Raw genomic sequence first — 56,505 nt, 5'->3', positions numbered from 1 at the left:
CGTACAGGAGGGAGCAGAGGCTGAGCTCGTCCACCCTTGCTCCCAGGGGTAAGCAGGGGCTGAGCTCGTCCACCCCTGCTTCCAGGAGTAAGCAGAGGCTGAGCTCGCGGAGAGGTGGCTACAGGCCGCCGGCCCCGGTCGGCTCGGCGCAGAAGACCGTGCCGGGCTCGGTCTCCAGCCCGCCGATCCACAGCGCGACCTCGGTCGACTCGAAGCCGGTGCAGACGTCGGGGTCGGCCATGAACGCGGGGTAGTCCATCTCCTCGTCCTCGATCCCGACGACGCGGTACTCCGCGTCGGACGAACCGCAGTCGACGACATCGAAGCTGGTGGCCCCAACCATCTGCACGCAGTCGTCGACCTCGGGGTCGCCCCAGCCCAGCCAGCCGCCCAGGGAGCCCAGGCCCACGACGCCGGCCACGGCGATCGGCGCGCCCACCCGCAGCCACGTCTTCGCCCTGCCGGGCGCCGAGCCGGGCACCGAGTAGGCGCCGTCCTGCAGCGGGATCCAGGCACCCGGCTGCTGCGGCGGGGCCCAGGGCCCCTGGGGAGCCGGGACGGGCTGGGCCGGGTCGGGCCGGGGGCCGACGGGGCCGGCGCCCGGGTCGGTGGAGGTCATGGTCGCTTCCGTGGATGGGGCCGTCAGTGGTCCCGCAGACTCCGGCTCCCGGCCGCGGGCAGGCGGGCGGAGGGAGTCAGCGCCCGCTCCACCGGGGGGCGCGCTTCTCGCGCTGCGCGGCGATGCCCTCCTTGCGGTCCTCGGACAGGTACGGGTTCGGGCCGACGTCCAGCCGCAGCGCCTGCCACAGCGGCAGCTCCAGGCCCTTGACCGCGGTCGCCTTCATCCGGCGCACCGACACCGGGGCGTTGGCGGCGATCGCGTCGGCCAGCCCGAGCGCGGTGGGCAGCACGTCGTCCGCCGGCACGAGGCGGTTGACCAGTCCCCACCGCTCGGCGACCTCGCTGCTCACGTACTCGCCGGTGTAGAGCAGCTCCAGGGCGATGCCCATGGGGATCCGCTTGGGCAGGACGACGGAGCCGAAGTTGGCGCCCATGCCGATCTTCGCCTCGGGCAGCCCCATGCGGACGCCGGGCGCGACGACCCGCAGGTCGCAGGCCAGCGCCAGCTCGAACCCGCCGGCCACGGCGGCACCGGCGATCGCCGCGACCACCGGCACCGGGACCTCGGTCACCACCTCGAACAGCGCGCGGGTGGGCCGGTCCATGGGCGGGCGGAAGCGCTCGCCGCGGCGGTCCAGCTCGCGGATCTCGTCGAGGTCGAACCCGGCGCAGAACGCCGGCCCGTTGGCGGCGAGGACGACCGCGCGGACGTCGCCGTCCTCCCCGCAGCGCAGCAGCTCCTCGACCAGGTCGGCCTGCAGCGCGCTGGACAGCGCGTTGCGGCGCTCCGGCCGGTCCAGGGTGAGCACGCGGACGTGCCCCCGCGCCTCCACGACGAGTCCGGACTCCCGGCGCTGCGCGTCAGCCATGCCGGCAGCCTCTCAGTCGACCAGGTCCAGGGCGGCCCCGACGATCGAGTCGACGTCGAGGCCGTGGTGCCGGTAGACGCTCTCCAGGTCGCCGCTCTGCCCGAAGGCCGTGACGCCCAGGTGGGTGGCCGGCACGCCCCGGACGCCGGCCAGGAACGCCAGCGTGTGCGGGTGCCCGTCCAGGAGCGTGACCATGGGCGCCGCCCGCTCCGCCGCGAACACGCTGTCGAGCACCCAGACCGAGGCCTCGTCGAGCCCACGACGGCCCTGCAGCGCCCGGAACAGCAGGCCGGGGCTGGTCACGCACACCACGTCGGCCCCGAGACCCAGTGCCTCCAGGCGCTCGGCGGCGGCGAGCGCCTCGGGCACCAGGGCACCCATGGCCGCGAGGGTCACCACCGGCCGGGCGGACCGGCGCAGCGGGTAGGCGCCGGCGACGACCTGCCTGCGGCGCCGCTCGCGTGCGGCCGGGTCGGCCGGGACGGCGGCCAGGGCCTGGTCCACCGGCCGGGTGGACAACCGCAGGTAGGCCGAGGACCCGCCGGGCCGGCCCAGCTGGGACAGCGCGGCGAGCAGGCACCACTCGGTGTCGAGGGCGAACGCCGGCTCGTAGCTGGTGCAGCCGGGCTGCTCCAGCCCGAGGGACGGCGTGGTGATCGACTGGTGCGCACCGCCCTCGGGGGCCAGCGTCACGCCCGACGGCGTCCCGACGAGGATCGACTGCCCGCCCGCGTAGATGCCGAACGACCACGGCTCCAGCGCCCGCTCGACGAACGGGTCGTAGAGCACGCCGATCGGCAGCAGCGGCTGCCCCCAGCGGCTCCAGGTCGCGCCGAGCTCGCCGATGGCGCCGACCAGGTTGGTCTCGGCGATGCCCAGCTCGATGTGCTGGCCGGAGGGGCGTTCCCGCCAGTGCAGGATCGTCTCGGCGTCGTCGGCGAACCAGTTGCGCCGGTCCTCGTGCGACCAGACTCCGACCTTGTTCACCCAGCCGCCGAGGTTGGTCGAGGAGCTGACGTCGGGGCTGACCGTGACCACCCGCCGGCCCACCTCGGGCGCCGCGCGGTTGAGGTCGAGCAGGGTGCGGCCCAGCGCCGCCTGCGTGGTCGCCGTCCCCGACGGCGTGCGGCCCAGGTCGGGAGGCACCGGCGGGGCGGCCTGCGCCTCGTACGCCCGGCGGCGCAGCCGCTGCGCGGCGTCGCGCAGCAGCCGGGCCGCGTCGCCGTCGGCCGGGAGGCCCGCCCACGGGTCGGCGGGGTCGGCGCCCACCCGGGCGGCGAGCTCGTGCAGCTGCGCCTCGGTCAGCAGGGCCGAGTGGTTCTGCGGGTGGCCCTCGGTCGCCAGCCCGTACCCCTTGAGCGTGTAGGCGAGGACCACCGTCGGGCGGGTGTCGTCGATCTGCGCGAAGGCGGCGCGGAGGGCGGCGGGGTCGTGCCCGCCGAGGTTGCGGACCGCGGCGCGCAGGTCGGCGTCCGGCAGGTCGGCGATCAGCGCGGCGATGTCGGCCGCACCCGGGCCCTCCCCCGGCAGCAGCCGGCGCAGGTCGGCGGGGTCGTGGCGCAGCAGCCGCTGGTACTCGGGGTTGGACATCGCGTCGATCCGGTCGCGCAGCGCCGCGCCGCCGGGCCGGGCGAACAGCTCCTCGAGCAGGCGGCCGTACTTCACGGTGAGCACCTGCCAGCCGGCCGCGGCGAACATCCCCTGCAGCCGGGTCGCGCCCATCATCGGGACGACGCGGTCCAGCGACTGCCGGTTGAGGTCGACCACCCACACGACCTCGCCGAGCTCGGCCACCATCGGGTCGAGCACGGCCTCCCAGACCGCGCCCTCGTCGAGCTCGGCGTCCCCGACCAGCGACCACTGCCGGCCGGTGCCGCCCGCGCCGAGCTGGGTGTTGACGTAGCGGCGGGCGATGGCGCCCCAGATCGGCGCGGTCGCCCCGATGCCGACGCTGCCGGTCGAGTAGTCGGCCGGCACCGGGTCCTTGAGCCGGCTGGGATAGCTCTGCAGGCCGCCGAACTCGCGCAGCGTCGTCAGATACGAGGCGTCCAGCTGGCCGAGCAGGTACTCCAGCGCGTGCAGCACCGGCGAGGCGTGCGGCTTGACCGAGACCCGGTCGTCCGCCTGCAGCTGCTCGAGCCACAGCGAGGTCATGATCGTGACCATCGAGGCGCTGGAGGCCTGGTGCCCGCCGACCTTGAGGCCGCCCGGGTTCGGGCGCACCCGGTTGGCGTGGTGGACGATCGCGGTGGCCAGCCAGAGGACGCGGTCCTCGATCTCGCGCAGGGCCCGGTCGCTGCCGGTGTCGCTGTCCGCCGGGGTGGCCGTGAGGCTCATGCCTTCCTCGCTCCTGGGTGTCGCCGGGACGGTCGCCGGGCCCGCGGACCGGCGTCACCGCAGCCGATCACGGACGGCGGCGCCGCACAATGCGCGGGGGACCGCCCCGCGGCCGGCTCGCACCCTGGCCGATGTGCAGCTGGGGCGCGTCCCGGTCACAGGACGCGCCCCAGCTGCACATCACCGGAGCCGGCTCAGGGGCACGGCTCCTCGCGCTTCACGACGCCGAGGTCGATCAACCCCTCGGCGGCCCCGGTCACCTGCTGACCGACCGGGATGTTCTGCGTGCACACCACCCAGTTCGAGTCGAGGACCTGGTTGCGCATCCCCAGGAGGTCGTGGGAGCGGCTGAGGAAGACGCCGTTGCCCTGGATGACGTTCTGCGCGGTCTGCAGGTCGAGCCCCACGAGATCCGGCATGGCGAAGTCGACGACGGGGGTGGTGGCCGTAGCCGTGGCCGTGGCCGTGGCCGGCGTCGGGACCGGGGCGGGCGTCTCGGTGACCGTCACCGTCACCGGCGCAGGTGTGGGAGCGACGGCCACCGAGCTCGGCGCCGAGGAGGAGCTGGACGACGTCGCGCTCGCCGACGCCTCCCCCGTCTCGCCTCCCGCGTTGCCGATGCCCACGCCGACCACCAGCGCTCCGGCCACCGCCCACACCGCCGGACGCTTGTGGAAGGGCTTCGTGGCGGGCGCCGGCGGGAGGGGGGCAGTGGCGAACTGGCCCGACGGGTCGTACGGCGGTTGGGTCATGGGGTCCTCCGGGATCGAGGGAGACGGTCGGGTCGCACGGCCAGGACGAGCGGTCCGGCACTGCTGGGATCGGGACCGCCGGCGCCCCACATCGGCGCGCGACCGCGGCGGTGTGACCCTCCGCAGGGGGTCCGGGGCTGCTCCGTGGTCTTTCGCGGCACACCTGTCACAGCCGTCCCAGACGCCTCGGTGACCTGAGGGGACCGTTCCGTCCGGACCGGTAGACAGGAGGCCATGAGCACCACGCACGTCCGGCCCTCCGACCCCGGCACCCGGCCGGCCGTCGCGATCCAGGCGACGTCGACGCCGGTGCTCAGCTACGCGCTGGCCCACAACCGCGTCCCGGTCGTCTCCCGCCTGGCGTTCACCAACCACGGCGCCGCGGTGCGAGGCGCGACCGTGCGGCTGGGCGTGCGCGACGCCGAGGGCCCGATCGGCAGCCCGGTCGAGCTGCTCGTCGACCTCGACGCCGGCCAGACGACGGTGCTCAGCGACGTCGGCCTGGTCATGGACCCCGCCGCGATGCTGCAGATCGAGGAGCAGCGGCCCGGCTCGATCGAGATCGACCTGCTCGTGGACGGCGAGGACGTCGGCGGCACCGCCGTCCCGGTGCAGGTGCTGGCCGCCAACCAGTGGCTGGCCACCCCCGTGCCGCTGGCGCTGGAGATGCTCGCGGCGCACGTGCTGCCCAACCACCCGTCGGTGACCACGCTCATCGGCGAGGCCGCCGACCTGCTGGAGGCGCGCACCGGCAGCGGGTCGGTGCAGGGCTACCAGTCCGGCCCCGAGCGGGTCGACGAGATCGTCGCCGCGCTCACCGAGGCGATGCAGCGCCGCGCCATCCGCTACACCGAGCCCCCGGCCTCGTGGGCCGACGTCGGGCAGAAGGTGCGCACCCCCGGCGACGTCCTCGACGGGCGGGTCGGCACCTGCCTGGACACCGTCGTCACGCTGGCCGCCGCGTTGGAGCAGGCCGGCGTCCGGCCGCTGCTGTGGGTGGCGGAGGGCCACGCCTTCCTCGGGTACTGGCGCGAGGAGCGCAGCGCCGAGAGCGTCGCCACCACCGACGTCGCCCCGCTGGTCAACCTCGTCGACCTCGGCCTGATCCGGCTGGTCGAGACCACGCTGCTCACCAGCCGCGGCTCGGCCGGCGCCGACCTGCACGCCCCCGCCTACAGCGCCTGGCTGGCCGGCGCCGGCGACCTCGACCGGGTCCTGGGCGTCACCGACGTCCACCGCGCCCGGCGCGACGGCATCGTGCCGCTGCCGGCCCGCACCCGCGGCCGGGACGGCGCGGTGCAGGTCGTCGAGTACCGGCCGGCGGTGCACAGCGTCGCGGCGCGGCCGGTCGAGCGGGCACCGGGGGCGGGCGGGTCGTCGGCACAGTCCGGCCGCCCGGAGATCCCGGCCCGCGTGCAGCAGTGGAAGAACAGCCTGCTGGACCTCTCGCTGCGCAACCGGCTGATCAACTACAGCGAGCGGGCCGGCCTGCCGCTGACCGTGCCGGCGTCCCACCTGGCCGCGCTGGAGGACCTGCTGCACAGCGGCACCGCCGTCCAGCTGCTCCCCGACGACCGGATCGCCGCCGTGCACCGCGAGCGCGGCCTGGCCGCCGCGCGCGACCTGCCCGACGCGCTGCTGGCCGAGGTGCTCGTCGAGCGCCGGGCGGTGCACGCCCAGGTCAGCGAGGGCGGCTACCTGCCGCGGCTGCGCAACCTCGCCTACCGGGCCAAGACGGTGCGCGAGGAGACCGGCGCCAACAACCTGTACCTGGCCCTCGGCAGCCTCGTGTGGGAGCTCGACGGGCGGCCGCTGCGCTCCCCGCTGGTGCTGGTGCCGGTCACCCTCACCCCGACCAGCCGCAACGGCGTCTACCGGCTGGCGCTCGACGACACCGGGTCGAGCACCCCGAACTACTGCCTGCTGGAGAAGCTGCGGCAGGTGCACGGCCTCGCCGTCCCGGGGCTGACCGAGCCCGGCGAGGACGGCGCGGGCATCGATCTGGACAAGGCGCTGCAGGCGATGCGCCAGGCGCTGGCCGAGGCCGGGCTGCCGCACCGGGTCGAGGCCACCGCCGACCTCGCCGTCCTCCAGTTCGCCAAGTACCGGCTCTGGAAGGACCTCGACGAGCACTGGGCCGACCTCACCGCCAACCCGCTGGTGCACCACCTCGTGCACCGCCCCACGGAGGCGTTCGTCGACCCGGTCCCCGACACCGCGGGCGCCACCGACCTCGACGAGCTGGCCGCCGCCTGCCCGGTACCCGCGGACGCCTCGCAGCTGCGCGCGGTCGCCGAGGCCGCCGCGGGGCGCACCTTCGTGCTCGAGGGCCCGCCCGGCACCGGCAAGTCGCAGACGATCACCAACCTGCTCACCCGCGCGGTCGCCGACGGCAAGCGGGTGCTCTTCGTCGCCGAGAAGCGCGCGGCCCTGGACGTCGTCGCGCGGCGGCTGGAGGCCGTGGGCATGGGCCCGTTCGCGCTCGACCTGCACGACAAGGGCGCCAAGGCCTCGGTGGTGCGCGCCCAGGTGCAGGCCGCGCTGGAGCACGCGGTCGCCGTCGACGACGAGGGCCTGACCGCCGACTCCGACGACCTGCGCTCGGCCCGCCGCACCCTGGCCCGCTACGCCGAGCGGCTGCACGCCGAGAACGCCGCCGGGCTGTCGTACTACACGGCACGGACGGCGACGCTGGCCCGGCGCGACGGCGTCCCGAGCCTGCCGGTCTCCCCCGCGTTCGTGGCCGCCGCCTCGGCCGAGACGCTCACCGCGGTCCGCCGCGCGCTGGCGCTGCTGCCCGACATCGCCGACCTGGTGCGCCCCTCTCCGCGGCACGCGTGGGCGTTCGTGGACACCGCGCGGGTCGACCTGCTCGCCGCCCAGCAGGCCGCCGCCGCCGTCGACCAGGCCGTCCGCGACCTGCCCAGCGAGCCGCACCTGGCCCGGGTGCTGCGCGAGGTCCGCACGCCCGCGGACCTCGACGCGCTGGCCCACCTGCTCTGCGGCCCGGCGACGACGCTCGACGTCCTCGACGAGGTGCCGACCGAGCGCTGGAACGTGGCGACGACGACCGTGCTGGGCGAGGTCGCGGCGTTCTCCGGCGCCGTCCACCCCGGGATGGAGCTGGCCACCCCGGCCGCGCTGGAGCTGCCGCTCGCCGACCTCTACGTCGCCGCGCAGACCGCGCAGGCCGGCCGGTTCCTGGCCCGCCGCGCGGGGCTGCGGGCCGTCCGCGACCAGCTGCAGCCGGTGCTGCGGCCGGGCGTGAAGGTCGGGCTCGGCGACGTCCCGGAGCTGACCGCGCAGCTGTGGCGGCTGCAGACGGCCGCGCAGGGCATCGTCGCCCGCGCCTCGGTGATCCCCGGCCTGGTCGTGCCGCCCACCTGGAACCCGCTGGCCGAGCCGGAGCTGCTGGTCGGCCAGGTCGAGTGGCTGGAGCGGGCCGGCACCGCCACCGACAGCGCCAGCGAGTTCGCCGTCGCGCTGCGCCGCTGGGTCGTGCAGGGCGAGGGCCCCGACCCGACCGCCGGCGCCGCCGTCGCCCGGCTGCGCGACGCGGTCACCGCGCTGGTGAGGGTGTGCCGCAGCAACCCGCGGCGGCTGGCCGAGTGGGCCGGCGACGACGGCCTGGTGCTGCGCTGGCAGATGACCCGGCCCGAGCGCGGCGTCGAGCACACCGGGCTGATGTCGCTGCGGCGCTGGGCCGACCTGGTCGACACCCTCGAGCCGCTGCGCGCCGCCGGTCTGCACGAGGCGCGGGCGCTGCTGGTCACCGGCGAGCTGCCCGCCGAGGACGCCGTCCGGGCCTTCGAGCGCGGGCTGGCACGGGCCTCGGTCACCGAGCGCCGCGACGCGGCCGGCCTCGACGACTTCGACGCCGACGCGCACGAGCGGGCGATCACCCGGTTCACCGCCGCCTCGCGGGCGGTGCGGGCGCACCTGCGCTCGGCGCTGCCCGCCTCGGTGCTCGCCGCCCGGTCGCTCGACGGCGCCGGCGACGACGGCGAGGTCGGTGCGCTGCAGCGGGAGCTGGCCAAGGCCCGCAGCGGGCTCGGCGTGCGCGCGCTGCTGGCCCGCCACGGCCGGCTGGTGACGACGGTGATGCCGTGCGTGCTGGTCAGCCCCGACTCGGTGGCGCGGTTCTTCCCCGCGCAGGCCGGCCTGTTCGACCTGGTGGTCTTCGACGAGGCCTCGCAGATCCGGGTGGCCGACGCGGTCGGCGCGCTGGGCCGGGCGAGGGCGGCGGTCGTCGTCGGCGACAGCCGGCAGATGCCGCCGACGTCCTTCGCCGAGCCGACCTACGGCGTTCCCGACGACGACGCGGTCGAGCTGCTGGGCACCTCGGTCGAGGACGAGGAGTCGATCCTCTCCGAGTGCGTGCAGGCCCGGGTGCCGCGGCAGTGGCTGTCCTGGCACTACCGCAGCCAGGACGAGTCGCTGATCGCGTTCAGCAACGCCAACTACTACGACAACCGGCTCTCGTCGTTCCCCGCACCGACGCACGGCCGGCCCTCGGCGGACGTCGACGGCCGCGGCATCTCGCTGGTCCGGGTCAACGGCACCTTCCACCGCACCGGCGCCGGGCGGCTGCTGCGCACCAACCCGATGGAGGCCAAGGCGGTCGTGGCGGAGGTGCGCCGCCGCTGCGACGCCTCCCCGGACGCGCTGCCCTCGATCGGCGTGGTGACCTTCAACGCCCAGCAGCGGGCCTACATCGAGGGCCTGCTCCGCGACGCCGGCGACGAGCGGCTGGTCGAGGCGCTGGACCGCACCGACGGCGAGGGGCTGTTCGTCAAGAACCTGGAGAACGTGCAGGGCGACGAGCGCGACGTCGTGCTGTTCTCCACCGGCTTCAGCGTCGACGACCGCGGCGTGCTGCCGCTGAACTTCGGCCCGCTCAACCGGGTCGGCGGCGAGCGGCGGCTCAACGTGGCGGTCACCCGCGCCCGCCGGCAGGTCGTCGTCGTGTCCTCGTTCGACCCCGCGCAGCTGCGTGCCGAGCAGACCTCGTCGGTCGGCGTGAAGCACCTGCGCGCCTACCTCGACCTGGCCGCGCTCGGCACCGACGCGCTGCCGCGCGAGGCCCGGCCGGTCGCCGTCCCGGACCGGCACCGCGAGGAGATCGCCGCGGCGCTGCGCGACCGGGGCCTGAGCGTGCGCACCGACGTCGGCCTCTCGGACTTCCGCGTCGACCTGTCGGTGGCCCGGACCGAGACGCCCGACGAGCCGGTGATGGCCGTGCTGCTCGACGGCCCGGCGTGGGCCCGGCGGCGCACGGTCGGCGACCGCGACGGCCTGCCGGTCGAGGTGCTGTCGGGGATGCTCGGCTGGCCCGCCGTCGAGCGGGTCTGGCTCCCGACCTGGCTGCGCGACCGCGAGGCCGTGCTCGACCGGCTGGTCGCCGCCGTCGCGGCGGTGCCGGTCCCCGCGCGGGCGCCGGCTCCTCCGGCTCCCGGCGTCCCGGGTCGGGCAACCCCGGCTCCCGCCGTCCCGGGTCCGGTCATCCCCGCTGAGATGGCCGTCCCGCCGGTGCCCGCGCCCGCCGAGCCCCCGGCGCCCGAGGTCCGCGCGGTGGTGCCGCTGCGGGCCGCGCCGCCGGCCGTGGTCGGGACCGTGGTGACCGGAGCGGCCCCTTCCGCGGAGACCGCCGTCGAGGCCCCGGCGGACCCCGCCGCGCCGGAGCCCACCCCGGCGACCCCGACCGCCGCCCGGCCGGCCCGTCGGGCGCCGCGGAAGCCCGCCGCTCCGCTGCTGGACGGCGAGACGGCGTTCTCGCCCTGGAACCCGAAGGGCGGCCTGGAGCGCAAGGCGCTCGACTCGCTGGACGACCCTCGGGCCGCCCGCACCGTGCGGCGGGTGCTGGCCGCAGGCCTCAAGGCCGAGGGCCCGGTGCACCGCGACCGGCTGGTGCGGATCGCGGCGGGCGCCTTCGGGCTGTCCCGGGTCAGCGAGGCCCGCCGCGACGCCCTGCTGCGGCTGCTGCCCGACGGCGTCGTCGACGGCGACTTCGCCTGGCCCGAGTCGCTGGACCGCGCCGGCTGGACCGGATTCCGTCGGCAGGCGTCCAGCGCGGACCGGCCCCTGGAGCACGTCGCGCCGGAGGAGGTCGGCAACGCCATGGCCGCGCTGTGCCGGGCCGCGGGCGAGGTGGCCGAGGACGAGCTGTTCGTCCGCACCGCCGAGGTCTTCGGCTACCGCCGCCGGACGCCGTCCCTGACCCCGCTGCTGCAGGCCGCGCTGACCCGGGCGCTCGACGCCGGCCGGCTGGTGCGCTCGGACTCCGGGGTGCTGACCGTCGGCTGACCGCCAGCGGCCCCGCTGCAGGGTCCCGCCGTGAGCGTGCGACCTGCGGTCCGCTGCCGACGTCTCAGGGGCGGAATGGGGGACGTCCCGGATGTCCCGGGCACCGGGGTGCCTGCACCCTGGTGGGGCCGGACGGACACCGGGCGGCCGACTCACACCTCGCTCCCAGGCAGAGGACCTAGCCTCGGCCCCACCGCCGTCGATGGGAGGCCGCACCACCGTGGACGAGGCGCTCGATCCCGCCGGAGCGGTCGCCGACCTGGCCGGGACCCGCCAGATCGGCCTGCTCGAGCCCGGGGACCCGGACCGCATCGGTCCCTACGACCTGCTCTGCCGGCTGCCGCGCGGCGGCCAGGGCGCCGACGTCTTCGTCGGGTCGGCCGGGCCGGAGGGGGCGCTGGTCGTCATCAAGCGGCTGCCCGAGGGCGCGCCGGACCTGGCCCGCAAGCGGCTGGCCCGGGAGGTGGAGAACGCCGCCCGCGTGAAGAGCTCGCGGGTGGCCAGCATCGTCGACCAGGACCTCCAGGCCGAGGCGCCCTACTACGTGCAGCAGTACGTCTCCGGGACGCCGTTGGACGAGTTCATGGCGCACCGCTCCGGGGGGCTCAACGCCGAGGAGCTGCGCCGGATCGCGATCGGGCTGCTGCGCGCGCTGCGCGACGTGCACGCCGCCGGCGTCGTCCACCGGGACGTCAAGCCGGGCAACATCATCATCTCCGGGGACGACGTGTGGCTGGTCGACTTCGGCATCAGCCGCTACATCGGCCCGGAACCGCCGTCGGGCACCGCGACCACGGGCATGGCGGCGCTGGGCACGAAGCTGTTCGCCAGCCCGGAGCAGCTGGCGGGGGCGGTGCTCACCGAGGCCAGCGACGTCTACAGCTGGGGCATGGTGATCGCCTACGCGGCCGGCGCGGTGCACCCGGTCGACCCCGACGACACGATGCCCGACTCCGACTACTACCTGGCGCTGCGGGCCGGCCGGCTGGACCTGAGCGGGGTGCCGGCCAACCTGCTCGACAGCGTGGAGAAGGCGCTGCGGTTCAACCCCGAGCGCCGCCCGACCGTGGCCCAGCTGGCCCGCCAGGTGGAGCAGCGCACCCGCTGGCTCGGCGAGACCTCGCAGATCCCCGACCCGCGGACGACGATGCGCGACCTGCGCTCCCTCGGCGCGGTCACCGAGGCGGCGCGCTACGAGCTGGCCCGGCTGGAGCGGGCGGTCGCCGACACCTGGTCCGGCTTCGCCGTGGCCGCCTCGGCGATGGTGCTGCTGGGCGTCGTCGCCGGGCTGCTGCTCGCCGTCCTGTACCACGTCGTCTTCTGACACCGTGGGCTGCGCAGGCCCCGACCCCTCGAGGAGGAGCACCGTGTCCGGGTTGTACGAGCGCGCGCTGGCCCAGCAACGGCTCGACGCGCGCCGCCAGCGGTTCCGGGAGCGCCAGCAGGTGCTGCTGGCGATCCTCGTGGTCAGCACCGTCGTCTTCTTCGCGCTGTTCGTCCGCTGACGATGCGCCGCCGCGTCTGCCCCCGCTGCCTCGAGCCCCTGACCGCGCCGGTGTGGCGGGACGCCACCGGTGCGCCGACCCGGCCGCCGGTGGAGCGCCGCACCCGCTGGCAGCGGCTGCTCGACCCGCTGCGCACCGACCCCCTGCCGGTGCCCACGGCCCGGGACGCCGCCGGCGCGGCCGCGGCCAACGTGGTGCCGACCTGCCCGCGCGGGCACCGGCTGCCGCCGGAGTACCTCGACCGGCCGACGATCGTGGTCGGCCTGGTCGGGCTGACCGGCGCCTCGAAGAGCACGTACCTGACGGTGCTCATCGACCTGCTGCACGAGGGCGCGCTGGCCCCGCTCGGCGTCTCCGTCGAGATGGACGAGGAGTCCGCCGCCCGCTTCGACGACCACCGCTACCGGCTGCTGGTGCAGCGCCAGCAGCTGCCGCTGACCCTGCCGCTGCTGGGTGAGGGCAGCTCCCCCGAGCCGTTCATGCTCGTGCTGCGCGGCACCGGCCGGAACGGCGCGGAACGCACGGTCAACCTGGTCTTCTTCGACGCCTCCGGCGAGCAGCTGTACCGCAGCGAGGACATGGGCCTCTACGGCAGGTTCCTCTACGCGGCGACCTCGCTGCTCGTCGTCCTCTCCCCCGGCGTCTTCCCGCGGCTGCGCTCGGTGGCCGACCCCGGTGAGGACTCGATGGGCCTGGCCCGGCACACGCAGATGGTGGTCAACCTGGCCAACGTGCTGCGCGCCGCCCGCAACCTGCCGCTCGACGCGCACGTGGACGACGTGGCCACCGCCGTCGTGCTCAGCAAGGCCGACAAGCTGCGCGGCGTACCGGACTTCCCGGCCGAGACGCTGCGCGACCCCGACCTGCGCGCGATGCCGCTGGCCCACTGGTTCGCCGACGTGCGCGACAACAGCTCCCGGCTGGTCGACTTCCTCGAGGTCAGCGGCGGGTCGAACCTGCTGACGGCGGTGCTGCACCGGCTGCCCCGGCCGACCGTGCACGCGGTCTCGGCCACCGGGTCCGACGCCCGGGACGGCAGCTACCCCCGGATCGCGCCGGTCGGCGTGCTCGACCCGCTGCTGGTGCTGCTGGCCCGCTCGGGCTTCCTCTCGGCGGAGGGGCTGGACCCCGAGGAGTACGGCGCGGGCCTGCGCGGCGAGTGGTCGCGGTGAGCGGCCGGGCCTGCCCGCAGGCGCTCTACACCTCGGCCAGCCGCACGCTGGAGGGGCCGGGGTTCGGCGTCTACGCGCACTCCGCGGACTGGCCGGCCGAGGTCGGCCGCACCCGCAAGGCGCTCGGCGCGCTGGTCGGCTTCCACCCCGCGGACGGCGAGGCCTACGGGGTGCTGTCCCGCGACGCGGGTCGGGTGCTGTACCGCGCGGTGGCCGCCCGCGCCGACGGCTTCGGCCGCCCCGGCAACTACCTGGTGCACCTGCTGTGGGACGAGGGCGGCCGGCTGGGCGTGCGCGAGCTGCTCGCGCTGCGCCGGGCCGGGCGGTTCCTCGACGCCCTCCCCGACGACGCCACTCCCACCGCCGACCTGCCGCCGCTGCGGGTGCCGGTCGCCGGCCGGGCCGCGCCGGCGCTCACCCCCGACGAGGTGGACGCGCTCACCCCGCCGCTGGCCGGGCTGCTGGCCACCCTCGCCGCGGGCTCGGGCAGCTGTGCGCTGCCGGTGCGGACGGCCTCGGGCCGCGAGGTGGCCGAGGTGCTCTTCGCCGTCCTGCCGCGCGCGCTCACCAGCGGCGTCTCGCTGCACACCGGCACCCGGGAGGACGTCGGCGACACCGCGCCCGTCACCGTGCGGCTCACCGACGCGCCCGCGCGGACGGCGACCGCGGCGCACGACACCGAGCGCGCCCGCACGCTGCTCGAGGCGGCGAGCAAGGGCGAACTCGCGCCGGACGAGCTGGCCGACCTGCGCCGCCTGGACGCGTGGCTGTTCGCCGACGCCTGGGCCGAGCAGGACGCCGCCGGGCTGTCGGCCGACCAGGTGGCCAGCGTGCTCGAGTCGTCGGCGGCACCGCGCTGGCTGGGGCGCGGGGGCAACGCGGCCGCCGCCCTGGACCTCGCCGCGGACAGCCCGGCCGTCGAGACGGCGTTGCGGGCGGCGGTCGACCGGTGGCCGGCGGTCGCCGAGCTGGTGCGCGGCCGGGTGCTGGCGGCGCTGCTGGACGAGGTGTTCGACGGCTCCGCGGGCCCGGCCGAGCTCGCCGTCGACGTGGCCGGCGTCGGGCAGGCCGACCTGTGCGCGGCGCTGGCCGGCGAGGTGCGCCGCGGACGTCGGATCGCCCGGCTGGACCGCGCGGCCGGCCTGCTGGTCGAGCAGGCGCTGGCCCTGGGCGTCGACCTGCCGTTGTTCCGGCTCACCGGGCAGACCTGGGAGCTGGCGCTCCTGGCCACCCGCCGCGAGGTCGTCGGCGACGCGCTGCTCGCGCAGTGGCGGTCGTCGGGTGGGTGGACGGCGGAGCACGGCGAGCTGCTGGGGCACCTGCTGGTCGCCGATCCGGGCTGGCTGGCCCGGCTGGGTGACGCCGTCCCGGTCTCGGCGCTGCCGCCGGCGCTGCGGTGGGCGGCACTGCGGATGGACGTGGCCGGGGTCGAGGAGCTGGCCGCGGCCGTCGCGACCGGGGCCGCCGCCGGGCGTGGCTGGGCGCTGCGCGAGGTGGTGTTCGGCTCGGAGCTGCCGGCGGGCGACGTCGACCAGGTGCTCGGCCGGCGCCTGGAGCTGCTGCTGGTGGACGACGGCTGGCCGCGCGAGCTGGCGCAGTCGTTCGCGCGCAGCCGCGGTGGCGACGACCCGCCCCGCCGCCGCCGTCGCCGCGGCGACTGATGACCGACACCGTTTCCCCGGCAGTCCCACCCGCCACAGCCGTCCCCGTGCGTCCCAGGCGCGTCCGGTCCGGCTCCTAGCCTCGGTGTCGACCACGCACGGAAGGACTCTCATCGTGGCCAAGCACCTGCTGGACGAGACCGCCGAGTTCACCCTCCCCACCGCCGGGCGGCACGCGGCGGACGGTGACGACGACGCCGCCGACCGGACGCAGCGGTTCGACGCCGGCGTGCGTCGCCAGCCGCCGGTCCCGGGCCGCGCGGACGCCGACGGCCGCGCTCGGTAGCGGCACGACCGCTGAGGGAGCGGGGCCGCCCCCGCGGTACTGCCTCCTCGGACGTCGACCCCTGCTTCCCGTGCGAAGCAGGGGTGGAGGTCGGGCAGGGAGCCGTCCGGCGTGGCTCAGGTGCGGCCGAGGGCGACCAGGGTGACGTCGTCGGCGTCGGCCGGGTCGAGGGCGGCGAGGACCTCGTCCAGCAGCGCCTCGGGCTCCTCGCCGGCCGCGACGGCGGCGCACAGCGCGTCCAGCCGGTCGGGCAGCGGGACGTCGCGGCGCTCCACCAGCCCGTCGCTGTAGAGCAGCAGCCGGTCCGGCCCGGCCAGCCGGAGCCGGGTCTCGGCGTACTCGACCTCGTCGAGCAGGCCCAGCGCCGGTCCCCGCCCCTCGGACAGCAGCCGCACCCGGTCGGCCGCCGCGTGCAGCACCGGCAGGTGACCGGCGTTGGCGACGGCGACCGCCCCGGTCGCCGGGTCGAGCTCGACGACGACCGCGGTGGCCATCTCCCCGGGCAGCAGCGCGGTGATCACCTCGCCCAGCCCCTGCAGCGCGGCGGCCGGGCCGCGGTCGCGCAGCAGGTGGGCGCGCAGCGCGTGCCGCAGCTGGGCGGTGACCGAGGCGGCGGCCAGCCCGTGCCCGGCGACGTCCCCCAGCACGACGGCCAGCCGACCGCTGGGCAGCGGCACCAGGTCGTACCAGTCACCGCCGACGACGTCCGCGGCGCTGGGCCGGTAGCGGGCGGCCAGCGCGACGCCGGGCACCTCCGGCAGTGCTTCGAGCAGCAGGGTGCGCTGCAGCGCCGCGGCCAGCCGGTTGTCCTCCCCGGCGCGCAGCAGCGCCGACTCGGTGAGGTGCGCGGCCAGCGCCTGCGCGGCCTCGACCTCGTGCGCACGCCACGGCGTCGCCGTCCCCCGCACCGTCTCGCGCCACGCGGCGAAGGAGCGGCGCGGGGACAGCCGCGGCCCGGCCTCGGTCTCGACCGTCTTGGGCGTGTGCGGGTTGCCGCCCCAGGTGACCTCGCGCGGGGTCTCCGGCCGGAACCAGGCCAGGAAGTCGCCGCGTCCGCCGCCGACCTCGACCGCGAGCAGCCCGCTGGCGGTGTCGGCGACGTCGGCCGCCTCGGGCACCACGCTGCCGAGCGCGTCGGTGGCCGGGCGGCCCCGGGCGAGCAGCGCGGCGACCAGCCCGGGCACCCGCTCGGCCGGCGGGGTGGTGCCGAGCAGGTGCAGCCGGCCCTCGAGGCGGACGGCGGCGCCGCAGGCGGGCAGCAGGTCCAGCACGGTCGGCGTCCCGTCGGTGAGGGCCTGCGCCGGGGTCCGCGGGGTGCGGCCGAGCGCGGCCACCAGCTCGGCCTGCCGCTGCGCCACCGCCACCACGCGGCCCTGCTCGCCGGCCTCGACCGTGGTGTGCAGCAGCAGTGAGGCGGTGCGGCCGAGGAACTCCGCGGCCACCCGGTCGGCGTAGGAGGGGCGGTGCGGGCCGCTGTAGGAGTGGCACGAGATGAGCCCCCACAGCCGGCCGCGGTTGACGAGCGACACCGACATCGAGGCGACCACGCCCATGTTGGCCAGGTACTCCAGGTGCACCGGCGAGACGCTGCGCAGCATGGCGCCGGAGAGGTCCAGCGGGCGCCCGGTGACCGGGTTGGCGGCCGGCTCCAGCGGCACCCGCCGGTAGGTCGCGTCGGGGATGAGCCGCAGCCAGTTGGTCGCGTAGAGCGCGCGGGCCTGGGCGGGGATGTCGCTGGCCGGGTAGCGCAGGCCGAGGAAGGGCTCGAGGTCCGCGCGGCGGTCCTCGGCGACCACCTCACCGTTCCAGTCGGGGTCGAAGCGGTAGACCATCACCCGGTCGAAGCCGGTGAGCGCCCGGACGTCGCGGGCCAGTGAGGCGGTCAGCTCGTCGAGGGTGCCGCTGGCCGACAGCCGCTGCAGCACCAGCGCCAGCCGGGTGTGCCAGACGGCGTCGGCCTGCTCGGCGCCGGCCAGCGGCTCCCACTCGGTGACCAGCAGGCCGTCGGCGCGGTGGAGGACGAGGTCGACCTCGGCGCCGTCGACGGTCACCCGCAGCGGGTCGACCTCGGCGAGGTCCCCGGCCAGGCCGGCGCGCAGCCGGTCGAGGTCGGCGGGCCCCAGCACGTCGGCGAGGGACGCCGGGGTCGCGCCGAGGACGTCGGCGGCGTTGGCCGAGGCGACGACGACGGCGAGGTCGGGCTCGGTGACGGCCAGCAGCGCGCCGTGCGGCTGGATCGCGCCCGGGACGGCGATCGGCTCGTCGGCGCAGCGCTGCAGGGCGTCGTCGTCGACCTCCGGGACGTCAGGGGAGGGCGTGCTCGCGATCGGCGTCATCGCCGTCCGACCCTACGGACTACGGGCCGACCTCGTTCTCGGTCAGGCTGGGCGACTCGACGATCGGCACCACCGCCCGCAGCTCCAGCAGGTCGACCACCAGCCGCACCGGCCGGTTGGCGCGGGGGCAGACGACCTCGAGCGCGACGCCCTCGCCGGCGGCGCGGCGGGCGATGCGCACCAGCTCCCGGGCACCGGAGCTGTCGAGGAACGTCGTGTCGGTCAGGTCGACGACCAGGGACTGCGGCTGCTGGGACAGCTGTGACCCAGCGGCCTCCGCGAGGCGCGGGGCGGTCGCCAGGTCCAGCTCTCCGCGTACGCTCAGCGCCGGCCGCCCGAGGACCGTCGTCCGTTCGACGTCGAACTGCACGGATCGGTCCTCCCATCGACGACGTGGAACCTGAGCAGCCTAGATGCCTGCGGGCGGGAGGGGGGAACCCGGCGTGGACATCGCGTTCACGGTCCACCTCCCGGTGGACACCGACAGCGTCCCGTTCATCCGCGGGCTGTGCCGGCAGGCCCTGGAGCACCTGCGCATCGAGCGGACGGTGGTCGACGAGGTCGCGCTGGCGCTCACCGAGGCCTGCGCCAACGTCGTCCAGCACGCCGGGGAGCACGCCGAGTACGAGGTCGAGGTCGCCATCGACGACCGGCTGTGCCGGATCAGCGTGGTCGACAGCGGCGAGGGTTTCGACCCCGCCGCGCTCTCCGGGGGGGCCGGCCGCTCGCCGCTGGACGAGGGCCGCGGCCTGCTGCTCATGCAGGCGCTGGTCGACCGGCTGGACTTCCGGCACGAGTCCGACGGACGGCACCGGGTCACGCTGGAGAAGCGCCTGGCGCCGCACCCGCCGCTGCGCCTGGTCGACCCCGTCTGAGCATGGCGGCCACGGGAGACGTCCTCCAGGACCGCTACGAGCTCCGGTCGCTCATCGCGACCGGGGGCATGGGCGAGGTCTGGCGCGGGCAGGACCGGGTGCTCGGCCGCGAGGTCGCGGTCAAGGTGCTCAAGAGCCAGTTCACCGGCGACCCGGTCTTCCTGACCCGGTTCCGCACCGAGGCCCGCCTGTCGGCCGGGCTGAGCCACCCGAACATCGCCGTCCTGCACGACTACGGCGAGGGAGAGCCGGTCTCCCCCGGCGGTGACCGGCTGGTCTACCTGGTCATGGAGCTGGTGGACGGCGAGCCGCTGTCGGCGGTGCTGGCGCGTGAGGGCCGGCTGACCCCGGAGCGGACGCTGGACCTGCTGGGTCAGGTCGCCGCCGGGCTGGCCGCCGCGCACGCCGCCGGGGTCGTGCACCGCGACGTCAAGCCGGCCAACCTGCTGGTCCGCCCCGACGGCACCGTGAAGATGACCGACTTCGGCATCGCCTGGTCGGCCGCGAACGCCACCGTCACCCGCACCGGCCACGTCGTCGGGACCGCGCAGTACCTGGCGCCCGAGCTGGTGCAGGGGCAGAAGGCCACGCCCGCCGTCGACGTCTACTCGTGGGGCACGGTCGCCTACGAGTGTCTCGCCGGGCGCCGTCCCTTCGACGGGCCCGACCCGGTCGAGGTCGCGATGCGGCGGGTCTCGGAGACGCCCGCGCCCCTGCCGGCCGACGTCCCCGCGCCGGTCCGCGAGCTGGTCGAGCGCACCCTCGCCACCGATCCGGCCGCGCGGATCCCGGACGGCGCCGCGCTGGTCGCCGCGGTGGCCGCCACCACGAGCACCGCCGCCGCGGGCCGCGCGCCGGAGCCGGCCGACGAGCGGACGGCGACCCGCGTGCTGCCCCTCGTCCCCGCGCCGCAGTCGACCACCGCCCCGCTGCCGGGCAGCGCCCTCCCGGCCGCCGCCGTCCCCCCGGTGCTGCCCACGCTCGGCGACGAGGAGGACGACGACGAGGAGCTCGACGACCGCGGCCCCGTACGCCGGCTGGTGGTGCCGGTGCTGGTCGGGCTGGTGGCCACGGCGCTCGTCGTCACCGGGCTGGTGCTCGGGACCCGCGACGTCCCCACCGCGGCGCCGCGCGCGGCCACCCCCACCACGTCCGCGGTGCCGACGCCGGTCGCCCCGCGGCCCTCGGGCACCTACGTCCGGGTGGACCCGACCCGGTACGTCGGTCAGCCGGTGGCCCAGGTGCAGGCGTGGCTCACCGGCCTGGACCTGCCGGTCGCGCTGGTGGCGGTCGAGCGGGCCGACGTCCCCGCCGGGCAGGTCCTCGCGCTCGCGCCGACCGGCGAGCTCCTGGTCGGGACGACGGTGACCGTCACCCACGCGGTCGCCCCGCCGGCTCCCCCGCCGACGGCGGCGGCCCCCGCGCCGGCAGCGCAGACGCCCACCCCGGAGAAGGAGCGCGGCCGCGACCGCGACAAGGAACGCGGCCGGGGCAACGACAAGGACGACTGAGCTCCTCGACCGGGTAGTGCGGGGGGCGACGGCGGGGGCGGTCCTGCTCCACCGTCGCGCCACCGACCCGGAACGGAAGGGCCATGGAGAAGATCAACGACCGGCTGCTCAACTGGGCGTCGATCCTCGAGCCGACCACGCGCACGCAGGCCGAGCGCACCGCCTCGATGCCGTTCATCCACCCGCACGTGGCGCTGATGCCCGACGCGCACCTCGGGCTCGGGGCGACCGTCGGGTCGGTCATCCCCACCGACGGTGCGATCATCCCGGCGGCCGTGGGGGTGGACATCGGCTGCGGGATGATGGCCGTGCGCACCCAGTTCACCGGGGACGACGTCCGCGGCCGCAACCTGGCGACGCTGCACGAGCAGATCTCCCGGGCCATCCCGCTGTCGGCCGGCCGGTACAACAAGAAGCTGCGCGAGACGGCGGCGGCGCGGGTCGAGGAGCTGCGCGACCTCCCGGGCGCGGCGCAGGCCGACGGCGTCGCGCACAACTGGCCGCTGCAGCTGGGCTCCCTCGGCTCGGGCAACCACTTCATCGAGGTCTGCCTCGACGAGGACGACCGGGTGTGGCTGTTCCTGCACTCCGGCTCGCGCGGCGTGGGCAACCGGCTGGCGTCCAAGCACATCCGCGTGGCGCAGGACCGCTGTGCCGGCATGGACCTGCCCGACCGCGACCTCGCCTACCTCGAGGAGGGGACGGCGGAGTTCGACGCCTACGTCGAGGCGCTGCACTGGGCGCAGCGGTTCGCCGCGCTCAACCGCGAGGAGATGATGGACCGCCTCGCCGAGCAGGTCTCCCGGTTCCTCACCGAGGAGGTGCACCGGGCGCAGGTCGTGCAGTGCCACCACAACTACACCGAGCGGGAGACCCACTACGGCACCGAGGTGTGGCTCTCGCGCAAGGGTGCGATCTCCGCGCGGGCCGGCCAGTGGGGGCTGATCCCCGGCTCCATGGGCGCGGCGTCCTACGTCGTCGTCGGCAAGGGCGACGTCGAGTCGCTGACCTCGGCGCCGCACGGCGCCGGGCGCAACCACTCGCGGGGTGCCGCGCGGCGGATGTTCACCCGCGCCGACCTCGACCGGCGGATGAAGGGCATCGCCTGGGGCCGCTCGGACGCGTTCCTCGACGAGCACCCCGATGCTTACAAGCCGATCGACGTCGTCATGGCCGACGCCGCCGACCTGGTGGAGGTCCGGCACACCCTGCGCCAGGTGGTCAACGTCAAGGGCGACTGAGGAGGACCCCGCTGCCCGACACGGAGCTGCTCATGCGGGCGGGGCGTCCCGGCCGGCCTGGTCCGCCGGCGGGGAGGTCGCCTCCACCGCGGTGAACTCCTCGAGGATCTCGTAGGTGTGGCTCACCCCGGCCGGCACCACCCAGGAGTCGCCCGGCCCGAGGTCCAGCGTCTGGTCCCCCGCGCGCAGCCGGGCCCGTCCGGTGACGACGTATCCCACCGTCTCGTACTCCCGGGCCGCCTCGGGCTTGCCCTCGGTCGGCTCTTCTGCCGCCCACAACCGCATCGCGACCCGGGAGCCCGCGGCCAGGTACCGCTGCCCCATGTCCCCGGCGTGCACGTCCGCCGCCCCGACCTTGCTGACGCGGCCGCTCGTCGTCTCCTCGCTCACGGGGAACGGACTACCCGGACCCGTGGCGCGCACGCGTCGCTCGTCCGCAGGAACGGCATCGGCCGGGGCCCTCACGGTCGCGGAGCGGGGTGCGTGATCGGAGTCGCGGAACGCGGACCCCTGCGTGCACGTTCTCCCTGGTGCTGGCGCCCGCACGCGCCGGTGACCGCGCCCCGCGACGACGCCGGGCGCAGCTGACCTGCGACCGCGCCGTTCCGCGTGCGTGCGCACGTGTGCGCACCGACGCGCCGCCGCCCACTGCCGGGCCGGCCGGTCAGCCACCCCGCGAACCGCCTCCGGTCGACGCACGTCCGGAGGACGACAGGAGGACACCCATGCCATCCCGCAGCACCACGCGGACCGCTCGCACGATCAGGTCCTGGATCCGCCGGTTCGACCAGCACACCCTCGTGGTCTTCAACCCGGGCGCGCCCTACCTGCCCCGCAACGACCGGGCCTGACCCGCGCCACACCGGCCGGTGTCCGCACCCGCGGACACCGGCCGCTCGGCGTCCCGGGGCAGGAGGGCCCGGCGGCGTCTCCGTGCGACGGACCGCGGAGGGTGGGGGCACAGCCCGACCGCTCCGGACCGGCCGGCACCCGATGCGGCGTGTCGGCACAGACCGGTGGCGGGCCACTTCATCGCGCACCAGACAAGACGGGCCGGTCCTGTTAGCGTCGGATCGGGTCGAAGAGCTGGCCCGGACGCCCACGTCCGTGGGGACGCCGTCCGGTGCTCGGCTGCCGGCACGGTGCCCCAGGGGGGAACACCATGCGCGCACGTGCCATCCCGCAGCGGTCGTTCGAGCGTCCGCTGCTCCTGTCCATCGACCTGCAGACCGGCCGCGTGACCGCCGCCGGCGAGCTCGACCGCCTCGTCGCCCACCGGCTCGGCGACGCGCTGCACGCGCTCAGCGTGACCGGCCACCGCACCTGGATCGTCGACGCCGCGGGCATCACGTTCTGCGACGCCGCGGGCCTGCGGGCGCTCGCCGCGGGCGCCGCCCTGGCCGAGGACCGCGGCTGCACGCTGCGGCTGGTCGACCCGTCGCCGTTCACCGTCCGGCTGCTGCGACTGACCGGCATGGCCGGGCTCCTGGACCTCCGGGCCGACCGCTCACCGCTCGACGCCGCCTGAGCGGCAGCGGCCGACGTCCCGTGCGGGGGGACGTCGGCCCGGCCCCGTCCCGAGCCCCGTCCCGAGCGTGCGAGGGATGAGGAGGACGGGGTCCTCCCTCAGGACGACGGGGTCAGCGCGCGCACCCGCTGGACGAGCTCGCGCTCGCAGACCTCCAGGAAGCCGTCGGGGTCGGGGCCGGTGTTCTGCAGCACCACGTGGTCGAAGCCCGCGTCGACGTAGGGCTGCGCCTGCTGGACGTGCGCGTCGAGGTCGGGGCCGACGGAGAACTGCTGCCGGATGTCCTCGGGCTTCACCGTGGCGCTGGCCGCGTCGAAGTTCACCGGGTTGGGCAGCTCGCTCATCACCTTCCAGCCGGTGAGCGCCCAGCGGCTGGTCTCCAGGGCGGCCTGGACGGCGGAGTCCTCGTCGGCCGCCCACGCCATCGGCACCTCGGCGTACCGCGGCCCTCTCCCCCCGGCGCCGGTGTAGGCCTCGACCAGGTCGCTGCGCGGCTCGGTGGCGAACAGCCCGTCGCCGAGATCGGCGGCGATGGCCGAGGCGTGGTGCCCACCGGAGGCCACCGCGATCACCGGCAGCTGGTCGGGCAGGTCGAACAGACGGGCGTCCTCCAGCTGCAGGTACCGGCCGTCGTAGGACTGGTAGCCGCCCTGCCACAGCAGCCGGATGATCTCCAGCGCCTCGCGGAGCATCTCGTGCCGCTTCCGCACCGCCGGCCAGCCGGCGCCCACGACGTGCTCGTTGAGCCGCTCGCCGGAGCCGATGCCGAGGGTGAAGCGGTTGCCGGAGAGGATCTGCACCGTCGCCGCGGCCTGCGCGATCACGGCCGGGTGGTAGCGGATCATCGGGCACGTCACGCCGGTGGCCAGGCCGATCCGCTCGGTCCTGGCCGCCATCGCCCCGAGCACCGACCAGGTGAACGAGCTGTGGCCCTGGACGTCGAGCCACGGGTGGAAGTGGTCGCTCATCTCGACGAAGTCGAAGCCCGCCTGTTCGGCGCGGACCGTCTGGCGGACCAGGTCCTCCGGTCCGAAGGCCTCGGTCGCGAGCTTGTAGCCGACCTGCATGGTCCTCGTCCTCACTGTCGGGTGCGGGTCGGCGAGCCCCTGCCCGGCCGGTCAGCCGCGGAAACGGCGCGCCGGACCGTCACCTACTGTCCGGGTCATGGCGGAACAGCAGCTCAGGACGGTCCTGGAGGGTGGCGGGTTCTTCGAGGGCCCGCGCTGGCACGAGGGCGCCTGGTGGGTGTCGGACTTCTACCGGCACACGGTCAGCCGGGTGACGTCGGACGGCGCGGAGACCGTGGTCGTCGAGGTGGAGGGCCAGCCCTCGGGGCTGGGCTGGCTGCCCGACGGGTCGCTGGTGGTCGTGTCGATGAAGGACCACCGCGTGCTGCGGTACGCCGACGGGACCCTGTCGACCCACGCCGACCTGACCGAGCACTGCGGCGGGCACCTCAACGACCTGGTGGTCACCGACGCGGGGTAGGTGTTCGTCGGCGACTTCGGCTTCGACCTGATGGGCGGCGGCGACGCGCGGACCGCGTCACTGAAGCGCATCGACCCCGACGGCACGGTGTCGGTCGCCGCGGAGGGGTTGCAGTTCCCCAACGGCATGGTGGTCCCCCCGGACGGCGGCACGCTCGTCGTCGGGGAGACCCTCGGCAACCGGTACACCGCCTTCGACCTCGGCGCCGACGGCGCGCTGACCAACCGGCGCGTGTGGGCGTCGCTCGGGCCGGAGGTGACCGGCCGGACCACCGAGGAGGTGCTCGGCCAGCTCACGGTGGCGCCGGACGGCTGCGCGCTGGACGCCGAGGGACACGTGTGGGCGGCGGACGCGGTCGGCGGCCGGGTGGTGCGGGTCGAACAGGGCGGCGCGATCGTCGACGAGGTCGCCGCGCCGGAGGGGCTCGGCGTCTTCGCCTGCATGCTCGGCGGGGTGGGCGGCCGCACGCTGCTGATGTGCTGCGCGCCGGACTTCTACGAGCACAACCGCGCGCCGGTGCGCGAGGCGGTGCTGGTGGCGACCGAGGTCGCCGTCCCGCACGCCGGGCGGCCGTAGCCCGCGCCGGGTCAGTTGCCGCCCTGCCGGCCCCCGAGCGGGTGGTCGGTGTCGGGGACGCCGCTGCCGGTCTCACCCGGGCTCGTCGACATCTCGCCGTCCCGCGCCGCCCGCGGCTCCTCCTGCTGGGACGGCGGCCCGACCAGGTCCTCCTCGGGCCGCTCGCCGGGCAGGACGTCGTCGTCGGGTCGCTCGTTGGCGCCGCCGTAGGGACGGCCGGTCATGTTGCCCTCGGTCATCGCAGGCCTCCTCGTGCCGGGCCCGGTTGCGTACCCGGGCCCGGCACGGGTCACGCGGGCGTGAGGACGCGGACCGGTTCCCCGCGGAGGAAGGCGGCGACGTCCTCGACGGCGTCGCCGTAGAAGACCCGGTAGGTGTCGCGGGTGACGTAGCCCAGGTGCGGGGTGAGCACGGTGCGCGGCGCGGTGCGCAGGGCGGCGTCGGCGGGCAGCGGCTCGCGGTCGTGGACGTCGAGGCCGGCGCCGGCGAGGCGGCCCTCGGACAGCGCCTCGAGCAGCGCGGCCTCGTCGACGATCGGGCCGCGGGAGGTGTTGACCAGGATCGCGCTGCGCTTCATCCGGGCGAGCTCGTCGCGGCCGACCAGACCGCGGGTGCGCTCGGAGAGCACCAGGTGCACGGTGACGACGTCGGCGGCGCCGAACAGCTCGTCGCGGTCGACGCGGCGCACACCGGCCTCGGCGGCGCGCTCGTCGGTCAGGTTCTGGCTCCAGGCGACGACGTCCATGCCGAACGCCTGGCCGATGCCGGCGACGCGGGTGCCGAGCCGGCCGAGGCCGACGACGCCGAGCCGCGCGCCCGCGAGGTCGGTCCCGACGGTGCGCTGCCAGCCGCCGGCCCGCACCCCGGCGTCCTCCTCGGGGACGTGCCGGGCCACGGCCAGGATGAGCGCCCAGGTCAGCTCGACCGGGCCGGTGGGGTGGGCGCCGGTGCCGCACACGGTCACGCCGCGCTCGGCGGCCGCCGCGACGTCGATGGCGGCGTTGCGGGCGCCGGTGGTCACCAGCAGCCGCAGCCGCGGCAGCCGCTCGAGGAGGCTGCGCGGGAACGGGGTGCGCTCGCGCATGGCGACGACGACGTCGAACCCGGCCAACCGGTCGGCGACGGCGTCCTCGTCGTCGAGGTGGTCGGCGAAGGCGACGACCTCGGCCTCCTCGGGCAGACGTGACCAGTCGGCGAACTCCCCGGACACGGACTGGAAGTCGTCGAGGACGGCGATGCGCAGCACGGTCCCCGAGCATGACGGCGACCCCCCGCCCGGTGCGGGCGGGGGGTCGCCGTGCGGTCAGCGCCGGGGCTCAGCGCACCGGACCGCGGCCGTAGCCCCGGCCGCCACCCTGCTTCTTGTTCTGCTCGCCCATCTTGGCGATGAACTCCTTGATCTTGGCCTGGTTCTGCGGCTTGCGGGCCTCCTGGATGACCTTCGCCGCGATCCCCGAGGCCAGGACCTTCCTCAACATGCCGGCCATGGTGTTCCTCCTTGGGTCGGTTACCTCTGGTCGTGCCCGGGGAACAGCTCCCCCAACCACGTCGCCGCGGCAGCTCTGCGCGCCCGACCCAGCACGCTCCGCTCGGGCTCTCCGTCGAGAAGGAAACTTTTCGATAACGCTCTGACCAGCGGGTTCATCGCACGGATCCACGGGCGGGCAGCGACGTCCGCGCAGCTCAGCTCGGCGAGTCGCAGTCCGCGCCGACCGCCGTCCGGGACCCCGGTCCTCGCTTTGAACAGGGCCGAAGGGCCCACCTAGCCTCGGTCGCCGTCCGGAGGGCCCGCGTCGCTGACCTTGCGACACCCGACGGACGCCGCCGAACCGCGCACCGGTCGATGACCGCTGCGCAGGCCGGGGACCCACCGCAGCACTGGGGTGAAGCGCGACCTCGTCGCGCCGGGCGACTCCCCCGTCCGAACCCGTCAGCTAACCCGGTAGGCGGTCGTGGAGAACAGGAGAACCGTCGTCGATGACGACTGCCCGCACGTCCTTCGCTCGCCGCTCGTTCCGGGGTGTCGCCGTCGCCGCCATCGCCGGCGCCGGGATCGCCCTCGCCCCCGCCCCGGCCTCGGCCGCCGTGGGTGGCCCGACCGGTACGGCCCTCGCCGCCGCCCCGACCGTCGCCGCAGCCCCGGCCGCCGCGGCCAGCGGCGCCGCGCAGACCGCCGTCAACACCGCGCTCGCCCAGGTGGGTGACCGGTACGTGTACGGCGCCACCGGCCCGAACTCCTTCGACTGCTCGGGGCTGACCAGCTTCTCCTACAAGGCGGCCGGCATCTCCCTCCCGCGCACGTCCAAGGCGCAGTCGACGTTCGGCACCCCGGTGTCGAAGGCCAACCTGCAGCCGGGTGACCTGGTGTTCTTCTACAGCCCGGTCTCGCACGTGGCGATGTACATCGGCAACGGCCAGATCGTGCACGCGCTGAACTCCAGCAAGCCGGTCCAGGTCATGAAGCTCGACTCGATGCCGAGCTACTCGGGCGCCCGCCGGGTCGCCTGACCCCGTCGCCCGACGAGATCGCCGATCCCGCACGGCCACGAGGCTGTGGCTGTGCGGGATCGGCGATCCCGACGGGCGGTCAGCGGCAGGCGGGAACGCCGGGGGGACCGTTCACTCGCAGAGGACCCAGGTGTCCCCGTTCTCCAGCGTGATGATCACCTTGCGGTTCTGCGCGGCGGGACCAGGCAACAGGTTGCCGGCCGCGTCGTGGTCCGGGACGTAACCGGGGAACTCGCTGCCGAGGCCGACAGCCCGCAGCGCGGACGCCGGGACGCCGAGGTCCACGAGTTCGCTCAGCACCGCCCGCGCCCGCTGCTCGCTCAGGGCACGTTGGCCCCCGAGTTCACGGACGCGCGCCGTCGTCCCGGTCAGCGTGGCGGTCGCTCCAGCCTGGACGAGTTGCTCCGCGATCGGCTGCAGGACTGCGCGCGCTGCCGCCGGGTCGACGAACTCCGCCGAGTCCGGCTGGAAGGCGACATCAGCGCCGGCCAACTCGATGGTGGGTCCGGCGCACGCGGGACCGTTCGGAACGGGGACGATGCTCACCTCGGGGAGGTCGACGGCGGTGTCCTCGGCCAGCGGTCTCTCCTCGAGCGCCATCACCCCACCGGCGGCTTCCACCACCGCCCGCCAGATCGCCACGAGATTCGCGCGTTGGGCGATGCTCAGCGCCTCCTGCGGCGGGGCGGTGTCCCCCAGACCCTGGAAGACGACCTCCATGCCCTCGAGGTCGGGCAGCTCGCCAACTCGAGCGAGGCTGCCGGCGAGCTCCTCCGGGTCGGCCTCGAGCAACCCGGGCTGCGTGAAGTCCAGCGGCGCCACCGTCGACAGGCCGGAATCGATGACCGCGATCTCATGCGGCAGCGTCTCGACCGACCGGATGGTGCGCGCGGCGAGGTCCAGACCGCCGAGCAGGTCGGCCTCCTCGTCGTCGGCTCGAGCCCCGGCGATGCCGTCGAGGACCGCTTGGCGGTTGTCGTTCTTGGTCGCCTCGCGGGCCTGACTGGTCGCTCCCTGAACGAGCAACGGCCTCGTCCCGAGGACCGACGGCTCGCCGTCCGCGACGACGATGGCCGCCAGCGACTGGTTTTCGACCGCCCGGTCGAGGACCTCCACTGCCAGTCCAGCCGGCCGAGGCGCCGGCATGTTGCCCCGGGCGCCCACCACGAAGGCCGCGGCACCGGTGGGGTCCGCCGCCGGGTCCTCCCCACCGCAGCCGGCGAGGCCGACGACGAGGCCGAGCGAGGCGGTCGCGGCCAGCAGGCGGCCGGACACGGGGAGGGTGCGCAAGGACGTGCCTCTCGAACGGATGGGTGGGGACGGCGGTCGAATCACGGGGTGCCGTCGGACGAGCCGTGTCCGTTGGCCGACCGGGGTGCGAGGAAGGGGAACGCGTCGCGTGGGATGCGGATCAGCGGTCCCGCGTGGTGCGACGTCGATCCCGACGGACCGGTGTGCGGCTCCTGCTCGTCGTCCCCGGTCCGCGGTTCCGGGACCGAGGGCGGCGGTGGCTCCTCCGGGCCGCCCGCCCGCCGTCCGGTGGTGAGGCCGTTGGTCGCCTCGGGCATGCCGAGGTGGCGGGCGACCTCCACGCGGACGAGTTCCTTGAGCTCGATGACCTCGGCGTCCGTGGCAGCCAAGGCGTCGTCGACCCACTGGCCCGCACGGTCGATCTCGTCTCGGGCCCGGGCCAGTTGCTGCCGCACGTCGCTGAGCGCCTCGGTTCGCCGCGCGGCCTCCTCGTGCTGCTCGAGCAACTTCTGGCGCAGCGCCGTGTAGGTGCTCATCCGCGGCTGGTGCTCCGAGAAGCCGGTGTAGAAGGCCAGCACTCCCGAGGCGAAGTAGAGGCCGGCGAGGAGGAGCGCCGAGAGCAACGCGTGCTGGGAGTCGGCGGCGGGGTCAGGAACCCCGAAGGCCGACGTCGCCCCGGCCGAAGCGGACTCGGCATCGAGCCGGAAGGCGAACGCGACTCCGCCCAAGGTCAGCCACCCGGTGACCAACAGGGCGAGTGCCGGCCGCCCGAGTCCGCCACGCGCCTCGCGGAGGTCCTTGAGGGTCCGGCCGACAGCGTGCATGAGTCCGACCGACGTGACGGCGAAGGCGGTCGTGAGGGCCGTGATGACCAGCTCACCCGCATCCCGGAACTGCGTCGCCAGGACGACGTAGAAGGTCGCCACGTCGCCGGCCGTCGCACACAGGAGCATCACGTACAGGACGGCCCGCGCGTACGAGGTGCGCACCAGCCCCTCGAGCGGATCGAGGGTTGGCCGCGGCCGTCTGCGCCGCTCACGGCGCTCGCCCGGCTCGGTTTCGGCGGGGTCGACGATCCGCTTCTCGAGGACGGCGATCATGCGCTCGGTGTGCTGCAGCTCGGCGGTCGTCGCCTCCGCGCGCTGCTCGGCAACCACCTCGGCACCTTCGAGCCGGATGACGTCGCGCTGCGCGGCGGCGACGCGCTCGGTGCGCTCGGCGAGGATCTGGGTGCGCCGCGTGCCCCGCAGCCCCTCCAGCCAGCCGTCGAGGACGTCGCCGTTGCCCGCGTCGAGCGAGCCGGCCTGGGCCAGCGCGGTGACCTGCGCGACGACGTCGTCCCGGAGGACGCGACCCGGCGGTCGCAACAGGACGGCCTCGGAGGAGGTCGCGGCCGGCTCCGGGCCGCGGGACCGGGTCAGGCTCATGCGGGGTCTCCAGAGGGTGCGGGGGCGGGCAGCGGGGTCTCGGACGCGCACCAGGAGGGCAGGTCGCACAGCTCGGTGTCCCAGGAGCGGACGAGTTCCTCGCGCTGCGGATGGCGGCGCAGCAGGGCGCGGCGGTAGACGGCGGCCTTGCGGTGGGTCAGCTCGCGAGCGCGGATGACGTGGGAGCGGGCGAGGTCGGTGCGGACTCGGACGCGGGCGGCCAGGTGGGCCTGCTCGGCGAGGACGTCGTCCAACCGGCGCTGGATCTCGGCCTGCACGGCGCGGGCGGCGGCCACCGAGCGTTGGTGGGTGACGGCGCGGCGCTCGCGGGTCGCGGAGTCCGGCAGGTTCTCCTCGCCCGGGTAACGGCGGGCGAGCCAGGAGGGCGCAGGCGGCTGGGCCAGGCGCTCGACGTCCTCGCTCTGGCGCGCGAGCGTGGCGCGCAGGGTGAGCAGCTCGGCGTCGATCTGGCCGAGCCGGACGTTGTCGGGGTCGGTGTCGAGCAGGCAGCGGGTGCGCTCGCGCTCGCAGACCTCGCCGTACTCGGCGACGAGCTCGGCGAGGACCGGGGTCGAGGCGACGCTCACGCCGACGGGGAGGTCGGCCCGGCGGTCGGCGCGGGCGTACCAGCGCAGCCGCAGGCGGATGCCCCACGGGATGCGGAGGGTCCGGTATCGGCGCTCGACGCGCTGGGTGACGCTCAGGGCCACGCTCCACTCCCCCAGGTCGTGCTGCTGCGGGGACGAGCCGTGGTGCGTCGTCCCCACCGCCCGGGGGGACGTCGACCGGTGCACGGTCACGTCCCGTCACGGGAGGCGATCGGACGTTAACGGCGGTCGCCGACGCCTCGAGGGGCGTGCCGGGGCGGCCTCACCCCATGGGGTCAGCCGCAGGGGTGCGGCGGCTGGTCGGCCGGCTGCAGCGAGAACACCGACGCGGCGTCCTGCGGCCAGGTCCGCAGGAAGAGCAGGCCGTACCGCTCGTTGAGCAGCGCGTCGGGGCCGGTGGTGTCGGCGAGGTCCACCAGCCGGCCGGTGTCGTGGTTGCGGTAGCGCCGGAGTTCCGACCCGCAGGCGACGGTGAGCACGTCGCCGACGGCGCCCATGACGACGACCGGCGTCCACGCGTCGTCCGGGCTGTTGTCGCAGAGCAGCACGCGGGTGGGGTGGACGCCGTGACCGGCGGCATGGCTGCTGCAGTGGGCCGTGCGGCTGCTGTCCGCGGTGGTCGGCCCGAGCTCGCGATCGGTCACGGCGTGCTCCTGTCCTGCGGTGCCTGCGGCGGCTCTGCGCCGGCCGGGGACAGTGCAGCACCGAGAGGTCACCGTTCGCGCGCCGCAGACGCCGTCGTCCCCCGGTCGCCTGGGTGGCGCCGGAACCCGGTGACGCAGCGTCAGGACGGCGCGTCCTCGGCTGTCGCCCCGCCTGCCCGCCTCTGCCGATCAGGACCCAGCGCCGTCACGGGTCATGCCGCGACGGCGAGCGCCTCCCAGAAGACCGCCTCGCTGACGACTCGGACACCGAGCGAACGAGCCTTCATCGCCTTCCCCGACTGCGAGTGGGGGTCGGCGCAGACGAGGACGTCGGTCTTGCTCGAGACAGAGCTCGTGGGGAACAGTCCTGCCGCCCTGGCCGCACCCTCCAGTTCCGCACGCGTGCGGCTCATGGCACCGGTGAAGACGATCCTGTCGCCCGGCGCGAAGGCGACCAGGGACCGGGGAAGCGTCACCTGAGCGCCCGACCGTACGAGCGTGAGCGCGAGGTCGACATCCCGGTCGTCCAGGCCGAGGAGGCCCGCGACGCGCTGGAGGTCCGCGTGCTCGTCATCGGTCACCACGCCGTCCGCCATCGCGACCGTAGCCAAGGCGTCGAGGTAGAGCCGGTGCGCGGTCATGACGTGCTCGGGACTGCACCCGAGTTCTCCGGCCAGCGCGAAGAGCTCATCAGCCTCCGTGACGCTGACCAGCCGGTCCTCGAGGACCTGGTCGAGCACGGTGAGATAGGGCGCCATGCTCGGCGGCGCGTCGTCGAGTGCGGGCAGCGCAGCGACGAGCTGGGCCAGGTAGCCGTCCCTCCGCCGGGCGACGGCATCGGACTCCTCCCGCGGCAGCGTCCGGCACGGTGGGCAGGGGTCCACGGCGGCGGAGGCGCGCGCCGCGGCGACCAGGTCGATCCAGCCGTCGTCGAGCGGCTCGAAGCCCCGGTAGGTGCCGTCGGGAGCGAACCGCACACGGACGCCGGCCCCGGACAGCGGCGCCTCACCGAGGTCCGAACTCAGCATCCGCACCATCAGTTCGGCCGTCGCCCGCGCGTCCCCCAGGGCGGCGTGCGGGTGGTCGAACGGGATGTCGAGGTAGCCACAGAGCGCCTGCAGGGACCGGGTGCCGGGACCGAAGAACAGCGGAGCGAGACGCATCGTGCACAGCGACGGTGAGAGGTCGACCGGCAGCTGGACACGTCCGAACTCACGCGCGAGGAACCGCAGGTCGAAGAGGGCGTTGTGGGCGACGACGACGCGCCCGGACAGCAGTGAGCGCAGGTGCGGCGCGACGTCCGCGAACGTCGGCGCCTCGACCACGTCGGAGGCCCGGATGCCGTGCAGACCGGTGGGACCGACGTCCCGGCCCGGGTTCAGGAGTGTGGCGAACTCGCCCTCGACCTCGCCGCGCTCGTCGAGGAGGACCACGCCCACCTCCACGACGCGATCCACCCGAGGAGACAGGCCCGTGGTCTCCAGGTCGACGACGGCGACCGTCACCGGAACCCGCCCGCGCGCTCGACACGCACTGCGACAACCGTCATGTCAGACCCCCGATCGAGAACTGCCGAGGACCCTGGCACGAACCGCGGCGGATCCCGCGCATCGCGAGACGACGGAGTCCGATCTCGTCACTCGACGCACAGCAGCCTCAGGAGTGAGTGCCGGAGGCGACCGGGGATCCCTCCACGGGCTCATGGGCAGCAGTTCGCGCGAAGTGCTCGGGCACCTCGATCAGTTCGACGTCGAAGGCCTCGCAGACCCGCTGGAGTCGCCTTCGCCAGCCGTCGGCCGCGGAGCGGAACTCCGGCACGACGACAGCCGCCCGGCAGGCGGTGTGGTCGAGACCGAACCGCTCGAACCACGGCGCGAGGTGCGTGGCCGAGCGGATGAAGTGCCGATACAGCACTGCTTGGTCGACGGCGTGCCTGTAGTAGTTGCCCACGCCCTGTGAGCCCTCGACCTTGAGCTCCAGCGCCCAGGGGGTCGAGTTCTCACGCATGAGGACGTCGAGGTACCGACCACCACTCGCGGCCGTCCTCCCCCATCGGGTCGGGAACTGACTGCCCCAGTTGACCCGCCCATCCGCCGGCGTCCGCAGCAGGTCCAGCCGACCGGTCGACGTGGTGATCGGCACCAGTCCGCGCAGTACTCGGGACTCGAGCGCGTGCTCGTTGTGCTTGAGGCTCCCGCTCACCACCTGTACCCAGGCCTCCGCGAAGCAGTTGATGGCCCTGACGGCGGCCGCAACCGACCGATCGTCGTCGATCGTCAGACGTCCGGTGGGCACGACCTCAGTCCAGGCCGAGCGTTCGGGGCCTCGTCGCGCTCCTTCGTGGTCGGCGCCGACCTGGGCCCAGCCCTTGTACGGGCCGACCTGGGCGACCTCCAGCCCCTCGAGCCGCAGGGACCACCAGTTCTTCGTCCCGAGCACCGGATACGCGCGGAACTGCTCGCGAGGCAGGGCTCCGAGGAGCCGCTGGACCAACGGCGGCGGGGAGTCCTCGACGCTCATCAGCAGGTCGAGCCAGTCGGTGTACCGGTACTTCTGGTGGTCGCCCATGTCATCGAGGCCGGCGGCACTGATCGGCAGCACCCCTCCCTGGCTCGTCAGCCGGCGCAGGTCGACCCGGAAGGGAGCGTGGAGGTGCGCGGCGAGTGTGCGGAGGGCGCCCTCGGCCTCGGTGTCCCACTCGTCCTGGGCGAGGAGGAGTGTCACCTCCTCTGAGGCCACCGGCGTGCCGTCGAGGACATCGGCGTCGTGGAGGTGCAGGTCGACGAGGTCGAGCAACGCGCCGATCTGCGTCTTCGTGTCCGTGCCGACGGCGACGGCCCGCTGGCCCTCGTGGACACAGCGCACCACGGTGTTCACGACGGAGTGACGCCTGTCCGAGCTGGCATCGATGGCTGAGACGCCTGGCATCCTGTGGAGCAGCGAGATCAGTGCCTCACGGGTGAGCATGTTGCCTGTATCGGCAGACCATCGGCGTGCACCGCCGAGGCACCGGCGGGTAGTCCGGCGACGTGGACGGACGCACGCTGCTGCTGGGTGACTGGAATCCGTGGATCAGGGACGGCATCGACGTCCTCAGGCTGGCCGTCTTCGCCGGGGCCGCGGTCTACGCGGTCGACGGGCGGTGGGGGTCGGCGGCGCTCCTGGCCGCGCTGGGGAGCATCACGCTCGTCGCGCGACTGGTGAACCTGCCCCGGCTCTACGACCTGTCGCTGACCCTCGGCATGGCGCTGCAGGGGTTCGGCGAGACGCTCGGCCTCTACGACGAGTTCGTCCGCTTCGACGACCTGGTGCACTTCACACTCCCGATGCTCACGGCCCCGGTCGTCTACATCGGCCTCGCCCGGCTGGACGTCGTCCCGGACCCCCGCGACGAGACGCACCTGCGGCACTACGTCGGCATCGGCGTGGTGACCGCGGCCCTGGGCATCGCCGTCGGGGCGCTGTGGGAGCTGTTCGAGTGGCGGTCGGACGCGTGGTTCGGGACCCAGCTCTCCGAGGACAACGACGACACCAACGGCGACCTCTTCCGCGACACGCTCGGATCGCTCGTCGGCGCCGCGTTGCTGGTGGTGTGGGCCCGCTTCGGGTGGGGGTCGGTGCGGCGCATCCCCGGGGTGAACACGCACGAGGAGGTCAGCGCCTGACAGGTCGGCGCCCGGCGTGTGCACGATGCACGGGTGACCCCGCGCATGCACCGCTCGCACCGCGCCGCCGGCGCGCTGGTCGGCTCGGCCGTCGGTGACGCGCTCGGCGCGCCGTTCGAGTTCGGCCCGCCCGGTCGGTTCTCCGCCCGCTTCCCCACCCCCGCCCGCGGCGCGCACACCGAGATGTGCGGCGGCGGGGCGCTCGACCGGGAGCCCGGCGAGTTCACCGACGACACGCAGATGGCGCTGCTCGTCGCGACGTCCCTGGTCGAGCGCGGCGGGCTGGACGAGGCCGACCTGTTCGCCCGGTTCCTGCGCTGGGCCGATGCCGACCCGCCGGACATCGGCAGCCAGACCCGCGCCGTCCTCCGCTCCGGCCTGCCGTGGGACACCGCCGCGGCCGAGCACTTCCGGCGCACCGGGCGGGCCGCCGGCAACGGGTCGCTGATGCGCACCACGCCCGCCGCCGTCCGGTTCGCCCGCGAGGGCCGCGAGGTCACCACGGACGCCGCGCGGCGCATCTCGGCGCTGACCCACGGGGACCCCGCGGCCGGTGAGGGCTGCGCGGTCCTCCACGAGCTGGTGCGGGTGGCGCTCGACGGCGGCGACCCGCTGGCCGCCGTCCCCTCGGCGCTCGAGGCGGTGGCCGGCGAGCACCGCGAGCGGTACGCGGCGGTGCTCGCGCCGGACTGGGCGCCGGAGCCCGGCACGCCCGACGGCGCGGTGTGGCCGACGCTCGGCAAGGCGGTGTGGGCGCTGCGGCACGGGACGTCGTTCGCCGAGGTGCTGCGGCTGGTGATCGACCTGGGCGGTGACACCGACACCGTCGCCGCGGTCGCCGGCGGGCTGGCCGGGGCGGTGTACGGGATGGGCGGCATCCCGATGCGCTGGGCGTCCGTCGTGCACGGGCGCGTCCCGGGGCACGGCGAGCGGGTGTGGCGGCTGGCCGACCTCCAGCAGCTGGCGGCCGCGCTCGACGGCGGCGCGCAGCAGAGCTACGACCCCGGGGTGATCCCGCGGATCGGTCCGCAGGAGGTGCTGCCGGGCATCTGGGCGGGCAACCTCGACGGCGCCCGGTACAGCGAGCAGGACTTCGCCGTCATCTCGCTGTGCCGGCTCGGCGAGCCGTTCAGCCACGCGCTGCACCGGATGGCCTACATCGCCGACAGCGACCACAACGCCGACCTCGACGTCATGCTGGCCGACGTCCTCGACGACATGGCCGCGCTGCGCGCCGAGGGCCACCGGCTGCTCGTGCACTGCCACGGCGGCGCCTCGCGGACCGGGCTGGTGCTGCGTGCGTGGCTGGTCCGCGAGGAGGGGATGTCGCCCCAGGCGGCGACGGCGTACGTCGCCGAGCGGTGGCCGCACCTGGGGCTGTGGAACGACAGCTTCACCGCGGCGCTGAGCCGGCTCGCCACCCGCTCGCGCAGCAGCGGGTGACCGCACGGATGGGTGCATCGGGGTGCTGGGGACGTCGCCGTCCAGGATGCTGCCGGACGACCCACGGCTCATCGGGGGTCGCGGCGATCGTCGCCGCCGTCCTGGGAGAGGAGAACGGATGACCGCGACGCTGGAGGCCCGTCGCACCATGGGGTCCGGAGCGCTGAGCGAGCGCTACGACCGGGCCCTGCTGTTCGCCGCCGAGCACCACCGGGGGCAGCTGCGGAAGGGCTCGCGGGTGCCGTACCTGACCCATCTGATGAGCGTCAGCGCGTTGGTGCTCGAGCACGGCGGCAGCGAGGACCAGGCGATCGCCGGGCTGCTGCACGACGCGGTCGAGGACGCGCCGGCCGGTACGGGCGGCACGGTGCTCGCCGACATCCGGTCGCGGTTCGGCGACGCTGTCGGCGACATCGTGCGGGCGTGCTCGGACGGCCTGCACGCCGACGGCAACCGGAGCGGGACGTGGGCGGAGCGCAAGCGCGGCTACGTCGACGGCCTGGCGACCGAGCCGGCCGACGCCCTGCTGGTCAGCGCGGCCGACAAGACGCACAACGGCCTCTGCATCGCCGCCGACGTGCGCCGCTACGGGCCGGGCTTCTGGGCGACCTTCAACGCCGGCCGCGACGAGCTGCTCTGGTACTACACGAGCGTCGAGCGGGCGGTGGCCGAACGGCTGCCGGGCTCCTCGATCGCCGAGGCGCTGCGCCGCGCCGTCGACGAGCTGGTCGCCGCGGCCGGCACCGAGCGGACGGCCGTCCCGGTCGGGATGCCCGTCCGCGACTGAGGAAGGCCGACGTCCGACCGCGATGGTGCGGACGTCGGCCCCGCTGTCAGCCCTGCGGGAAGTTGTGCTCGGCGTATCGACCCGTCGCACGCATGGCTGCAGCGTTCACCCCGGCACCGACCCCGGCACCCACGAGCGGCACCCACCTGCCGAGGTTGATGACGCCCTTCGTGCCGAACTTGGTGAACAGCCGGAAGCCCACCTTCTTGTTGATCTCCATCAGCGTGCGTCCGGGCAGCTTCCGGAGGACGGACAGAGCCGCCTTGGTGCCGAGCGCGGCCCCGAACTCCGCGGCCAGGGTGACTCCCCCGGCCCCCAGCAGGGACAGCAGGACGACGCTGCGGACCTCGTCGGAGTCGATGTCGTAGCCACGGAGGTGCGCCACGGCAGCGACGCAACGAGCCGACAGCGCGTAGAACACCGCCACGTCCGTCGGGATCGTCACCGGCATGGTGAGCGGCCCGCCGAACCCCGTGGCGAAGCCCGTCGCAGCGACCAGCCGGGTGTGCGTGGCGATCACCCGCTCGATCGCCTTCTCGGCGTCCCCGTGCTGCGCGAGGTGTTCCTCGGCGACCTGCCGGGCGCCCTTGAACGGCCCGAGCCCGTCCACGCCGCTGGACAGCAGCGCAGCGACGACCTTCTCCACCGCACTCTCCTGGTGCCCGTCCGGGGCGTCCGCCCCGGGCTGCGTCCGCCCGTCCTCGTCGTCCATGGGCCCCTCTCCGCTCCGCTCGTCGTGCTCCGCTGCCGGATGCGTCGGCACGGCAGGAGCAGGGCTCCACCCGCCAGCGGGCAGACGTCACTCGGTAGGACCAGTCGGTCCCGTTGGAGGCACCGCCGCGGGAACGCACGCGGACCGGGGGCTCCAGTTGTGCGGGTGGGATGCCGATGGACGATCGGTGAGCTCCACCAGCACCACGTCCGACGCAGACCGGCGCACGGGTCTCCGGACCATGAGACTCGTGGCCACCGGCCTGCTGCTCGTCGCGACGGCCGTGTTCGCCGTCTGCGAGGTGATCGGCACGCAGGCGGGGTCGTGGGTCGGCTACGTCCGCGCGACCGCCCAGGCCGCCATGGTCGGCGCCCTGGCCGACTGGTTCGCTGTCACGGCACTGTTCCGCCACCCACTCGGCCTACCGATCCCGCACACCCCGCTCGTCCCGCGGTGGAAGGACCGCATCGGCCCGTTCCTCGGGACCCACGTCCGCAGGCACCTGCTGACGCGCGAGTTCGTCGACACGAGGTTCGCGGAGTTCGACGTCCCCGGATGGCTGGGGACCTCCCTGTCGGCTCCCGGCCGCGCCGAGCGCTGGGGGCGCGGTGCCGCTGTCGCTGTCGCGAGCGGGATGGAGGTGGCCGAGGACCGCCTCGCCCGGACGATCACGAGGAGATGGGAGACCTTCCAGGCCGCTCCGCTGCTGGCCACGGTCCTCGAGTCGCTCGTCGAGGACGAGCGCAGGCGAACGCTGGTGAGCACTGCTCTGCGCGAGGCGGCGAGCCTGCTCATCGGCAACCGTGACCGCCTGCGAGCCCTGCTCGCCAGGCTGTCTCCCTGGTACGTCCCTCGCATCGTCGACTCGAAGGTCTTCGCGCCCGTGCTCCACCTCGAGGAACTGCTGACCCGGCTCGGCGACGAGCAGTCCGGGGACCGTGCGAGGCTGGACAAGGGGATCCTGGCGCTGGCCACGAGGCTCCGCACCGACCCCGACCTGATCGAGCGGGTCGAGGGCGCGAAGGCCGAGCTGGTCGGGAACGAGCACCTCCGCACGCTGGCCCGCTCGCTGTGGCGCACGGTCGAGCGACAGGTCACCACCTCCGCCGACGACCCCCGGTCGGAGTTCGAGGTCCGCGTCGCCGCAGCGGTCCCGCTCCTCGCTGAGCGCCTGGCCACGGATCCGGCCCTGCGCGAGCTGGTGCAGCAGCAGAGCCACCGTGCCACCGGGTTCGTGGTGGAGCGGCTGGGTGACGTCGCCGACCTGGTCGGCGAGACGATCGCTCGCTGGGACACCAGAGAGTCGACCCGCACCCTGGAGCTCCGGATCGGGCGCCATCTGCAGTTCCTCCGCGTCAACGGACTGGTCGTCGGCGGACTGGCAGGGCTCGTCATCCACGCGATCACGCAGGTCGTATGACCTCGATCCGGTCCGGCGTCGTGCGGCGCGGCCACGCCACAGCCGCACCGTGGTGGTGCGGACCGGCCATGCTGCCGTCGTGGTGCCGAGAGACGTACTCCCCTGGTCTCGTCCGGCCGGCTCAGGCCCGGTGGTCGCGCTGGGCAAGCTGGTGGCCGACCAGCTCCTGGAGCTGACCGCGCCCCTGGTGGTCGGTGGCCAGCAGCGGGTCGCCCGGACGACGACGGCGGGCGGCGCCCCGGCCAACGTGACGGCGAACCTGGCGCGCCTCGGCGCGCCGGCCCGGCTCGCGGGCTGGGCCGGTGCGGACCCGCTCGCCGACGGGCTGCTGGCCGGTCTCGCCGAGCGCGGCGTCGAGGTCGCGGTGGTGCGTCGCGGGCGGGCGCCGCTGTCGACGGTGCTGGTGCACCCGGACGGCGAGCGCACGCTGCTCACCGACCGCGGGGAGGGCGGGCTGGAGCCGGCCGACGTCCGCCCGGAGTGGTTCGCCGACGCCGCCGTCGTCCACCTGGACGGCTACGACCTGCTGCGCTTCCCCCACGCGGTGCAGGCCGCAGCGTCGGCGGCGCACGACGTCGGGGGGCCGGTCAGCGTCGACGTCGCCGCTGCGCCCCGGATCGAGCGTCACGGTGCCGGCGCGTACGTCGAGCTGCTCGGCGGCCTGCGGCCCGACGTCCTGTTCTGCAACGCGGCCGAGGCGCAGACGCTGGGACTGACCGGGGACCTGCCCGGGTGGGCGCCGGAGCTGGTGCTCGTGCACGCCGGTGCGCGGCCGACCCGGGTGCTGACGCGGGCCGGCGCCCGTGACGTGCCGGTGGAGCCGCTGCCGCAGGGACGGCTGCGCGACACCACCGGCTGCGGGGACGCCTTCGCCGCCGGCGTGCTGGCCGGCTGGCGCGCCGGGGTCCCCGTGCTGGACGCCGTCCGGACCGGTCATGCCGCGGCAGCCGTGGTCGCCGGTGTCATCGGCGGGCAGCCGCCGCCCTGACCGTCGGCGCTGGTCGCTGCCCGCGAGACGAACCGAGCTCGAGCCCCGGCCGGCGACGGGTGTGGGTTCCTCGACCGCGCTGCGGCAGCAGGATGGGGGGATGGCCTCGACCGGCGACGTCCCCATCCTGCTGCTCGACGTCGACGGCGTGCTCAACGCGGCGCGCGTGGACCTCCCCGCCGGCTGGGTGAGGGGCACGTTCAACGGCTACGTGCTGACCTGGGACCCGACGGTCACGGCGCGGCTGCGGGAGCTGCACGAGTCCGGCCGGGTGGAGATCCAGTGGCTGACCACCTGGACGACGGACGCCGACCGGCTGCTGGCCGAGCCGATGGGGCTACCCCGCGGCCTGGTGACGCACGCCCGCGCCGACTCGGCCCCGACCGGGTTCGCCGGCGTGTTCGGCGGCCGGTCGGGCTGGTGGAAGCTGACCGCCGCCCGGGCCGTCGCCGAGGCGGAGCCGGACCGGCGGATCATCTGGGTCGACGACGACCTGGCGATGCAGGCCGCCGACACCGGCGACTGGCTGGCGGCGAACCCGCACGTGCTGGTCGTGGCGCCGGACCTGTTCGTCGGGCTCACGCACGAGCAGCTGGACGCGATCGAGGCCTGGCTGTGACGGGTGCGGGACCCCGCACCGGGGTGGCCTCACATGTGGCAGACGGACTCGGCGACCATGGCCACGAACTCGTGGGCCTGCTCGTCGGGGACCGAGGGGAACAGCCTCTCGACGCCCTCGGACATCCTGAACTGGTCGTACTGGGGCTGCCCCAGCCGGACGCAGATCCCCTGGGCGACGACCCAGCCCGTGTGGGGGTCCAGCGGGATGCCGATCTGGCGCATCGCGTCGGCGAACTCGACGGGCACATCCAACGTGGGGGTCGTCTGCTCGGTCGTCGGAGCCGGTGCCGCGGCGGGCGGGCTGGCGGGGGGTGGGGACGTGCTCGCGGCGGCGGGGGCGGGCGCGACGGCCTGATCGGCGGCCGCGTCGTCGGACCGATCCCCGGTGGAGAGGACGAGCACGGCAGCCAGTGCGGCGACGACGAGGACGCCGACGGCGATCAGGAGCAGGCGCCTGCGGCGGTCCCTCGGCGCTGGGCGGCGGGCGTGCCGGTGTCGGTCAGAGGGGGAAGAGCTCTTGTCGGCCATGTGGGTGGACTCCCGGACGACTCGGCGGTGACCACGGGCGCCCCCGCTGACGCCCGAGGCCGCCCGTGAGGCGGGGAGCCTACGCGTCGATCGCTCCATGGGTCACCGGTCGCCGCGCCCTCCACCACCCACGCCCGGAGGTCTCGGCGTGGTCGCCGGCCGCTCCGGCCGGTGGGAGCTCACCGCCGCGGACGCCGTCTCCACGCCCGGCGAGCAGCAACACCCGCGGCGACTCCGACGATGACGAGCGGCGAGCCCCGTTGCCTGACGACCCCTCCGCTGACCTCTGCCCCTGCTTACACCAGGAAGCAGCAGCAGAGGTCCACTGGGAGGGTCCCCGCAGCCTCGTCCCCTGCCCCGCACCGTGGGCAGCGGATGGGCGTGCGTCAGCCCCTGCCCCGCACTGTGGGCAGCGGCCGAGCGGCGACACCGTGGATCCGGCTGCGCGCCGGCGCGGTGAGACGCCGTCACGACACCGAGCAGACGACGGCCGCCGTCTCGACGCGTCGCCACTGCCCGCTCACCGGCGTCGAACTCCTCGACCCCTGACGGCCCTGGAGCCCGGACAGCGCATCCCCCTGCTCAGCGGACCACGGTCGCCATCTCGACCAGCCGGCACAGCGCGTTGACCTGGCGCAGCTGCTCCGGCGTCCGGACGGCGGCGTCCAGCAGCTCCTCGCTCATCACCACGACGGCCAGCGCCTTCGCGCGCGAGACCGCGACGTTGAGCCGGTGCAGGTCGTAGAGGAACGAGACGCCGCGGGGTGCGTCCTCGGCCGAGGTCGAGGTCATCGAGTAGACGACGACCGGCGCCTCCTGGCCCTGGAACTTGTCCACCGTGCCGACCCGCGCGCCGTGCGGCAGCGCCCGCCGGATGAGTGCGACCTGGTTGTTGTACGGCGCGACCACCAGCACGTCGTCCGGCCCGATCGGCCGCTCGAGACCGTCGGCGTCGGTCCAGCCGACGCCCTGCAGCGAGTGCCACAGCTCGGCCACCGCCGTCGCCTCGTCCGGGGACGCCGCCATCGACGGCTGCACGTGCTCGACGAACCGGACGGCGAGCCCGCTGGTCCAGCGGTCCACCGCGATGCGGTCGCGGCCGGCCGCCGACTCCAGCCGCCCCTCGTAGGCCAGGTCGGAGACGAACGCGGTCAACGCCGGGTGCATCCGGTAGGTGCGGTCGAGGAAGACGCCGCGGTCCTCGGGCACGGTCAGGTGCCCGTCGAGCAGGTGCTCCAGCGCCGAGAGCCCCGACTCGCCCGGGTGCACGGCCTGCGTCGGCTGCGCGAGCTGCTGCGGGTCGCCGAGCAGCACCAGCGAGCGGGCCGACCGCGCCACGGCGACCGCGTTGGCCAGCGAGAACTGCCCCGCCTCGTCCACCACCAGGACGTCCACCGCCTCGGCGAGGTCCTCGCGGCACCAGAACCACGACGTCCCGCCGACCAGGGACGCGGAACCGTCCAGCAGCCGGGAGGCCACGTCGGAGGAGTCCTTGGACCACTCCACACCGGGCGCGCCGCAGGCCTGGTGCTCCTCGCACTTCTGCAGCGCCGGCCGGCCGACGGCGCTCAGCACGTTGCCGATCACCGCGTGGGACGTCGCCGTGACGCCGACCTTCTTGCCGGCGTCGAGCAGCGCGCGGATCAGCCGGGACGCCGCCCGCGTCTTGCCGCTGCCGGGCGGCCCCTGCACGGCGAGCACCTGGCCGTCCAGCGCCAGGCCGAGCCGGACGACGGCGTCGCCGGCCTCCTCCCCCGGCAGCCGGCGGGTGTCCGCGGGGACGACGCGGTCGAGCAGCCGCTGCCCGAGGCAGGACCGCCCGGCCAGGACGGCGTCCGCGGTCGCGGCGATCGACTCGCGCATGGCCTTGTCGTCGAGCGGGCCCTCGGGACCGAGCCCCCGGGCCGACGCCGGCGGCTTGGTGCTCTTGACCACGACCCGGCCGGCGACGGCGTCGATCTCGCGGACCTCACCCATGCGCACGTGGGTGTCGACGTCGACGACCCGGGCGCCGACCGACAGCTTGGTGTCCTGCGGCGGGAAGTAGAACTCGTAGAGCTTGCTGCGCTTCTCGGCGCCGATCTCGAACCCGCCGGAGATCCCGCCGAGCGCGGTGCGGTCTTCGACGAGCTGCTCGTCCTCCAGCTCGCTGCGGGAGAAGAACTCCCACCAGCCGGGCCGGGCCTCGCGGCGGTGCCACTGCACCAGGTCGCCGAGGAGGGGGTGGCCGGCGTCCTGGAGCCGCTCCACCAGCGCGAACTCCGCGGCCTCGGCGTCCGACCGCGGCGCGGGGGCGGCGACCTCGGCCGCCGATGGCCGGGGCAGCACGCCGTACCGCGCCGCCAGCTCGGTGCGCTGGGACTCCAGCCAGTCGTGCAGCTCGCGGGTGGAGTCGACGTCGTCGCGGTTGTAGTCCTCGATGGCCTGCAGGCGGACCGGGTCGCGGTCGATCAGCCACTTCTCGTACTCGACGACGCTGCTCATCGCGTCGGCGACGTCGCCGGTGTGCTCGCGCCCGTAGAAGGCCTCGACCTTCTTGATCGAGTAGGACTCCTTGCTGATCCGCATCGACTGGCGGACGACGGGCAGCAGGTCGACGAACCGGCCGGCGCGCAGCAGCTGGTCGAGCTCGGCCTCGCGGACGCCGTACCGCCCGGTGAGCCGCTTGAGCGCGCTGACCTCGTAGGCGGCGTAGTGGTAGACGTGCATGCCGGGGTCGGCGCGCCAGGCCTCGACGACGCGGTCCACCAGGTCCTCGACCATGCGGCGTTCGGCGGCGGCGTCGTGCGCCCAGAGGGCGGTGAAGCGCCCCTGCCGGTCGCCGAGTCCGGCCAGGTACTCCAGCCCCTGGCCGTCGCCGGACAGCGGATCGCCCTCGAAGTCGAGGTAGAGGTCGCCGGGGCTGGGCTCGGGGAGCCGCAACAGCCCCTGGGCCATCAGCGGCGGGAGCAGCGTGCGCGTGGGCCGGTCGACCTGGCGGCCGCGCAGCTGCTCGCGGGCCTGGTCGCGCAGCCGGGTCCGCGCCGAACGGCCGAGACCGGCGGCCTTGAGCGCGTGGTCCGGGGCGTCGGCGAGCTGCGCGAGCGTGGCGATGCCGGCGGCCAGCAGGGCGGCGCGCTGGTCGCGGCGCATGCCGGCGACCAGGCTGAGGTCGTCGTTGGCCCGGAGCTCGGCGGTGCAGCGCGGCTGCCAGGTGCACTGGTCGCAGTGCGCGATGGGCACGGGTCCGGTGACGGGGACGTCGGCGACGAAGCCCTGCAGCCGGGCGCGGGCGCGGCGGGCGTAGGCGGCGACGTCGACCAGCCGCCACGGACGCTGGGCCCCGTCGCCGGTGACGACGTGGATCCGCGCAGGGGTGCGGCCCTGCAGGACGGCGACCCGGTCGGCGTAGGTGGCCATCTGCAGCAGCGCCGGCACCTTGACGCGGCGGGCCAGCTTGGCGTCGGCGACCTCGTAGGACCAGTCGCCCAGGTCGGACGGCAGCCCCGTCCGCAGGAGGAAGTCGGCCTGGCCGCCCCAGGTGCCGTCGAACAGCGTCGCCTGGTGGACGACGTCGACGCCGGCGCGCATCGCCTCGACCGTGGCGGCCTCGTTCCTGCTGCCCTGGAGCCGGGCCACCTCCAGCCCCAGCTGCTCCAGGTACTCCAGGTAGCTCAGCTCGTGCGCGATGCCCAGGTCGGCGACGAGCACCGTCTGGTCGCTCACCCCCTCGGGCGGGGGCTGCAGCCGGCCGTCGGCCACCTGCAGGTTCAGCGCGGTGAGGTGGGAGCACTCCTGGTGCCGGGTCAGGTCACTGGGGCTGAGGACCAGCCGCCCGTCGACGCGGTACACGGCGTCAGCCCTCGGCGGGCAGGGATGGGTGCGACAACGTTCCCCCGTGGTGCGGAGTGCAGGGCCTCAGGGACCCTGTCACGGACGACGCCGTTCCGGGACCTCCCGCGCCGAGGAGGTCACTGGCCCGGGCACGGGCGGAAGCCGAGGGTCGACTGCCCCGCCGCCACGGGGGTGATCAGCTCCTGGAGGCGTGCGCTCTCGTCGGCCGGGAAACCGTCGGCCTGCCAGGCCGGGAGCTGGTCGACGATCTGACGCGCGTACCCCTGCACCACCGCGGGCGGCGTCCCCTGCCGGACCTCGAGGCACGACGGGGTCCCGGCCGGCGCCGAGGGCGCCGGCGCCTGCCCGGTCATCGTGCGGAAGAGGGCCAGCCGGCTCGCGGTGGCGTACCGGGGGTCGAGTGACTCACCGCTGACCACGACGGACAGCACCTGCAGGGCCGACCGCTGGCGCACGCCCTCGTCCCCCGACGCGAGACCCTGCAGCCCGTCCCGCAGCAGCGGGCCGGCCGGCCCGGCGGCGTCCGGTCGCGCGGTGAGGTCCGCGATGAGGCCGTCGACCGTCTGCGGCGGGGCCGGCGCCGGCTCCTCGACGGGGGAGGGAACCGACGGCGACGCCGGTGTCGAGGCCGCACTGCTGCTCGTGGCCGCGCTCGGAGGGCGGCCGTCGTCCGCTGTCGCCAGGGCCACCAGGCTGCTCACGCCCAGGGCCGCGGCGGCGGTGGCTATGGCCACCTCCCACCGGCGTCGCCGGCGCGGTGGGGCAGGAACTGCGCGATCGAGCTGCCGCACCTCCCCGAGGGTAAGGGGACAGGACGGGCATCCAGGCGTCCTCAGCGACGGTCGTCGTGCGGAGCCCCGGGTGGTCGTGTCGCCGCCGCGATCAGCAGGGCCGCGGCTCGGTCCGTGCGGGCGTCGTCCCCGGTGACGAACCGGTCCAGCGCCAGCCCGCGCAACCCGCTGACGAGCAGGGTGGCGCGGGCCTCGGCCGATGCGGGGTCCTCGCACAGGTCCCGGACCAGTGCCGCGGCGATCGGAGCGACCAACGTGCCGGACGAGGTGCACGCGGCACTGCGCCGACGCGCTCAGGCCGCGGGCGTCTCGCTGTCCGAGTACGTGCTGCGCGAGCTCGAACGGGTCGCCTCCCGGCCACCGATCGAGGAGGTCCTGGCGAGGTCGGCGTCGCGGCGGTTGGACATATCGATGGCCGACATCGTGGAGACAGTCCGGGCCGAGCGCCCCGAGCGTTGATCGTCGTCGACGCCTCGGTCGTGGTGAGCGCCCTCCTGGTCGACAGGCCTGAGGGTGACGCCGCCCGGGAGGCACTGCGATCGGACGCGGCCCATGCCCCCCACCTGCTCGACGTGGAGGTGACCTCCGCCGTCCGTCGCTGGGTGCTGGCCGGCCGGTTGACGGTCGAGGAGGCACGGTCCTCGATCCGCGACCTCGGTGACCTGGCGGTCACCCGGCACGGGCACGAACCGCTCCTCGACCGGGCCCTCGAGCTCCGCGACGCGGTCAGCGCCCACGACGGCACGTACCTCGCACTCGCCGAGCTCCTGGGCGCCACCCTGGTCACCGGCGACGGCAGGCTGTCCCGCGCACCGGGTGTGCGGTGCCCGGTGTCGGTGATCGGCTAACCGCGCCGCCGTCCCCGGGGAGGGGGCGGCCTGCAGGAGCCACCCGGCGGTCCCGGACGCCTCACGGAGGCTCCGCCGGATCCGACAACGCGCACGTCCAGAGTTCATCCGGAACTGCCGCGACGGATCACTGCCCTGGGCGGCAACTGCTGGGTCTCATCCCCCCACCAGCCACTTCTGACGCACTGCCACCACCACGTGTGTCGGCCCCTCGGTCGGGTTGCACGTCGGAGCAGCATCCGTGCCCCCATCCTCCCGGCGTCTCCGGGGGGTCGACGGCAGGACGGAGCAGCATGCGGAAGAGACGAACAGCCGCGGTCATCCTCGGAGCCACGGCCCTCGTGGCCATCCCGGTGTCGGCCACGGCGCAGGTCTCGGCGACCACCTCGGCGACGTTCTCCGGCGCCCAGCCGGAGCGGGACGGCGCTGGGGAGGTGTACTGCGGCGGCGCCGGCCAGAACCCGTGCGCCAGCGGCGCCCCTGTTGAGGTCAGCTGGGGGATCGGTGGCAGCAATGATCGCAGCAGCCTGGCCTTCTACCCCAAGGACGAGGCCCGCTTCGGGCAGGACTTCTCCCTCGGGACCCTGAGGCACACCAACACCGTCGTCGGGGAGTACAACGGCATCACCGCGGTCCACTTCCAGGTGGACACGAGGGTCCGGGACGGTGACCGGTCGGTCGAGTTCTCCGCCCCACTCCCCATGTGGCTCGGCGTCCACGAGGTGATCGACTACCTGGACCACTGCCCGTACGGCAGCGTCGACGGGAAGTGCGCCGACGCGGTCAGCCTGCCGCGGCCCAATGCGTCGTTCCCGTTCGCGGCGGGCAATGTGAGTTACCTCCTGGAGATCGTCGGGTTCCGCGGACTGGACGGCGTCCCCAAGGACAACACCGTCAGCCCGGAGAACCGATCGACCGACGTGGAGCTGATGGCCCGGCTCACCAAGACGCCGCGGCTCGCCGCCGACGCGGGTCCCGACCGGACCGTCGACGAGGGGAGCTCGTCGGTCGCCCTCGACGGCTCGGGGAGCCGGTACAGCGACCTCGCCTACGAGTGGCGGCAGGTGTCCGGTCCCGCCGTGACCCTCGACGACCCGACGGCGGTCCGCCCGACCTTCCCCGTGGGCCTCTTCACCGAGGACCAGGTGCTCGAGTTCGAGCTCACGGTTCGTGACCGGCTCGAACCGGCCTACGTGGCCTCGGACCGGGTGCAGGTGCTGGTGCGCGACCTCAACGACCCGCCGGTCGCCCAGGCCGACACCGGCGGGGACGGGTACGAGGTGCCCGAGGGCGGCGAGGTCACGCTGGCCGGGCGCGCCACGGACCCCGACGACAACATCGCCACGGTGACCTGGGACCTCGACGCCGACGGGTCCTTCGACGACGGCACGGGCGAGGCCCCGGTCTTCTCGGCGGTGGGCCTGGACGGCCCGTCCGTGGTGACCGTCTCGATGCGCGTGTGCGACGACTTCGACGTCTGCGCCGAGGACTCGGCGGAGGTCCGTGTCGTCAACGTGGCCCCCACGGTCGACCTGGGGAACGACCTCGAGGTCTACCGCAACGACGTCGTCCCCCTCAGCGGCGCCTTCGAGGACCCCGCCGGGTCGCTGGACGATCCCTACACCGCCGGCTGGAGCGGCGAGGAGCCCCTGACGCCGACGACGGCCGAGGCCGCGTACGGCGACCCGGTCGAGCGCGAGACGTCCTACCCCCTGGAGGGCACGTACACGGTGGGCCTCAAGGTGACCGACGATGACGGCGGATCCGGCAGCGACAGCCTGACGGTGACCGTGCTGAACCGGGCTCCGGACTGCACGGCCGGCGCTCCCACGGTCTCCCGCCTGTGGGCTCCCGACCACAAGCCGGTCCCCGTTGGTGTCACCGGGCTCACCGACCCCGAGGGCGACGACCTCAGCGTGACCGTGACGGGGATCCGGCAGGACGAGCCGGTCCGCGAGACCGGGTCGGGCCGCACGGGACCGGACGCGTCCGGGGTGGGAACGGCCACGGCGCTGCTCCTGGCCGAGCGCTCCGGCCGCGGTGACGGCCGCGTCTACCACGTGGCCTACACCGTGGACGACGGCCACGGTGGCCGGTGCAGCGGCACCGTGACCGTGGGCGTCCCGCACGACCAGCGCGGCGCGGCACCGGTCGACCAGGGGGCCGTGTACGACTCGACCGTCAGCTGATCCGCCCCGCGGTGGTGCCCGGGTGCCGACCGGCACCCGGGCACCACCGCACCGCGCCGGCTCGTCAGGGACTTCATCCGCGCCTCCTCGCGGCAGTACCGTCGTCCCCCGCCCTCCATGGGGAGGAGACGATGGACGACCGGACAGCCATCCCCTCGGCGCCGCGCATCCTCGAGGCCGGTGACGGCGTGGTCATGGGGGACCCCGACGGGGTCCGTGACCGCTTCATGATCGACGGCGCGGACGCCGGCGGCCGCTTCGCGCTCGTCCAGCACCTGTTCGCGCCCCGGGCGCTGGCCGCCCCGCTGCACCGTCACCACCGGGAGGACGAGTACACCTACGTGCTCTTCGGACGCATCGGCGCCGTCCTCGGGGACGACGAGGTGGTCGCGGAACCCGGCGATCTGGTGTTCAAGCCGCGGAACCAGTGGCACACGTTCTGGAACGCCGGTGACGAACCGGCTGCGGTGCTCGAGCTCATCTCACCGTCCGGGCTCGAGGAGTTGTTCCGCCAGCTCGGTCGCCTCACCGAGCCACCGACGCCCGAGCAGATCGCCGGGATGGCCGCGCCGTACGAGTGCGATGCCGATCCCGAGGGAACCCAGCGCATCGTCGAACGACACGGCCTGAGGTTCTGAGGAGCGCGCATGCGAGCGGTGCAGTACCGGACCATCGGCGGCGGACCCGAGGTGGTGGAGGTCCCGACCCCGGAGCCGGGACCGGGGCAGGTCCGGCTGCGGGTGACCGCCGCCGGGCTGTGCCACTCCGACTGGTTCGTCATGGACCTGCCCGCCGACAAGTACGCCTACGGGCTGCCGCTGACGCTCGGGCACGAGGGCGCCGGGGTCGTGGACGCGCTCGGGGACGGCGTCACCGGTGTGGCGGCGGGCGACGCGGTCGCCGTCTACGGCCCCTGGGGGTGCGGCCTGTGCCACGCGTGCGCGCGGGGTGCGGAGAACTACTGCCCGCGGGCGGCGTCGCTGGGCATCCAGCCGCCCGGGCTGGGCTCCCCGGGCGCGCTGGCCGAGTACCTGGTCGTGGACGACGTCCGGCACCTGGTCCCGCTCGGCGACCTCGACCCGGTGCAGAGCGTCTCGCTCACCGACGCGGGGCTCACGCCGTACCACGCGATCGTCTCCAGCCTCGACAAGCTGCCCGCCGGGAGCACCGCCGTGGTGATCGGCGCCGGCGGCCTGGGGCACGTCGGCATCCAGGTGCTGCGCGCGGTCACCGGCGCGACCGTGGTCGCGCTCGACATCAGCGAGGAGAAGCTGGCGCTGGCGTCGGAGGTGGGAGCGCACTCCGTGCTGCGGTCCGACCCGTCTGCCATCGAGGCGATCCGGTCGCTGACCGGCGGGGTGGGCGCGCAGGCGGTGTTCGACTTCGTCGGCGCCGCGCCGACCGTGGAGATCGCGCGGAAGTCGGTGGCTCTGGACGGCGTGGTCCAGATCGTCGGGATCGGCGGCGGGCTGCTGCCGACCGGCTTCTTCTCCACGCCGATGGGGGCGTCGGTGCGGGCGCCGTACTGGGGCACGCGGACCGAGCTGATGGAGGTGCTCGACCTCGCCCGGGCCGGCGCGGTGCACGTGGAGGTCGAGAAGTACACGCTCGACGAGGCACCCGAGGCCTACCGCCGGCTGCACGAGGGGGCGGTCCGCGGCCGCGCGGTCGTCGTGCCCGGGGACTGATCCGCCGCTCCGATCGGCGCCCGGCAGCGTCCCGTCGCGGCTCAGTGGTCAGGTGTCCGGAAGGCGCACCGCGGACCCGGTGCGTCGGCGAGCCTCCGGTCGAGGGTCCACAGCGGCGCGCCCAGCTCCTCGGCGAGAGCGACGAAGGCGGCGTCGTAGGCCGTCACCGTGGGGTGCAGCTCCCAGACCCGGTCGCCCAACGGCTCGAAGGGGAAGGGCGTCACGGGCAGCTGCACGAGGTCGCGGTGCGCCAGTGCGGCGGCATCCCGCCCGAGTCGCCGGGAGAGGACCGCGCGCCGGAGCACGTTCGATACCTCGACGTGCAGGTGGGCCGGCGCCGTCAGGGTGTTGCCCCGGAGGCCGCCCCGCGCCCACGTGCCGTCAGGGCCGTCATCCACCAGCGCGGCGACCACCGCGGAGGAGTCGACGACGATGGTCACGTGCGGTCGTGGTCGCGCAGGTCGAGGATCTCCGCCGCCGGCAGCCTGGTGCCCGTCGTCCGGACCCGGTGCTGCACCCGGTCCCACAGGTCGGCGGGGCTGGGCCGCCGGGCCAGCTCGGTCAGCTGGGCGCGGACGTACTCCTGCAACGACTGACCGGCGCGGGCCGCACGGGCAGCCAGCTCGTCGCGTGTCTCGTCAGGGACGTCGCGGATGGTCATCGACACGGGCACGCATGCAAGTTAGCAGCATGAGCAGCGGATTGCTGCTCGCCGTCCCTGCGGTCACCGGCGTCGAGCCGACAGCACGCCGCCCCTCGGCGGCCTGACCCATCCCCGACGCCCGAGCAGCTCCCTGAGATGGCCGCACTTCCCTAGTGCGACCCCCGACCCCCACGGGAACCGGCACATCCAAGCGGCACGGCCTCGCGCCCCGGTCTCGTCGCTCTCCGTCGTGTCCTGTCCAGCAGGTCCTCGAGCGACTCTCCTCGCTCCGGCAGCACCAGCAGGACGGGCGCCGCTCGCCGCACGAGCCGCTGCTGGTCCTCCTGGCGCTCGGTCGGCTGGCGACGACCGGGACCAGTGCGCTGCCCTGGTCGGAGGCCGAGTCGCAGCTGGCCGACCTGCTCCAGGAGTTCGGCCCGACGTCCAAGACCGGTCGCGCCCAGAGTGCGGCCTACCCCTTCACCCGCCTGCGCTCCGATGGCGTCTGGACCCTCGACCGCGACGTCCCGATGGACACCGTCAGTCCGCTGCGGGAGGGGGTCACCGGCCGGCTGGAGGCATCACTCGAGGCGGCGCTGCGCGACCGACCTGAGCTATTGAGCCAGGCGGCTCGCGGACTGGTCGAGAGCCACTTCCTGGGCACGGTGGCGCCGGACGTCCTGGTGGCAGTCGGTACGGACCCGGACCTGCTCGAGGGCCGTTCGGTCAGCGGGAGCCCCGACCAGCGACGGCGCAGCGGCACCTGGCCGGCTGCCGTCATCGCGGCGTGGGACCGACAGTGCGCCTTCTGCGGCTTCGATGGCGCCGCCGGTGGAGCCGTGGTCGGGATCGAGGCTGCGCACGTCCGCTCGTTCAAGCTGGGCGGCCCGGACGACCTCGACAACGGCCTCGCGCTCTGCTCGCTGCACCACAAGTTGTTCGACCGCGGGATGCTCGGCCTGGACGACGACCTCGCCGTCGTGGTGTCCCAGCGCTTCTCCGCCCGCACGCCGCAGGGCCGGACTGTGTACGACCTTGCACGGCCGACGGCCGCGACCGGGCACTCCCCTGCCGGCCGAGCGGCACGTGCCTGGCACCGCGAGCAGGTCTTCCAGGGGATGGCGCTGGCGAGCTGACGTCATCTCCGAGGAGGCTCTTGGAGCCACTGGACGAGGCCGGTGCCCCGCTCGCTGCTGTCGTCCCCGCCGGCTCGCGCCTCGAGCCAGGAACAGGGGGCCGTGAGCAACCGCGGCAGGCCGCTCGGGGTGCGCGGCCAGCGGCGTGCGTTGACCAGCAGCAGGCCGGCGTGCTCGTCGACGTCCAGGGGCGCGTAGTCGACGACGTTCTCGGTGACCACGACGCGGCCGTGCTCGCGGGCCCAGCGCGCCACCTCGGCGTCCTCCCGGCCGACGAGGTCCGGCAGTTCGACGACGGCGACGACGTCGTGGCCCTCCGCACGTAGCTGCTCCGCGAGTCGCCGCGGGTACATCTCGTCGAGCAGGAGCCTCACCGGTTCGGACCGGCCAGGACCTCCTGCTGGCGCCGCCAGGCTGCCTCCAGCTCCTCGGCGGCCCGGTCGTTGGCGGCGATCCTCGCGTCGACCTCGTCCCAGTGGTCGGCGTAGTAGGCGACGGCCGCCCGCACCTGCGCCTCCGTCAACGACGTCATCTCGGCGACCGCGGCGACGACGTCCTCGTGGCGCTCCTCCTGGACACCCCGGAGGGTCCGGATCACCTCGTCGACGTCCGGCCCACCCACCAGACCGGCCCGCCGGCCACCCGCGCCGTCGCGGAAGGTGATCCCCGGATGGGCCTCCCGGCGCAGCGCCTCGTCGAGCAGCCGCTCGATGGTCGATGAGACCGAGGCGCCGCGCCGTCCGGCCAGGTCGGCAAGTCGGCGAAGGACGTCATCCGACACGCGGACCGAGCGAGGACTACCCATGACTACATCGTAGTCGTGGTGATGCCAGTTCCTTCAGGGCCGACGCAGCCGGACGCCCGGCATACGTCACTTCCGTGGGTCATCCGGTGGCGACTGCGCCGCCGCTGTTGGGGACCAGTTCGACCCAGGTGGTCCCGGGCCCCAGGGTCACCGGTTCGCCGTCCGCCCCGGTCAGCGTCACCCGGTCCTCGGTCTCCGGCTTGGACCAGGTCGCCTCGACCGTGTGCCCGCCGGAGGCGACGAGGGCCCGGCCGGTGCCGGTCAGGATGGTCTCCGGGACGGGGTTGCCGGCCGGGTCGCGGGCCTCGGTCGCGACGACGTCGACGCGCAGGACGACGACGTTGGTGGCGCCGATCCGCCGGCCGTCCGCCTCGACAGATGGGCTGCTCCCCTCGCTGCGCAGCCAGCGGCCGTCCGCAGAGCTCCAGGTCCACCAGGGGTGGCTGACCCCGGACAACGTGAGCTCCAGGGTGGTCGTCGGTTGCCCCGCGGCGACGGCGGTGGGTCGTTCGCCGGCCGCGGAGTAGTCGAACTGGGCGTCGGGTGCGGCTCGGTGGGCGGCATCGGCCTGGTCGACGAGGGTCTGCGGCACCGCGTAGACGTTGTGCGGCGCCGCGCGGGTCGTCGTCCGGTGGAAGCCGTCGGCCCCGGAGTCCTGGCTGAGCGCCTGCAGTCCCGCGTCCTGGGCGGCGGTGACGTAGGTCGGCACGCCACCGGAGAACGCGAGTAGCCCGTCCAGCGGCGCGGCGATCGCGGGGTCCATCGGCCGGATCGACCGCACCGGGCCGATCTCGGGCGGGAGGTCGGAGTGGTAGACGGCGACGAGCCGGGTGATGCCGCCCTCGACGACCTGCTCCCACACCACGTCCGCGGCGGCCAGCCCGGTCTGCGGTCGGGCGTCGACGGAGTTCTCGATCTTCACCGCGAGCGCCGGGCGGTCGGCGACCGCGTCGGCCGGGACCCCGGTCAGCGGCCAAGCAGGCGCGGACGGCTGCGTCAGCGTGGCGATGACCGAGTTCAGGAACGGCAAGGCGGACAGGTGCTTCTCCGCCGCCGGCCACGTGACCACACCGGCGGCCATCAGCACCACGAGCAGGGCCGCTCGAAGACCGCGCCCGGACCTCGACCGCCGGCGGCCCTTCGCCGCCTTTCCCTTTCTGGACCGGGAGCCCTTCGTGGTGCGGGCACCCTTCCTCGGCCCGGAGCGGGACCGGGGCGCGGTGGACCTGGGCACGTCGGGACTTCCTGGCTCGGCGAGGCGTTGCCTCCCCTGTATCGGCACGACTCACCGGGCTCGGCACCACGACTCCGCGAGACAGCCGAGCGCCGACGCGGACGACGCACGTCGCCGCGTCGGCGATTGACACAGCGTCTTGCCCGGGAGCCACCGCCCAGCCGTCCGCGCGACAACAGTTGACGGCTCCGGCACATCGCTGCCGAGGACTCTTCGCGCGGGGCGAGGACACCGACGCGGGCATGGCGCCACGAGGACGAATGGACGCCGACCGGCCGGTTGTCCGGCCGATGGGCAGCAAGACCGGCTGGCTCCGGTCCCTAACCAGCTGGCCCCGGCAGAGCCGGGCGGGGCCAGCTGGTTAGGGACCGGGGGTTTGCCTCGGCGGGGTTCGGGCTGCCTCCCTGGTTTCTTTCGTGCTCGGCCCCCATCTCGATCCGGCACGAGGTCGGTCCAGGCAGGAGTCGGACCCGTAGGCGGCAGAACTCCACGGCATCGATGAGCCGGTCGGCGGATCCACCGTCGTGCCCAGAGCCTTCGCCTTCGCCGGAGCCCGCCTCGCAGGCGCAGCGCCGACTCCGACAGCGTCGCGTGCTGCATGAGCGCATCTCTGTCCGTGTAGTCCCCGGTACAGGCCGCACCCACGCACCCTTGCCATCCACCAGCCCCGACGCGCGTCCGTGACGCCGCCAGCTACGCCAACCCATGACAGCCGAGTACCTCCGGCCGCAGTGGCCGGAGGGCTCGAGCAAGCCCCGCTTAGAAGACATTGCATTAGTCAGTCGGTAGCCGGCGGGCGCAGATGAGGGTGACCGCGAGCCGGACCAGCGCGTTGATCGTCGTGGCGGTGCGGTCGTAGCGCAGAGCCAGGCGTTTGTAGGCCAGCAGCCAGCCCAGCGTCCGTTCGACGACCCAGCGGTGGCGGCCCAAACGCACGCTGGAGTCTCGGCCGATCCGGGCGATGCGGGCGGTGATCCCGCGGCGGCGCAGGTAACGACGGACCCGTGGATTGTCATAGCCCTTGTCGCCGTGCAGCTTCAGCGGCCGTCGCCGCGGGTGGCCCCGGCCGCCGCGCTTGATCGCCGGCATGGTGTCGAGGATCGGCTCGACGAGCATGCTGTCGTGCCGGTTCGCGCCGGAGACGAGCACGTTGAGCGGCAGCCCGTGCGCGTCGACGAGCAAGTGGTACTTGCTGCCGGCCTTGCCCCGGTCGGTCGGGTTCGGGCCGGTCAGCTCACCCCCCTTTTGGCGCGGACGCTGACCGAGTCGAGGTTGGCTCGCGACCAGTCCAACCGGCCCTCGGAGCCGAGCTGGTCGAGGACGGCGGTGTGCAGGCGGTCGAAGACGCCTGCGTCGGCCCACTCGTGCAGCCGGCGCCAGCAGGTCCAGCCCGAGCCGTAGCCGAGCTCGGTGGGCAGCTTGGTCCAGCCGATGCCGGTGGAGAGCACGAAGGCGATGCCCTCGAGCACGTCCCGATCTGAGGTCCGGGGCCGGCCGGTGCGTCCGTGGATGGCAGGGCGACGCGGTGGGACCAGCGGCTCAACCAGCGCCCACAGCTCGTCGCTGATCAGCCGCGGCGGCGGGGAAGACGCCGACGACGACATGCCGCGCACGCTGCGCCGATCCCTTGCGGACGGCCAGGGGCCGACGACCTACTTCCGCAACGTCTTCTAA

At 74.7% G+C, this 56,505-nt stretch carries 52 protein-coding genes, 1 pseudogene and 1 riboswitch; of the genes and pseudogenes, 25 read left to right on the top strand and 28 right to left on the bottom strand.

Translation table 11 applies throughout. The features are described from left to right. Positions 1–118: 118 nt before the first annotated feature. The 4 genes from BLS21_RS08830 to BLS21_RS08815 all read right to left on the bottom strand — a co-directional run bounded on the left by BLS21_RS08830 (position 119) and on the right by BLS21_RS08815 (position 4,579). Positions 119–619 carry an LppU/SCO3897 family protein gene (locus BLS21_RS08830; RefSeq protein ID WP_091216646.1) on the bottom strand — a complete coding sequence of 167 codons (501 nt, stop codon included), beginning with the start codon at positions 617–619 and terminating at the stop codon, positions 119–121. Positions 620–695: 76 nt separating this feature from the next. Beyond that, entirely contained in the window at positions 696–1,490 is a 795-nt protein-coding gene (locus BLS21_RS08825; RefSeq protein ID WP_091216643.1) for an enoyl-CoA hydratase/isomerase family protein, read from the bottom strand. 12 nt (positions 1,491–1,502) lie between these two features. Further along, positions 1,503–3,827: a transketolase-like TK C-terminal-containing protein gene (locus tag BLS21_RS08820; protein WP_091216641.1), complete on the bottom strand. Its 2,325-nt coding sequence runs from the start codon at positions 3,825–3,827 to the stop codon at positions 1,503–1,505. A 194-nt stretch (positions 3,828–4,021) separates the two neighbouring features. Further along, complete coding sequence (locus BLS21_RS08815) at positions 4,022–4,579, bottom strand: hypothetical protein (protein ID WP_091216638.1); 558 nt, start codon at positions 4,577–4,579, stop codon at positions 4,022–4,024. A 234-nt stretch (positions 4,580–4,813) separates the two neighbouring features. On the opposite strand from BLS21_RS08815, the gene BLS21_RS08810 reads away from it, so the two are divergent. The 6 genes from BLS21_RS08810 (at position 4,814) to BLS21_RS25085 (ending at position 15,506) form a co-directional block, all read left to right on the top strand. Beyond that, positions 4,814–10,882 carry a DUF4011 domain-containing protein gene (locus BLS21_RS08810; protein ID WP_091216635.1) on the top strand — a complete coding sequence of 2,023 codons (6,069 nt, stop codon included), beginning with the start codon at positions 4,814–4,816 and terminating at the stop codon, positions 10,880–10,882. 220 nt (positions 10,883–11,102) lie between these two features. Then, on the top strand, positions 11,103–12,206 hold the full coding sequence (locus tag BLS21_RS08805; RefSeq protein ID WP_175479510.1) for a serine/threonine-protein kinase: 1,104 nt from the start codon (positions 11,103–11,105) through the stop codon (positions 12,204–12,206). 43 nt (positions 12,207–12,249) lie between these two features. Further along, positions 12,250–12,387: a hypothetical protein gene (locus BLS21_RS25090; RefSeq protein ID WP_175479509.1), complete on the top strand. Its 138-nt coding sequence runs from the start codon at positions 12,250–12,252 to the stop codon at positions 12,385–12,387. Positions 12,388–12,389: 2 nt separating this feature from the next. Further along, a complete protein-coding gene (locus BLS21_RS08800) occupies positions 12,390–13,559 on the top strand; it encodes a TRAFAC clade GTPase domain-containing protein (RefSeq protein WP_091216629.1) in 1,170 nt (389 codons plus the stop codon). Continuing rightward, positions 13,556–15,220 carry a GAP1-N2 domain-containing protein gene (locus BLS21_RS08795; RefSeq protein ID WP_139177070.1) on the top strand — a complete coding sequence of 555 codons (1,665 nt, stop codon included), beginning with the start codon at positions 13,556–13,558 and terminating at the stop codon, positions 15,218–15,220. The genes BLS21_RS08800 and BLS21_RS08795 overlap by 4 nt, the downstream gene beginning before the upstream one ends. 115 nt (positions 15,221–15,335) lie before the next feature. Then, positions 15,336–15,506: a hypothetical protein gene (locus BLS21_RS25085; protein ID WP_175479508.1), complete on the top strand. Its 171-nt coding sequence runs from the start codon at positions 15,336–15,338 to the stop codon at positions 15,504–15,506. Positions 15,507–15,622: 116 nt separating this feature from the next. On the opposite strand, the gene BLS21_RS08790 is transcribed toward BLS21_RS25085, so the two are convergent. Together BLS21_RS08790 and BLS21_RS08785 are read right to left on the bottom strand one after the other, a co-directional pair. Beyond that, positions 15,623–17,842, bottom strand: coding sequence for a SpoIIE family protein phosphatase (locus tag BLS21_RS08790; RefSeq protein WP_091216624.1), 2,220 nt, complete (start codon positions 17,840–17,842; stop codon positions 15,623–15,625). 19 nt (positions 17,843–17,861) lie between these two features. After that, the gene (locus tag BLS21_RS08785) at positions 17,862–18,212 is read right to left on the bottom strand and encodes an STAS domain-containing protein (RefSeq protein WP_091216621.1); all 351 of its coding nucleotides are present in this window, start codon (positions 18,210–18,212) and stop codon (positions 17,862–17,864) included. A gap of 73 nt (positions 18,213–18,285) precedes the next feature. Here BLS21_RS08785 and BLS21_RS08780 point away from each other — a divergent pair, with 73 nt between their 5' ends. From BLS21_RS08780 to BLS21_RS08770, 3 genes are all read left to right on the top strand, one after another. Beyond that, positions 18,286–18,717, top strand: coding sequence for an ATP-binding protein (locus BLS21_RS08780; protein WP_217636057.1), 432 nt, complete (start codon positions 18,286–18,288; stop codon positions 18,715–18,717). 2 nt (positions 18,718–18,719) lie between these two features. Further along, positions 18,720–20,228 carry a serine/threonine-protein kinase gene (locus BLS21_RS08775; protein WP_091216616.1) on the top strand — a complete coding sequence of 503 codons (1,509 nt, stop codon included), beginning with the start codon at positions 18,720–18,722 and terminating at the stop codon, positions 20,226–20,228. Positions 20,229–20,311: 83 nt separating this feature from the next. Next, the gene (locus BLS21_RS08770; protein ID WP_091216614.1) at positions 20,312–21,469 is read left to right on the top strand and encodes an RtcB family protein; all 1,158 of its coding nucleotides are present in this window, start codon (positions 20,312–20,314) and stop codon (positions 21,467–21,469) included. A gap of 30 nt (positions 21,470–21,499) precedes the next feature. On the opposite strand, the gene BLS21_RS08765 is transcribed toward BLS21_RS08770, so the two are convergent. Continuing rightward, the gene (locus BLS21_RS08765; RefSeq protein WP_245700205.1) at positions 21,500–21,859 is read right to left on the bottom strand and encodes a cupin domain-containing protein; all 360 of its coding nucleotides are present in this window, start codon (positions 21,857–21,859) and stop codon (positions 21,500–21,502) included. 335 nt (positions 21,860–22,194) lie between these two features. On the opposite strand from BLS21_RS08765, the gene BLS21_RS26180 reads away from it, so the two are divergent. After that, on the top strand, positions 22,195–22,320 hold the full coding sequence (locus BLS21_RS26180; protein WP_281241923.1) for a hypothetical protein: 126 nt from the start codon (positions 22,195–22,197) through the stop codon (positions 22,318–22,320). 311 nt (positions 22,321–22,631) lie between these two features. After that, complete coding sequence (locus BLS21_RS08760) at positions 22,632–22,997, top strand: STAS domain-containing protein (protein WP_091216611.1); 366 nt, start codon at positions 22,632–22,634, stop codon at positions 22,995–22,997. 98 nt (positions 22,998–23,095) lie between these two features. Here the strand turns inward: BLS21_RS08760 and BLS21_RS08755 are convergent, their stop codons facing one another. Next, complete coding sequence (locus tag BLS21_RS08755) at positions 23,096–24,064, bottom strand: TIGR03557 family F420-dependent LLM class oxidoreductase (protein WP_091216608.1); 969 nt, start codon at positions 24,062–24,064, stop codon at positions 23,096–23,098. Here BLS21_RS08755 and BLS21_RS08750 point away from each other — a divergent pair. Further along, a pseudogene (locus BLS21_RS08750) lies at positions 24,063–25,061 on the top strand (SMP-30/gluconolactonase/LRE family protein). The gene BLS21_RS08755 and the pseudogene BLS21_RS08750 sit on opposite strands and share 2 nt — an antisense overlap. Positions 25,062–25,072: 11 nt before the next feature. Here BLS21_RS08750 and BLS21_RS08745 read toward each other — a convergent pair. The 3 genes from BLS21_RS08745 to BLS21_RS25080 form a co-directional block, all read right to left on the bottom strand. Then, positions 25,073–25,300, bottom strand: a complete 228-nt coding sequence (locus tag BLS21_RS08745; RefSeq protein WP_091216606.1) for a hypothetical protein — start codon at positions 25,298–25,300, stop codon at positions 25,073–25,075. Positions 25,301–25,350: 50 nt separating this feature from the next. After that, the gene (locus BLS21_RS08740; RefSeq protein WP_217636055.1) at positions 25,351–26,307 is read right to left on the bottom strand and encodes a D-2-hydroxyacid dehydrogenase family protein; all 957 of its coding nucleotides are present in this window, start codon (positions 26,305–26,307) and stop codon (positions 25,351–25,353) included. Positions 26,308–26,377: 70 nt separating this feature from the next. Then, positions 26,378–26,548: a hypothetical protein gene (locus BLS21_RS25080; RefSeq protein WP_175479507.1), complete on the bottom strand. Its 171-nt coding sequence runs from the start codon at positions 26,546–26,548 to the stop codon at positions 26,378–26,380. Between the two features lie 351 nt (positions 26,549–26,899). Then, positions 26,900–27,026, top strand: a riboswitch (cyclic di-AMP (ydaO/yuaA leader). A 12-nt stretch (positions 27,027–27,038) separates the two neighbouring features. On the opposite strand from BLS21_RS25080, the gene BLS21_RS08730 reads away from it, so the two are divergent. Beyond that, positions 27,039–27,569 (top strand): C40 family peptidase, encoded by a 531-nt coding sequence (locus BLS21_RS08730; protein ID WP_091216601.1) that lies wholly within the window; start codon positions 27,039–27,041, stop codon positions 27,567–27,569. A 111-nt stretch (positions 27,570–27,680) separates the two neighbouring features. Here the strand turns inward: BLS21_RS08730 and BLS21_RS08725 are convergent, their stop codons facing one another. The 6 genes from BLS21_RS08725 to BLS21_RS08700 all read right to left on the bottom strand — a co-directional run bounded on the left by BLS21_RS08725 (position 27,681) and on the right by BLS21_RS08700 (position 34,376). Further along, complete coding sequence (locus BLS21_RS08725; protein WP_091216598.1) at positions 27,681–28,844, bottom strand: OmpA family protein; 1,164 nt, start codon at positions 28,842–28,844, stop codon at positions 27,681–27,683. Between the two features lie 56 nt (positions 28,845–28,900). Continuing rightward, entirely contained in the window at positions 28,901–30,247 is a 1,347-nt protein-coding gene (locus tag BLS21_RS08720) for a hypothetical protein (RefSeq protein WP_091216597.1), read from the bottom strand. Beyond that, positions 30,244–31,047, bottom strand: coding sequence for a hypothetical protein (locus BLS21_RS08715; RefSeq protein WP_091216595.1), 804 nt, complete (start codon positions 31,045–31,047; stop codon positions 30,244–30,246). Before BLS21_RS08715 ends, BLS21_RS08720 begins: the two co-directional genes overlap by 4 nt. An 83-nt stretch (positions 31,048–31,130) precedes the next feature. Next, entirely contained in the window at positions 31,131–31,499 is a 369-nt protein-coding gene (locus BLS21_RS08710) for a hypothetical protein (protein ID WP_091216592.1), read from the bottom strand. A 212-nt stretch (positions 31,500–31,711) separates the two neighbouring features. Then, complete coding sequence (locus tag BLS21_RS08705; protein WP_091216590.1) at positions 31,712–33,004, bottom strand: exonuclease domain-containing protein; 1,293 nt, start codon at positions 33,002–33,004, stop codon at positions 31,712–31,714. Positions 33,005–33,155: 151 nt separating this feature from the next. Continuing rightward, positions 33,156–34,376 carry a hypothetical protein gene (locus BLS21_RS08700; RefSeq protein WP_139177069.1) on the bottom strand — a complete coding sequence of 407 codons (1,221 nt, stop codon included), beginning with the start codon at positions 34,374–34,376 and terminating at the stop codon, positions 33,156–33,158. 152 nt (positions 34,377–34,528) lie between these two features. Here BLS21_RS08700 and BLS21_RS08695 point away from each other — a divergent pair, with 152 nt between their 5' ends. The 3 genes from BLS21_RS08695 (at position 34,529) to BLS21_RS08685 (ending at position 37,394) form a co-directional block, all read left to right on the top strand. After that, positions 34,529–35,164, top strand: a complete 636-nt coding sequence (locus tag BLS21_RS08695) for a DUF2238 domain-containing protein (protein WP_091216585.1) — start codon at positions 34,529–34,531, stop codon at positions 35,162–35,164. A 33-nt stretch (positions 35,165–35,197) separates the two neighbouring features. Beyond that, positions 35,198–36,607 carry an ADP-ribosylglycohydrolase family protein gene (locus BLS21_RS08690; protein WP_091216582.1) on the top strand — a complete coding sequence of 470 codons (1,410 nt, stop codon included), beginning with the start codon at positions 35,198–35,200 and terminating at the stop codon, positions 36,605–36,607. Positions 36,608–36,725: 118 nt separating this feature from the next. After that, positions 36,726–37,394, top strand: coding sequence for an HD domain-containing protein (locus BLS21_RS08685; RefSeq protein WP_217636054.1), 669 nt, complete (start codon positions 36,726–36,728; stop codon positions 37,392–37,394). Between the two features lie 46 nt (positions 37,395–37,440). Here the strand turns inward: BLS21_RS08685 and BLS21_RS08680 are convergent, their stop codons facing one another. Continuing rightward, on the bottom strand, positions 37,441–38,106 hold the full coding sequence (locus BLS21_RS08680; protein ID WP_091216580.1) for an EcsC family protein: 666 nt from the start codon (positions 38,104–38,106) through the stop codon (positions 37,441–37,443). Between the two features lie 250 nt (positions 38,107–38,356). On the opposite strand from BLS21_RS08680, the gene BLS21_RS08675 reads away from it, so the two are divergent. The 3 genes from BLS21_RS08675 to BLS21_RS08665 all read left to right on the top strand — a co-directional run bounded on the left by BLS21_RS08675 (position 38,357) and on the right by BLS21_RS08665 (position 41,133). Next, positions 38,357–39,526 carry a DUF445 domain-containing protein gene (locus BLS21_RS08675; RefSeq protein WP_175479506.1) on the top strand — a complete coding sequence of 390 codons (1,170 nt, stop codon included), beginning with the start codon at positions 38,357–38,359 and terminating at the stop codon, positions 39,524–39,526. Between the two features lie 130 nt (positions 39,527–39,656). Next, positions 39,657–40,514 (top strand): carbohydrate kinase family protein, encoded by an 858-nt coding sequence (locus BLS21_RS08670; protein WP_175479505.1) that lies wholly within the window; start codon positions 39,657–39,659, stop codon positions 40,512–40,514. Between the two features lie 100 nt (positions 40,515–40,614). Continuing rightward, a complete protein-coding gene (locus BLS21_RS08665; protein ID WP_091216575.1) occupies positions 40,615–41,133 on the top strand; it encodes an HAD domain-containing protein in 519 nt (172 codons plus the stop codon). A 29-nt stretch (positions 41,134–41,162) separates the two neighbouring features. Here the strand turns inward: BLS21_RS08665 and BLS21_RS08660 are convergent, their stop codons facing one another. The 4 genes from BLS21_RS08660 to BLS21_RS08645 all read right to left on the bottom strand — a co-directional run bounded on the left by BLS21_RS08660 (position 41,163) and on the right by BLS21_RS08645 (position 46,542). Then, positions 41,163–41,663, bottom strand: a complete 501-nt coding sequence (locus tag BLS21_RS08660) for a lipase chaperone (protein WP_091216574.1) — start codon at positions 41,661–41,663, stop codon at positions 41,163–41,165. Between the two features lie 582 nt (positions 41,664–42,245). Beyond that, positions 42,246–45,494: a TM0106 family RecB-like putative nuclease gene (locus BLS21_RS08655; protein ID WP_091216571.1), complete on the bottom strand. Its 3,249-nt coding sequence runs from the start codon at positions 45,492–45,494 to the stop codon at positions 42,246–42,248. 119 nt (positions 45,495–45,613) lie between these two features. Continuing rightward, positions 45,614–46,231, bottom strand: coding sequence for a hypothetical protein (locus tag BLS21_RS08650; RefSeq protein WP_245700203.1), 618 nt, complete (start codon positions 46,229–46,231; stop codon positions 45,614–45,616). Positions 46,232–46,329: 98 nt separating this feature from the next. Then, positions 46,330–46,542, bottom strand: a complete 213-nt coding sequence (locus BLS21_RS08645; RefSeq protein ID WP_091216569.1) for a hypothetical protein — start codon at positions 46,540–46,542, stop codon at positions 46,330–46,332. 1 nt (position 46,543) lies between these two features. Between BLS21_RS08645 and BLS21_RS08640 the strand changes: the two genes are divergently transcribed. From BLS21_RS08640 to BLS21_RS08620, 5 genes are all read left to right on the top strand, one after another. After that, entirely contained in the window at positions 46,544–46,747 is a 204-nt protein-coding gene (locus BLS21_RS08640) for a cytochrome P450 (RefSeq protein WP_245700201.1), read from the top strand. Further along, a complete protein-coding gene (locus tag BLS21_RS08635) occupies positions 46,744–47,136 on the top strand; it encodes a type II toxin-antitoxin system VapC family toxin (RefSeq protein ID WP_091216566.1) in 393 nt (130 codons plus the stop codon). Before BLS21_RS08640 ends, BLS21_RS08635 begins: the two co-directional genes overlap by 4 nt. A gap of 293 nt (positions 47,137–47,429) precedes the next feature. Next, positions 47,430–49,325, top strand: coding sequence for a PKD domain-containing protein (locus tag BLS21_RS08630; protein ID WP_139177067.1), 1,896 nt, complete (start codon positions 47,430–47,432; stop codon positions 49,323–49,325). A 131-nt stretch (positions 49,326–49,456) separates the two neighbouring features. Next, entirely contained in the window at positions 49,457–49,963 is a 507-nt protein-coding gene (locus BLS21_RS08625) for a cupin domain-containing protein (protein WP_217636053.1), read from the top strand. Positions 49,964–49,972: 9 nt separating this feature from the next. Beyond that, a complete protein-coding gene (locus BLS21_RS08620; RefSeq protein ID WP_091216558.1) occupies positions 49,973–51,013 on the top strand; it encodes an NAD(P)-dependent alcohol dehydrogenase in 1,041 nt (346 codons plus the stop codon). A gap of 41 nt (positions 51,014–51,054) precedes the next feature. Here BLS21_RS08620 and BLS21_RS08615 read toward each other — a convergent pair whose 3' ends face one another. Further along, entirely contained in the window at positions 51,055–51,453 is a 399-nt protein-coding gene (locus tag BLS21_RS08615; RefSeq protein ID WP_091216555.1) for a type II toxin-antitoxin system VapC family toxin, read from the bottom strand. Beyond that, the gene (locus BLS21_RS08610) at positions 51,450–51,686 is read right to left on the bottom strand and encodes a FitA-like ribbon-helix-helix domain-containing protein (RefSeq protein WP_091216553.1); all 237 of its coding nucleotides are present in this window, start codon (positions 51,684–51,686) and stop codon (positions 51,450–51,452) included. The genes BLS21_RS08615 and BLS21_RS08610 overlap by 4 nt, the downstream gene beginning before the upstream one ends. Before the next feature lie 143 nt (positions 51,687–51,829). Here BLS21_RS08610 and BLS21_RS08605 point away from each other — a divergent pair, with 143 nt between their 5' ends. Then, positions 51,830–52,792 (top strand): phosphorothioated DNA-binding restriction endonuclease, encoded by a 963-nt coding sequence (locus BLS21_RS08605; protein WP_245700200.1) that lies wholly within the window; start codon positions 51,830–51,832, stop codon positions 52,790–52,792. Positions 52,793–52,794: 2 nt separating this feature from the next. Here BLS21_RS08605 and BLS21_RS08600 read toward each other — a convergent pair whose 3' ends face one another. The 4 genes from BLS21_RS08600 to BLS21_RS08585 form a co-directional block, all read right to left on the bottom strand. Then, positions 52,795–53,166, bottom strand: a complete 372-nt coding sequence (locus tag BLS21_RS08600) for a DUF5615 family PIN-like protein (RefSeq protein ID WP_091216551.1) — start codon at positions 53,164–53,166, stop codon at positions 52,795–52,797. Next, positions 53,163–53,597, bottom strand: coding sequence for a ribbon-helix-helix protein, CopG family (locus BLS21_RS08595; protein WP_091216548.1), 435 nt, complete (start codon positions 53,595–53,597; stop codon positions 53,163–53,165). The genes BLS21_RS08600 and BLS21_RS08595 overlap by 4 nt, the downstream gene beginning before the upstream one ends. 79 nt (positions 53,598–53,676) lie before the next feature. Next, entirely contained in the window at positions 53,677–54,678 is a 1,002-nt protein-coding gene (locus BLS21_RS08590; protein WP_245700198.1) for a DUF3048 domain-containing protein, read from the bottom strand. Positions 54,679–55,605: 927 nt separating this feature from the next. Continuing rightward, positions 55,606–56,435, bottom strand: a protein-coding gene (locus BLS21_RS08585) for an IS5 family transposase (protein WP_091216539.1) whose coding sequence is annotated in 2 segments (ribosomal slippage) — positions 55,606–56,076 and positions 56,079–56,435 — 828 coding nt in all. Because the reading frame shifts where the segments join, the coding sequence is not laid out codon by codon here. Between the last annotated feature and the right edge of the window lie 70 nt (positions 56,436–56,505).

It is taken from the genome of Geodermatophilus siccatus (assembly GCF_900103785.1).
Taxonomy (GTDB): Bacteria; Actinomycetota; Actinomycetes; order Mycobacteriales; family Geodermatophilaceae; genus Geodermatophilus; species Geodermatophilus siccatus.
Note: the sequence above shows the minus strand (reverse complement) of the source record. Positions and strands in the feature narration are given on the sequence as shown.

Bases quoted from the DNA above. Each gene is read 5' to 3' on its own strand.
- BLS21_RS08720 (WP_091216597.1), bottom strand. From the start codon at position 30,247: ATGAGCCTGACCCGGTCCCGCGGCCCGGAGCCGGCCGCGACCTCCTCC.
- BLS21_RS08730 (WP_091216601.1), top strand. From the start codon at position 27,039: ATGACGACTGCCCGCACGTCCTTCGCTCGCCGCTCGTTCCGGGGTGTC.
- BLS21_RS26180 (WP_281241923.1), top strand. From the start codon at position 22,195: ATGCCATCCCGCAGCACCACGCGGACCGCTCGCACGATCAGGTCCTGG.
- BLS21_RS25080 (WP_175479507.1), bottom strand. From the start codon at position 26,548: ATGGCCGGCATGTTGAGGAAGGTCCTGGCCTCGGGGATCGCGGCGAAG.
- BLS21_RS08830 (WP_091216646.1), bottom strand. From the start codon at position 619: ATGACCTCCACCGACCCGGGCGCCGGCCCCGTCGGCCCCCGGCCCGAC.
- BLS21_RS08620 (WP_091216558.1), top strand. From the start codon at position 49,973: ATGCGAGCGGTGCAGTACCGGACCATCGGCGGCGGACCCGAGGTGGTG.
- BLS21_RS08660 (WP_091216574.1), bottom strand. From the start codon at position 41,663: ATGGCCGACAAGAGCTCTTCCCCCTCTGACCGACACCGGCACGCCCGC.
- BLS21_RS08790 (WP_091216624.1), bottom strand. From the start codon at position 17,842: ATGACGCCGATCGCGAGCACGCCCTCCCCTGACGTCCCGGAGGTCGAC.
- BLS21_RS08815 (WP_091216638.1), bottom strand. From the start codon at position 4,579: ATGACCCAACCGCCGTACGACCCGTCGGGCCAGTTCGCCACTGCCCCC.
- BLS21_RS08825 (WP_091216643.1), bottom strand. From the start codon at position 1,490: ATGGCTGACGCGCAGCGCCGGGAGTCCGGACTCGTCGTGGAGGCGCGG.
- BLS21_RS08770 (WP_091216614.1), top strand. From the start codon at position 20,312: ATGGAGAAGATCAACGACCGGCTGCTCAACTGGGCGTCGATCCTCGAG.
- BLS21_RS08775 (WP_091216616.1), top strand. From the start codon at position 18,720: ATGGCGGCCACGGGAGACGTCCTCCAGGACCGCTACGAGCTCCGGTCG.
- BLS21_RS08630 (WP_139177067.1), top strand. From the start codon at position 47,430: ATGCGGAAGAGACGAACAGCCGCGGTCATCCTCGGAGCCACGGCCCTC.
- BLS21_RS08820 (WP_091216641.1), bottom strand. From the start codon at position 3,827: ATGAGCCTCACGGCCACCCCGGCGGACAGCGACACCGGCAGCGACCGG.
- BLS21_RS08810 (WP_091216635.1), top strand. From the start codon at position 4,814: ATGAGCACCACGCACGTCCGGCCCTCCGACCCCGGCACCCGGCCGGCC.
- BLS21_RS08680 (WP_091216580.1), bottom strand. From the start codon at position 38,106: ATGGACGACGAGGACGGGCGGACGCAGCCCGGGGCGGACGCCCCGGAC.
- BLS21_RS08755 (WP_091216608.1), bottom strand. From the start codon at position 24,064: ATGCAGGTCGGCTACAAGCTCGCGACCGAGGCCTTCGGACCGGAGGAC.
- BLS21_RS08625 (WP_217636053.1), top strand. From the start codon at position 49,457: ATGGACGACCGGACAGCCATCCCCTCGGCGCCGCGCATCCTCGAGGCC.
- BLS21_RS08760 (WP_091216611.1), top strand. From the start codon at position 22,632: ATGCGCGCACGTGCCATCCCGCAGCGGTCGTTCGAGCGTCCGCTGCTC.
- BLS21_RS08745 (WP_091216606.1), bottom strand. From the start codon at position 25,300: ATGACCGAGGGCAACATGACCGGCCGTCCCTACGGCGGCGCCAACGAG.
- BLS21_RS08665 (WP_091216575.1), top strand. From the start codon at position 40,615: ATGGCCTCGACCGGCGACGTCCCCATCCTGCTGCTCGACGTCGACGGC.
- BLS21_RS08800 (WP_091216629.1), top strand. From the start codon at position 12,390: ATGCGCCGCCGCGTCTGCCCCCGCTGCCTCGAGCCCCTGACCGCGCCG.
- BLS21_RS08595 (WP_091216548.1), bottom strand. From the start codon at position 53,597: ATGGGTAGTCCTCGCTCGGTCCGCGTGTCGGATGACGTCCTTCGCCGA.
- BLS21_RS08590 (WP_245700198.1), bottom strand. From the start codon at position 54,678: ATGGCCGCCGGTGTGGTCACGTGGCCGGCGGCGGAGAAGCACCTGTCC.
- BLS21_RS08685 (WP_217636054.1), top strand. From the start codon at position 36,726: ATGACCGCGACGCTGGAGGCCCGTCGCACCATGGGGTCCGGAGCGCTG.